The sequence below is a fragment of the Acinetobacter sp. 24-47-67 genome (genome assembly GCF_056779735.1).
In genome coordinates, this window is record NZ_JBWYIK010000009.1 from 57,672 (window position 1) to 115,342 (window position 57,671).

48 protein-coding genes, 1 tRNA gene and 1 pseudogene (1 of these 50 only partly in view) are annotated in these 57,671 nt (G+C 38.2%); 23 read left to right on the plus strand and 27 right to left on the minus strand.

Features of this window, described 5'->3' with window-relative positions; all coding sequences use genetic code 11:
• Positions 1 to 128 precede the first annotated feature (128 nt).
• The 11 genes from AC1M9K_RS11190 to AC1M9K_RS11240 all read left to right on the plus strand — a co-directional run bounded on the left by AC1M9K_RS11190 (position 129) and on the right by AC1M9K_RS11240 (position 15,818).
• Entirely contained in the window at positions 129 to 1,364 is a 1,236-nt protein-coding gene (locus AC1M9K_RS11190) for a pyridoxal phosphate-dependent aminotransferase (protein WP_035266106.1), read from the plus strand.
• Positions 1,365 to 1,550: 186 nt separating this feature from the next.
• Positions 1,551 to 2,609 (plus strand): type II asparaginase, encoded by a 1,059-nt coding sequence (locus tag AC1M9K_RS11195; RefSeq protein ID WP_481589306.1) that lies wholly within the window; start codon positions 1,551 to 1,553, stop codon positions 2,607 to 2,609.
• A 172-nt stretch (positions 2,610 to 2,781) separates the two neighbouring features.
• Positions 2,782 to 6,360, plus strand: coding sequence for a DNA polymerase III subunit alpha (gene dnaE, locus AC1M9K_RS11200; protein ID WP_481589307.1), 3,579 nt, complete (start codon positions 2,782 to 2,784; stop codon positions 6,358 to 6,360).
• Between the two features lie 13 nt (positions 6,361 to 6,373).
• Positions 6,374 to 7,216, plus strand: coding sequence for an RNA methyltransferase (locus AC1M9K_RS11205; RefSeq protein ID WP_481589308.1), 843 nt, complete (start codon positions 6,374 to 6,376; stop codon positions 7,214 to 7,216).
• Positions 7,209 to 8,021, plus strand: coding sequence for a serine O-acetyltransferase (gene cysE, locus AC1M9K_RS11210; RefSeq protein WP_035266113.1), 813 nt, complete (start codon positions 7,209 to 7,211; stop codon positions 8,019 to 8,021). The genes AC1M9K_RS11205 and cysE overlap by 8 nt, the downstream gene beginning before the upstream one ends.
• A 110-nt stretch (positions 8,022 to 8,131) precedes the next feature.
• Entirely contained in the window at positions 8,132 to 9,049 is a 918-nt protein-coding gene (locus AC1M9K_RS11215; protein WP_481589309.1) for an ABUW_2363 family tetratricopeptide repeat lipoprotein, read from the plus strand.
• A 116-nt stretch (positions 9,050 to 9,165) separates the two neighbouring features.
• Positions 9,166 to 11,169, plus strand: coding sequence for an esterase/lipase family protein (locus AC1M9K_RS11220; protein WP_481589342.1), 2,004 nt, complete (start codon positions 9,166 to 9,168; stop codon positions 11,167 to 11,169).
• 230 nt (positions 11,170 to 11,399) lie between these two features.
• Complete coding sequence (gene antA / locus AC1M9K_RS11225; protein WP_035266117.1) at positions 11,400 to 12,836, plus strand: anthranilate 1,2-dioxygenase large subunit; 1,437 nt, start codon at positions 11,400 to 11,402, stop codon at positions 12,834 to 12,836.
• Between the two features lie 2 nt (positions 12,837 to 12,838).
• Complete coding sequence (gene antB / locus AC1M9K_RS11230; RefSeq protein WP_035266119.1) at positions 12,839 to 13,330, plus strand: anthranilate 1,2-dioxygenase small subunit; 492 nt, start codon at positions 12,839 to 12,841, stop codon at positions 13,328 to 13,330.
• An 11-nt stretch (positions 13,331 to 13,341) separates the two neighbouring features.
• Positions 13,342 to 14,376 carry an anthranilate 1,2-dioxygenase electron transfer component AntC gene (gene antC, locus AC1M9K_RS11235; RefSeq protein WP_180028207.1) on the plus strand — a complete coding sequence of 345 codons (1,035 nt, stop codon included), beginning with the start codon at positions 13,342 to 13,344 and terminating at the stop codon, positions 14,374 to 14,376.
• Positions 14,377 to 14,474: 98 nt separating this feature from the next.
• Entirely contained in the window at positions 14,475 to 15,818 is a 1,344-nt protein-coding gene (locus AC1M9K_RS11240; RefSeq protein WP_481589310.1) for an MFS transporter, read from the plus strand.
• A gap of 42 nt (positions 15,819 to 15,860) precedes the next feature.
• Here AC1M9K_RS11240 and AC1M9K_RS11245 read toward each other — a convergent pair whose 3' ends face one another.
• Positions 15,861 to 16,841: an AraC family transcriptional regulator gene (locus AC1M9K_RS11245; protein ID WP_481589311.1), complete on the minus strand. Its 981-nt coding sequence runs from the start codon at positions 16,839 to 16,841 to the stop codon at positions 15,861 to 15,863.
• Positions 16,842 to 17,299: 458 nt separating this feature from the next.
• On the opposite strand from AC1M9K_RS11245, the gene AC1M9K_RS11250 reads away from it, so the two are divergent.
• Complete coding sequence (locus AC1M9K_RS11250; RefSeq protein ID WP_481589312.1) at positions 17,300 to 18,337, plus strand: AraC family transcriptional regulator; 1,038 nt, start codon at positions 17,300 to 17,302, stop codon at positions 18,335 to 18,337.
• Positions 18,338 to 18,385: 48 nt separating this feature from the next.
• Here AC1M9K_RS11250 and AC1M9K_RS11255 read toward each other — a convergent pair whose 3' ends face one another.
• The 5 genes from AC1M9K_RS11255 to AC1M9K_RS11275 are packed head-to-tail and all read right to left on the minus strand — an operon-like array spanning position 18,386 to position 23,245.
• Complete coding sequence (locus AC1M9K_RS11255) at positions 18,386 to 19,330, minus strand: SphA family protein (protein WP_481589313.1); 945 nt, start codon at positions 19,328 to 19,330, stop codon at positions 18,386 to 18,388.
• A gap of 53 nt (positions 19,331 to 19,383) precedes the next feature.
• Positions 19,384 to 19,908, minus strand: a complete 525-nt coding sequence (locus AC1M9K_RS11260) for a flavin reductase family protein (protein ID WP_180028210.1) — start codon at positions 19,906 to 19,908, stop codon at positions 19,384 to 19,386.
• A gap of 19 nt (positions 19,909 to 19,927) precedes the next feature.
• The gene (locus AC1M9K_RS11265; protein WP_092767736.1) at positions 19,928 to 21,166 is read right to left on the minus strand and encodes a styrene monooxygenase/indole monooxygenase family protein; all 1,239 of its coding nucleotides are present in this window, start codon (positions 21,164 to 21,166) and stop codon (positions 19,928 to 19,930) included.
• A 21-nt stretch (positions 21,167 to 21,187) separates the two neighbouring features.
• On the minus strand, positions 21,188 to 21,973 hold the full coding sequence (locus AC1M9K_RS11270; RefSeq protein WP_481589314.1) for an SDR family oxidoreductase: 786 nt from the start codon (positions 21,971 to 21,973) through the stop codon (positions 21,188 to 21,190).
• A gap of 21 nt (positions 21,974 to 21,994) precedes the next feature.
• Complete coding sequence (locus AC1M9K_RS11275) at positions 21,995 to 23,245, minus strand: dienelactone hydrolase family protein (RefSeq protein ID WP_481589315.1); 1,251 nt, start codon at positions 23,243 to 23,245, stop codon at positions 21,995 to 21,997.
• A 298-nt stretch (positions 23,246 to 23,543) separates the two neighbouring features.
• Here AC1M9K_RS11275 and mutS point away from each other — a divergent pair, with 298 nt between their 5' ends.
• The 4 genes from mutS to AC1M9K_RS11295 all read left to right on the plus strand — a co-directional run bounded on the left by mutS (position 23,544) and on the right by AC1M9K_RS11295 (position 28,408).
• A complete protein-coding gene (gene mutS, locus AC1M9K_RS11280) occupies positions 23,544 to 26,195 on the plus strand; it encodes a DNA mismatch repair protein MutS (protein ID WP_481589316.1) in 2,652 nt (883 codons plus the stop codon).
• Positions 26,196 to 26,431: 236 nt separating this feature from the next.
• Positions 26,432 to 26,755, plus strand: a complete 324-nt coding sequence (gene fdxA / locus AC1M9K_RS11285) for a ferredoxin FdxA (protein WP_035266386.1) — start codon at positions 26,432 to 26,434, stop codon at positions 26,753 to 26,755.
• 131 nt (positions 26,756 to 26,886) lie between these two features.
• Positions 26,887 to 27,606: a peptidase M15 gene (locus AC1M9K_RS11290; protein WP_481589317.1), complete on the plus strand. Its 720-nt coding sequence runs from the start codon at positions 26,887 to 26,889 to the stop codon at positions 27,604 to 27,606.
• Between the two features lie 136 nt (positions 27,607 to 27,742).
• Complete coding sequence (locus tag AC1M9K_RS11295) at positions 27,743 to 28,408, plus strand: O-methyltransferase (RefSeq protein ID WP_035266381.1); 666 nt, start codon at positions 27,743 to 27,745, stop codon at positions 28,406 to 28,408.
• Positions 28,409 to 28,687: 279 nt separating this feature from the next.
• Here the strand turns inward: AC1M9K_RS11295 and AC1M9K_RS11300 are convergent, their stop codons facing one another.
• The 11 genes from AC1M9K_RS11300 to AC1M9K_RS11350 all read right to left on the minus strand — a co-directional run bounded on the left by AC1M9K_RS11300 (position 28,688) and on the right by AC1M9K_RS11350 (position 40,527).
• Entirely contained in the window at positions 28,688 to 29,530 is an 843-nt protein-coding gene (locus AC1M9K_RS11300; protein ID WP_481589318.1) for a universal stress protein, read from the minus strand.
• Between the two features lie 110 nt (positions 29,531 to 29,640).
• A complete protein-coding gene (locus tag AC1M9K_RS11305) occupies positions 29,641 to 30,258 on the minus strand; it encodes a DapH/DapD/GlmU-related protein (RefSeq protein WP_092767727.1) in 618 nt (205 codons plus the stop codon).
• Positions 30,245 to 30,847 carry an IMPACT family protein gene (locus tag AC1M9K_RS11310; RefSeq protein ID WP_481589319.1) on the minus strand — a complete coding sequence of 201 codons (603 nt, stop codon included), beginning with the start codon at positions 30,845 to 30,847 and terminating at the stop codon, positions 30,245 to 30,247. The genes AC1M9K_RS11305 and AC1M9K_RS11310 overlap by 14 nt, the downstream gene beginning before the upstream one ends.
• A gap of 109 nt (positions 30,848 to 30,956) precedes the next feature.
• Positions 30,957 to 32,144, minus strand: coding sequence for an HlyD family type I secretion periplasmic adaptor subunit (locus AC1M9K_RS11315; RefSeq protein WP_035266373.1), 1,188 nt, complete (start codon positions 32,142 to 32,144; stop codon positions 30,957 to 30,959).
• The gene (locus AC1M9K_RS11320) at positions 32,141 to 34,276 is read right to left on the minus strand and encodes a type I secretion system permease/ATPase (protein WP_092767723.1); all 2,136 of its coding nucleotides are present in this window, start codon (positions 34,274 to 34,276) and stop codon (positions 32,141 to 32,143) included. The genes AC1M9K_RS11315 and AC1M9K_RS11320 overlap by 4 nt, the downstream gene beginning before the upstream one ends.
• The gene (locus AC1M9K_RS11325) at positions 34,273 to 35,679 is read right to left on the minus strand and encodes a TolC family outer membrane protein (protein ID WP_481589343.1); all 1,407 of its coding nucleotides are present in this window, start codon (positions 35,677 to 35,679) and stop codon (positions 34,273 to 34,275) included. The genes AC1M9K_RS11320 and AC1M9K_RS11325 overlap by 4 nt, the downstream gene beginning before the upstream one ends.
• 1,425 nt (positions 35,680 to 37,104) lie before the next feature.
• A complete protein-coding gene (lptB, locus tag AC1M9K_RS11330; protein ID WP_481589320.1) occupies positions 37,105 to 37,851 on the minus strand; it encodes an LPS export ABC transporter ATP-binding protein in 747 nt (248 codons plus the stop codon).
• Entirely contained in the window at positions 37,851 to 38,381 is a 531-nt protein-coding gene (gene lptA / locus AC1M9K_RS11335) for a lipopolysaccharide transport periplasmic protein LptA (RefSeq protein ID WP_373683313.1), read from the minus strand. The genes lptB and lptA overlap by 1 nt, the downstream gene beginning before the upstream one ends.
• Before the next feature lie 25 nt (positions 38,382 to 38,406).
• Positions 38,407 to 38,952: an LPS export ABC transporter periplasmic protein LptC gene (gene lptC, locus AC1M9K_RS11340; RefSeq protein ID WP_180028221.1), complete on the minus strand. Its 546-nt coding sequence runs from the start codon at positions 38,950 to 38,952 to the stop codon at positions 38,407 to 38,409.
• Between the two features lie 39 nt (positions 38,953 to 38,991).
• Positions 38,992 to 39,531, minus strand: a complete 540-nt coding sequence (locus tag AC1M9K_RS11345; protein ID WP_481589321.1) for a KdsC family phosphatase — start codon at positions 39,529 to 39,531, stop codon at positions 38,992 to 38,994.
• A 3-nt stretch (positions 39,532 to 39,534) separates the two neighbouring features.
• Positions 39,535 to 40,527 (minus strand): KpsF/GutQ family sugar-phosphate isomerase, encoded by a 993-nt coding sequence (locus tag AC1M9K_RS11350; RefSeq protein WP_481589322.1) that lies wholly within the window; start codon positions 40,525 to 40,527, stop codon positions 39,535 to 39,537.
• 195 nt (positions 40,528 to 40,722) lie between these two features.
• Between AC1M9K_RS11350 and cysS the strand changes: the two genes are divergently transcribed.
• The 6 genes and pseudogenes from cysS (at position 40,723) to AC1M9K_RS11380 (ending at position 45,337) form a co-directional block, all read left to right on the plus strand.
• Positions 40,723 to 42,144, plus strand: coding sequence for a cysteine--tRNA ligase (gene cysS, locus AC1M9K_RS11355; RefSeq protein WP_481589323.1), 1,422 nt, complete (start codon positions 40,723 to 40,725; stop codon positions 42,142 to 42,144).
• A 64-nt stretch (positions 42,145 to 42,208) separates the two neighbouring features.
• Positions 42,209 to 42,284 (plus strand) — tRNA-Gly (locus tag AC1M9K_RS11360).
• 500 nt (positions 42,285 to 42,784) lie between these two features.
• Positions 42,785 to 43,029, plus strand: a pseudogene (locus AC1M9K_RS11365) (PAAR domain-containing protein); the annotation flags it as partial.
• Between the two features lie 304 nt (positions 43,030 to 43,333).
• Complete coding sequence (locus tag AC1M9K_RS11370) at positions 43,334 to 43,930, plus strand: hypothetical protein (RefSeq protein ID WP_481589324.1); 597 nt, start codon at positions 43,334 to 43,336, stop codon at positions 43,928 to 43,930.
• Positions 43,923 to 44,414, plus strand: a complete 492-nt coding sequence (locus tag AC1M9K_RS11375; RefSeq protein ID WP_481589325.1) for a hypothetical protein — start codon at positions 43,923 to 43,925, stop codon at positions 44,412 to 44,414. The genes AC1M9K_RS11370 and AC1M9K_RS11375 overlap by 8 nt, the downstream gene beginning before the upstream one ends.
• A gap of 230 nt (positions 44,415 to 44,644) precedes the next feature.
• Positions 44,645 to 45,337, plus strand: a complete 693-nt coding sequence (locus tag AC1M9K_RS11380; RefSeq protein ID WP_481589326.1) for a cupin domain-containing protein — start codon at positions 44,645 to 44,647, stop codon at positions 45,335 to 45,337.
• A 13-nt stretch (positions 45,338 to 45,350) separates the two neighbouring features.
• On the opposite strand, the gene AC1M9K_RS11385 is transcribed toward AC1M9K_RS11380, so the two are convergent.
• Both AC1M9K_RS11385 and AC1M9K_RS11390 read right to left on the minus strand, forming a co-directional pair.
• A complete protein-coding gene (locus AC1M9K_RS11385) occupies positions 45,351 to 46,427 on the minus strand; it encodes a nitrilase-related carbon-nitrogen hydrolase (protein WP_180028226.1) in 1,077 nt (358 codons plus the stop codon).
• Positions 46,428 to 46,524: 97 nt separating this feature from the next.
• Complete coding sequence (locus AC1M9K_RS11390; protein WP_092767707.1) at positions 46,525 to 46,974, minus strand: MarR family winged helix-turn-helix transcriptional regulator; 450 nt, start codon at positions 46,972 to 46,974, stop codon at positions 46,525 to 46,527.
• Between the two features lie 174 nt (positions 46,975 to 47,148).
• On the opposite strand from AC1M9K_RS11390, the gene AC1M9K_RS11395 reads away from it, so the two are divergent.
• Positions 47,149 to 48,510: a spinster family MFS transporter gene (locus AC1M9K_RS11395; protein ID WP_481589327.1), complete on the plus strand. Its 1,362-nt coding sequence runs from the start codon at positions 47,149 to 47,151 to the stop codon at positions 48,508 to 48,510.
• Between the two features lie 605 nt (positions 48,511 to 49,115).
• Here AC1M9K_RS11395 and AC1M9K_RS11400 read toward each other — a convergent pair.
• The 8 genes from AC1M9K_RS11400 to AC1M9K_RS11435 form a co-directional block, all read right to left on the minus strand.
• Positions 49,116 to 50,102, minus strand: a complete 987-nt coding sequence (locus AC1M9K_RS11400) for a TauD/TfdA family dioxygenase (RefSeq protein ID WP_481589328.1) — start codon at positions 50,100 to 50,102, stop codon at positions 49,116 to 49,118.
• Between the two features lie 17 nt (positions 50,103 to 50,119).
• Positions 50,120 to 50,863, minus strand: coding sequence for a class II aldolase/adducin family protein (locus tag AC1M9K_RS11405; RefSeq protein ID WP_228143120.1), 744 nt, complete (start codon positions 50,861 to 50,863; stop codon positions 50,120 to 50,122).
• Positions 50,853 to 51,854, minus strand: a complete 1,002-nt coding sequence (locus tag AC1M9K_RS11410) for a ketopantoate reductase family protein (protein WP_481589329.1) — start codon at positions 51,852 to 51,854, stop codon at positions 50,853 to 50,855. The genes AC1M9K_RS11405 and AC1M9K_RS11410 overlap by 11 nt, the downstream gene beginning before the upstream one ends.
• A gap of 38 nt (positions 51,855 to 51,892) precedes the next feature.
• Entirely contained in the window at positions 51,893 to 52,666 is a 774-nt protein-coding gene (locus AC1M9K_RS11415; protein ID WP_035266352.1) for an ABC transporter ATP-binding protein, read from the minus strand.
• On the minus strand, positions 52,663 to 54,465 hold the full coding sequence (locus tag AC1M9K_RS11420) for a branched-chain amino acid ABC transporter ATP-binding protein/permease (protein ID WP_481589330.1): 1,803 nt from the start codon (positions 54,463 to 54,465) through the stop codon (positions 52,663 to 52,665). Before AC1M9K_RS11420 ends, AC1M9K_RS11415 begins: the two co-directional genes overlap by 4 nt.
• Positions 54,462 to 55,499, minus strand: coding sequence for a branched-chain amino acid ABC transporter permease (locus AC1M9K_RS11425; RefSeq protein WP_481589331.1), 1,038 nt, complete (start codon positions 55,497 to 55,499; stop codon positions 54,462 to 54,464). Before AC1M9K_RS11425 ends, AC1M9K_RS11420 begins: the two co-directional genes overlap by 4 nt.
• Positions 55,500 to 55,587: 88 nt before the next feature.
• The gene (locus AC1M9K_RS11430; protein WP_180028233.1) at positions 55,588 to 56,730 is read right to left on the minus strand and encodes an ABC transporter substrate-binding protein; all 1,143 of its coding nucleotides are present in this window, start codon (positions 56,728 to 56,730) and stop codon (positions 55,588 to 55,590) included.
• A gap of 35 nt (positions 56,731 to 56,765) precedes the next feature.
• Positions 56,766 to 57,671, minus strand: partial view of an OprD family outer membrane porin gene (locus AC1M9K_RS11435; RefSeq protein WP_035266345.1) — the 3' portion only. It continues 330 nt past the right edge of the window; 906 of the gene's 1,236 nt are visible here — the last part of the coding sequence; the start codon falls outside the window, past its right edge; the stop codon is at positions 56,766 to 56,768.

Here is a 57,671-nt window from a genome sequence, read left to right on the forward strand (position 1 = left end):
CATTCAATGTCATGCTTCAGTACCTTCATATTTACGCTAGAGCTTGAAAAATTTCTAGCTAAATTTCTACATAGATTGTGATATTTAGTAATCTATTTTTATTCACTCAAAAATAATTGGATGGGAATATGTCCGTTTTAGGTAACACTACTCCACGCGAAATTAAGAAATCGTCTAAGCTCGAGCATGTATGCTATGACATTCGTGGACCTGTGTTACGCGCCGCCAACGAAATGGAAGAAGCCGGACATAAGATAATTAAACTCAATATCGGCAACCCAGCGCCCTTCGGTTTTGAAGCACCTCAAGAAATTATCAATGATGTTGCGTTGAACTTACCGAATGCAATTGGTTATACAGACTCAAAAGGGATTTTCCCTGCCCGCAAAGCGGTTTGTCAGTATTATCAACAAAAAGGTATTTTCAATATGCATGTTAATGATGTGTATATTGGGAATGGTGTTTCTGAGCTGATTGTAATGGCTATGCAAGGCCTGTTAGATGACGGCGATGAAATGCTGGTGCCAATGCCAGATTATCCATTATGGACTGCCGCCGTTAATCTTTCTGGTGGTACAGCAATTCATTATAAATGTGATGAGGAAGACAATTGGTATCCTGATATTCAGGATATGGAAAACAAAATTACGCCTAATACTCGTGGGATCGTGATTATCAATCCGAACAATCCAACGGGTGCTGTTTATCCACGCCATGTCTTAGAAAAAATTGTCGCTCTTGCAAAAAAATATGACCTGATTTTATTTGCTGATGAGATCTACGATAAGATCGTTTACGATGGAATCGAACATGTATCGGTCGCTGCCCTTGCGGGTAATCAACTGTGTATTTCATTTAACGGATTATCTAAATCCTATCGAATTGCTGGATACCGTTCAGGCTGGATGGCAATTACGGGTGATAAGACACGTGCAGCAGATTATATTGAAGGTCTAGACATGCTCGCGTCAATGCGCCTGTGTGCTAACCATCAAGCTCAATATGCTATTCAAACTGCATTGGGTGGCTACCAGTCTATCAACGATTTAATTCGTCCAGGTGGTCGTTTGTATGAGCAACGCAATATTGCTTGGCAAATGTTGAATGAAATCCCAGGTGTAAGCTGTGTTAAACCTGAAGGTGCAATGTATTGTTTCCCTAAACTTGATCCTGAAATTTATCCGATTCAGGATGATGAACAGTTTATGCTTGACTTCCTCAAAGCAGAAAAAGTGTTATTGGTTCAAGGTACAGGATTCAACTGGCCTACCCCTGATCATTTCCGTGTGGTGTTCTTGCCTGCTGAAAATGAACTTCGTGAAGCGATTAACCGTCTAGGAAGATTCTTGGCGAAAATGCGTTAATTCAGTCGTTTTATGTGAATGATGTATTTAAAACCCCCAGATTTCAATGTGGGGGTTTTATATTTAATATTTTGATTATTTCATGATATTAATTTCATTTTGATTATATACAAGCACCCTTCTTTTCCTTTATCGTGATTAAGCATTATCCATGCACAATACTATAAAAAACATTTAGGAAAAAAGATGAAAAAGACGCTAACCGCACTGACTCTATCGATTGGCTTGTTATTACCCCTAACGAGCTTTGCTAAAAATAACGTTGTCGTCGTTGCAACTGGGGGAACGATTGCGGGTGCTGGTGCAAGCTCAACCAACAGCGCCACTTACACTGCCGCAAAAGTTCCAGTGGATGACTTACTGAATGCCGTTCCTCAAATTAAAGATTTAGCCAATGTGAGCGGCGTACAAGCAATGCAAGTTGCTTCTGAAAGCATTACAGACAAAGAATTACTTTCCCTTGCCCGCCAAGTCAATGATTTGGTTAAAAAGTCAGATGTAAATGGCGTTGTCATTACACATGGCACAGATACTTTAGAAGAAACCGCTTTTTTTCTTAATCTAGTCGTACAAACGGAAAAACCTATTGTTGTTGTCGGCTCAATGCGCCCATCGACGGCTTTATCTGCGGATGGCCCACTAAATTTATATAGTGCAGTTGCTCTGGCAGCAGACCCGAGTGCAAAAAATAAGGGGGTGTTCGTCCTTATGAACGATAGTATTTTTGCAGCTCGAGATGTGACTAAAGGCATTAATATTCATACTAATGCCTTTGTAAGCCAATGGGGAGCTTTAGGGACGTTGGTAGAATCTAAACCTTATTGGTTCCGAAGTTCTGTTAAGCGATTTAATCAGCGGTCAGAATTTAATATCGAGAATATTAAGGGTGATACACTCCCATTAGTTCAAATTGTCTATGGCTCTGGCAACATGATTCCTGATGCTTATCAAGCGTATGCCAATGCTGGGGTTAAAGCCATTGTCCATGCAGGTACAGGAAACGGTTCAGTCGCGAAAAATATTGTTCCCACGCTGAATCAACTTCAGCAAAGTGGTATACAAATTGTACGTTCTTCACGAGTGCCACAAGGATTCGTTCTCCGTAATGCCGAACAGCCAGATGACAAATATGGTTGGGTAGTTGCACATGACTTCAACCCTCAAAAAGCTAAAATTTTAACCGCGCTTGCTTTAACCAAAACCAAAGATGCAAAAGAAATACAACGCATGTTCTGGGAATATTAAGCCCAATTTTCATGTTATAAAAAAGTGCCGAATGGCACTTTTTTGATTGATATAAAATCGCCTTTATTCAAATCGAAGATAATTTGTGCGAATCATATAAAATATCGTGGATTCTCAGTTCTAAATCACTTTGCATGATAAAATACGCTCTGCTCTTGTAAAGGACTCATCTATGCAGTTTGTTCATCTCGGTGTTCATACAGAATTTTCTATTACTGAATCAATCGTACGTATACCTGATCTAATGAAGTCTGCTGTACAGGATTCTATGCCTGCACTCGCGATGACAGATTTATCGAACTTACATGCAGCAGTGAAGTTTTATACCTCGTGTCTTAAAAAAGGGATTAAACCTATTTTAGGAAGTGTGATTCGTTTGAATGATGAATCACATCGTATGACTTTACTGGCGATGAATAATGAGGGTTGGCGTAGTTTAACTGAAGTAGTATCGCGCGGCTTTATTGAAGGACAACAACTCAGTATCCCGTGTGTAAAAAAAGAATGGGTGTTAGAACAAGCGCCGGGCATGATTGCACTTTTAGGGATTAAAAGTGATGTTGGAGAAATGCTGTGTTCAAGTAGCCCTGAAAAAGCTGAACCCTTACTTGAAGCTTGGATCGAAAAATTTGGCAATCGTGTTTATTTAGCACTCACGCGTACCAATCGCCCACAAGAAGAAGATTTTATTATTGAAGCTGTTAAATTAGCCGCAAAATATCAAATCGGTGTTGTCGCTCATAATGATGTTCATTTTATTAGAGAAGAAGACTTTGAAGCCCATGAAGCGCGCGTCTGCATCGCAGATGGCTATGTTTTAGGTGATAATCGTCGTCCACGTACTTACAGCCCTGAGCAATATTTCAAAACAACAGCGCAAATGGTGGAGTTATTTGCTGATATCCCCAGTGCTATTCAAAATACAGTTGAAATTGCTAAACGCTGTAATGTGACACTTCGCTTAGGTAAATACTTTTTACCTGACTATCCAATTCCTGAAGGTCATACAATTGATACCTTCTTTGCCCATTTGTCTAAAGAAGGATTAGAAGAACGTCTTAATCACCTTTATCCTGTGGAGAAACGTGGAGAAGACTGGCCTGAAATTCGCAAAGAATATGACGATCGTTTAGATTTTGAAATCAAGATCATTAACTCGATGGGATTCCCAGGTTACTTCTTGATTGTCATGGACTTCATTCAGTGGTCCAAGAACAATGGCGTACCTGTAGGCCCGGGTCGTGGTTCAGGTGCAGGCTCATTAGTTGCATACAGTTTAAAAATTACAGATTTAGATCCACTGCCATACGGACTTCTTTTCGAACGTTTCTTAAATCCTGAACGTGTTTCGATGCCAGACTTTGACGTGGATTTTTGTATCGCAGGTCGAGATCGTGTAATTGATTATGTAGCACGAACTTATGGGCGTGATGCTGTATCTCAAATTGCAACATTTGGTACGATGGCAGCGAAAGGCGCAATTCGTGATGTTGCACGAGTTTTAGGTAAGTCTTACGGCTTAGCAGATCGTATTTCTAAAATGATCCCGACTAAACCTTTAGGTTTAAGTTTAGAAGAATCTTTAGAAGCAGAACCACAACTTAAAGATATTGTAACCAACCCATCCAACCCAGATTATGAAGATGCTTCAGAAATCTGGGAAATGGCGCTTAAACTTGAAGGAATAACGCGTAACACTGGTAAGCACGCAGGTGGTGTTGTAATTGCACCGACCAAGATTACGGACTTCTCAGCTGTACTGTGTGAAGAAGATGGTACTGGTCGTGTCGCTCAATTTGATAAAGACGATGTTGAAGCGGCAGGACTTGTTAAATTTGACTTCTTGGGGTTGCGAAATCTTACTGTAATTGAAGATGCTATTCAGCACATTAACCAACGATTAAAGTTTGATATACCTCTAAAGATTGAAAATATTCCGCTGAATGACAAAGCAGCGTATTCAATATTTGCCGAAGCAAATACCACTGCGGTATTCCAATTTGAATCCGTGGGCATGAAAAAAATGCTCAAGGAAGCACGCCCAAGTAAATTTGAAGAAATTATTGCCTTCGTGTCATTGTACCGCCCGGGCCCAATGGATCTAATTCCAGACTTTATTCATCGTATGCATGGTGGAGAGTTCGAATACTTACATCCCCTATTAGAAGGTGTCTTAGAACCTACCTATGGGATTATGGTATATCAAGAACAGGTTATGCAAGCAGCTCAGTATTGTGCTGGATATAGTCTAGGTGGTGCGGACTTACTTCGTCGTGCGATGGGTAAAAAGAAACCTGAAGAGATGGTTAAACAACGCCAAATCTTTATTGAAGGTGCTGCAAAAAAAGATATCGATGAGCAAACGGCGAACCATATCTTCGACTATATGGAAAAATTTGCAGGCTATGGTTTCAACAAATCACATGCAGCAGCCTATGCATTAGTGGCTTATCAGACGGCTTGGTTAAAAGCACACTATCCTTCTGAGTTTATGTCCGCTGTACTGACTTCGGAAATGCAAAACACGGATAGTATCGTATTCTTGATTGATGACTGTCGTAACAATGGTCTCGACGTGTTACCACCTTCCGTCAATATGTCGATTTATCAATTCCATGCAATTGATGAAAAAACCATTGTATATGGTCTAGGTGCAATCAAGGGTGTTGGTGAAGCAGCTATGCAATCCGTCATTGATTCACGTAAGCAACTTGGACCTTATAAAGATTTATTTGATTTCTGCCATCGCATTGATCTGAAGAAAATCAATAAACGTACACTTGAAGCTTTGATTCGCTCAGGAGCATTAGATTGTCTCGGCCTTGAACGCGCGACTTTAATGGCTCAATTGCCTGAAGCTGTACAAGCAGCCGAACAAGCTCGTTCAAATCGCGAAACAGGCATTATGGATTTATTTGGTGAAGTTGAAGAAGTTCAACGTAAACCCACTAAACCTGTAAAACCTTGGTCTGATGAAGTCCGTTTAAAAGGTGAAAAAGACACCTTAGGTTTATACTTAACGGGACACCCGATTGATGTGTATCGCCCCGAGTTAAAAGCGTTTATTTCTAACAAAATTAATGAGCTGACTCCAACACGTCGTGGTGTGACTACAGTATTTGCCGGCTTGGTTGTGGATGTCGCAAATTTCCCTAACCGCATGATGATCACACTCGATGATGGTACTGCTCGAATTGAAGTCTCAGCAAATCATGAACGCTTCCAACGTTTTAAAGACATTATTGTGAATGAAAGAGTGATTGTGATTGAAGGAGAAATATATGAACGTGAAGGCTTCGATCGTCCGATGGGACGCCTTACTAAGGCGTTTACATTAAACGAAATTCGTCAAAAACGTGCGAATCACATCCTCATCAAATTACAACCTGAGCATATTCAGCCAAATCTTGGTCAAGAGCTTTCACAGATCATTCAACCATTTTGTGATGTAGATATGTGTCAGCATGTGCCATTACAAGTACAACTCGACTTTCCATATGCAACGGCTGATTTTCATTTACCACCACAATGGAATGTCGCACCACTCGATGACTTATTGTTCAAACTGCGCGACTATTTTGGTAAAGAGGCCTTACATGTGGAGTATCATGTCAAGTCAAAAGCTGCACGTTCCCACGCCGCAGAACCAAAATCAGAACCAGTCATCACATCACAGGCCTCTCCACCTGACCAGATCAGTATGGATGAAGCAATGGATCAATACATGACGGAAGTCAGTCAATACTCTTAATTTTGGAAGATTTATGAATTTAATTGATAATGCTGCTGTCTCAGCGCATTTGTCTCATGTGCGTATTGTCATGGTGAATACTACCCTGCCTGCGAATATCGGTAGCGCACTTAGAGCAATGAAAACCATGGGGCTTTCAAAATTGGTTTTAGTTGCACCTAAAACTTATCCTCATCCTGATATTGATGCACTTGCAGCCGGTGCAACCGATTTAATTGATCAAATTCAGATTGTAGAAACGCTTGAAGAAGCCATCGCAGATTGTCATTTAGTCTTTGGTACAAGTGCTCGTAGCCGAACTATTCCATGGCCTTTATTAGATGCTCGACCTGCTGCTGATAAATCGATGCAAGCGGTGATCAAAGAACAACAAGAAATTGCCGTAATATTTGGGCGTGAAGATCGCGGATTAACCAATGAAGAGTTGGCCTTGACGAATTACCATGTGACCATCCCTGTGAATACAGACTATGGGGTACTCAATGTCGCTCAAGCCATTCAAATTATTTGCTATGAAATGCGAATGGCGACCACGGCTCTCATGGAACAAGTTGAAGATCCTCAAGCAGTTATGAAAGTGACTGATGAAGATTCTATGCATTGGGATGAGCCGTTGGTAACACATCAACAGATGGAACAATTTTATCCTCATTTTGAAAAAATGTTGCACGAAATCGAGTTTTTAGACCCAGAAAACCCACGATTATTGCCTTTACGCTTGCGTCGCTTATTCGGACGTATACAATTAGATCGTATGGAGTACCATCTACTTAGAGGTATTTTCAGTCGTGTTCAGGCATTGAACAATGGCACATGGAAAAAGTCAGATTCTAAAGAGAAATCAAAAGATGCTTAAACAGCTTAAAGAAGATATTCAAGCTGTGTTTGCCCGCGATCCTGCGGCGCGCAACACATTTGAAGTTTTAACCACTTATCCAGGAATTCACGCACTGATTATGCATCGTGTTGCGCATGAGCTTTGGAAAAAAGAGTGTAAAACTTCAGCCCGCATGCTGTCTTCTTTTAGTCGTTTTGCAACTGGTATCGAAATTCACCCAGGTGCCAAAATTGGCAAACGTTTTTTTATTGATCACGGTATGGGTGTGGTCATTGGGGAAACAGCTGAAATTGGTGATGATGTGACGCTCTATCATGGCGTGACATTAGGTGGCACCACTTGGAATAAAGGCAAACGTCACCCAACTTTAGAAGATGGTGTAGTCGTTGGCGCAGGTGCGAAAATTTTAGGACCATTTACCGTGCATAAGAATGCGAAGGTGGGTTCGAATGCTGTGGTCACCAAAGAAGTCCCTGAAGGTGCTACTGCCGTAGGTAACCCAGCGCGATTTATTATTAAAAATCAGCAAAAAGATTTGGACAAAGAATCCGAACGACGCAATTATGCAGAAAGCATCGGTTTTCAGCCTTATGCGACAACCCAAGATCAATCAGATCCTATGTTAGAAGGTATGCGAGTATTATTGGATCGTATACAGCACAATGAAAAGCGCATGAACACTCTATGTCAGCGACTTTCATTACTTGATCCAACATTTAATAACGCTCAAAGTAATGGACAACCATTTAGTGCTGAAGAGTTAAAAATTATTGACGAAGTTCGTCGTGAGTGCGAAGCTCAAACTGCACAATCAAAAGCTTAATGTATAAGTTTGACTAAGTTAGGTGAATCTGAGTTGCATGTTGTTTCGTCTTTTCATAGACTCAGATACAACCTGAACTAGAATTTAAAAACATAATATTGGAAGAAAATATGACGATTAAGCCCCTTATTGCCACCATGATCGCTGTTTCATTATTGAGTGCTTGTAGCTCTCCAGCAGTAAAAAAACAATCTAAAACAAACGATCCAATCGTCTTTTCTGAGCCTGATTTAAGTGCGCCATTTTATGCATTAAATCCTTTTAATTATAGCCAACCACCAGTATTCGAGCTTGAACTAAAAAAAGCTACTGCTGCACCACTTCAAAAACTTGAGGTGACTGATCCAAATAATCCAAACAGAAAGATGATCCTCGACCAAAACAAATTAATCGTACCGACTGTGAATAGTTCACAACGTGCGATGAAATACACGGTTTTAGCGGGTCAAAATGAAATCGATATTACAGAAATTGATGACTTCCTCCAGATGGTTGAAGGTAAAGCACGTCACTATCCTCCTCGCTTTACAGATCGTCAAGAACGTCGCGGTTTTGAAGCTAAATTACGTGAAGTTTCAGCTCAACTAGATACTTTAGCAGCGAAAGATAACGCGTCATTCGATATCCTAATTCGTGCATTTAAAGCAAGTATATTGGGTCGTAACCTTGATCTTGGTTCTGCTTACACCACTAAATCTTTAAAATATGCACAACAAATCCTTAAGATCAACAAAGAAGACGCTGAAGCGAACTTCTGGTTTGGTTTCTCTTTGTCTGAAGGTGGTGGTCAAAAAGAAGCTATTCCATATATCGATAAGGCCATCAAAGCGGGTGTTCAAGAAGCTTATCTCGTAGCTGTTAATAACTACCTCGCATTGAGCCAAAAGAAAAATGCAATCACAACTTTAAAAAATTACAAAGTGAAATATCCTGAAGAAACTGAAGTTGCTGACCGCTTGATTCAAGAAATTGAGAAACAAGGTCGTTACAATGTTTGGCAAATTTTAAACAATCCAGCGAAATCATAATCTTATTTCATAAAAAAATAGACTGATCATTCAGTCTATTTTTTTTGGAGCTTATTTTTATATCCAAAAAAATAACGTATGCTCAGCGTTAATGATTCATGCTGACAGTTGAAAATATGTTTATGATGAACAATAAATACATTGGCGCCCTACTGATCACAACACCACTATTTATGACAGGTTGCCAAGTCGTCAGTGTAAAAAATCAAGCGCTTAATGTCTCGATCGCGAATGAACGAGATAGCATATTAACGCGTAAAAAAATGAGTGAAGCGAGTCTGAATGTTCTCTCAATGACAGGCAGTGAGGCTGAAAGTTGTTCTAATGATCCCGATAAATGTGTATCTGATCTAAAAAAAATTAAACAAATTCAAGATGAACAACTTTATTCAACTGCAAGTGAAGCATATTTGACACGGGCATTAGCCCTCAGTAATTCTTCTGCTTGTAATACCAGTTTAATTAATAAATATCAGTCAGAAGAAAAGAAAAAAATTCATCAAGAAAACTATAGTCAATGTCTTGACCAACAGTTAGCAATGCTTGATAAAAGTATTCGTTATAGTTATGCCTATCTATTCAAGACAAAACGCCAACCAAGCGACCGTATTTTCGATAATAGACAAGTTCAAATACGAGATTTCTACAATCAAGCCTTGGCGAAAATGGTGATGACCTATGGTATGCGCTATACGGGTGAAAAAGTTCCCAAACAAATAAAAATTGGTGAAAGCATTTATACCATCAACTATGACCATTACCCTCAGATTGCGAATCAAAAATTAGATAGCCTGCTTTCAAGCTACAATCTCAATTTTAGTGGCTTGCGTTCGATTAACCGTCGGGATGGTTTCGGTGCGGAATTTGTCGCAACGCTTCCAGCGCCAGAGCGAAATAGCGATTCAGGTAAATATATTGTAGATCCATTAAATCACGCTTATAAAAATGGTCGTAATCCTAACATTCATCCACCACGTTATCTTTCAGTCACGATGACCGCTGAGCCTGCGCGTCAAAGTAATGTAGAGAATATTCTGAATGAACCGCATTTCACCCTGAATATTTATGATCCTTATGGATTAGATCAATTAAAAGTAGGTGGAAAAGTTTATCCTTTAGCTGCGAATTACTCTGCACCTTATGGTTTGTGGCTTGCCGAAAATAACTTAGGTGCTGCTGCATATTTGAGTTTGATTGATCGTGACAATACAATCACAATGCCCCATCTCTTTATGCTCGAACCCTATAATCCAAACAAAAAAATTATTGTTTTGGTGCATGGACTTGCAAGCAGTCCAGAAGCTTGGATTGCATTAACCAATGACATTATGGGAGATAATGTTCTAAGAGAGCATTATCAAGTTTGGCAAGTATTTTACTCAACCAATATGCCAATTTTAGAAAGTCGCTTTCAGGTGAATGCGATCATTCAACAAGCATTTAATTCACTTGATCAATCTACGGCGTCAGCTAAAGATGCAGTTCTGATTGGACATAGTATGGGTGGTATTATTTCAAGATTATTGGTGAGCCAAGCTGATTTAACACAACCTGCATTGTCTCAATTAAAAAATTCTCAAATTAGCCGTTTTAAGAATGAACCTTTATTTAAAGCTCGTTTACAAATCAAACCTGTGCCACAATTTAATCGTGCTATTTTCTTAGCAGCACCGCATAGAGGCACAGATTATGCTGATCGTTGGTTTACACGAGCTGCTCGTAAAGTGATCAAATTGCCAGGTGCATTTTTGGGTGCATTTGCTGAATCGCTCTCAGATAAAGATATTAATATTAAACATTTTGTCAAAGACTTAGGTCATGGATTGATTCAAAATGGTCCGAGTGATCTGAGTCACAACTCTCCTTTCACCAAATTAACCTCACCTGTGACGCCAATTAAAGGATTTAAATTTCACTCCATCATGGGGAATGTGACTGAGAGTAAAGATCCTACTGTTATGTCAGATGGGATCGTGCCTTATCAGAGTGCGCATCTTAAAGGGGCACAATCTGAGATTATTATCAAAGGTGGTCACTCAATTCAGGAAACGCCTGAAGCTGTTTTGGAATTAAGACGAATCCTAAGACTTCATTTGACAGAGCTTGGAATTGCCAAATAACGATTTCCTTTAGCTTTTATCAGCCGATGTATCAAAGATGCATCGGCTTTTTGTTTTTATAGTCCCAAAGGACGACTTTTGAATCCCACTCATATTTTTAACTACCTTCTCCATAAAATATTTGAGAAAAAATGGATAACGATTAGAACAAACTGGATAGCCTGACTCCCTTAATCACTGTTCAATAGATTCAAAGATAAATGAAATCAAGTGATATAAGGAGTTAGACCATGGGATCTCGTAGCAGCATCGAATGGCATGATTTTATTGAAGGATGTATCGATTTTCGACCAGAGGATGGCGTCTATCGTATCGCACGTGACATGTTTACTGAACCAGAACTTTTTGATCTAGAGATGGAAATGATCTTTGAAAAGGTGTGGATCTACGCGTGTCATGAAAGTGAAATTCCAAAACCAAATGACTTTGTCACTGTTCAAATTGGTCGCCAACCGCTCATCATTAACCGTGATGGTCAAGGTAATTTAAATGCAATGGTCAATGCCTGCGAGCACCGTGGTGCTACATTGACCCGAGTTGCTAAAGGTAATCAATCCACATTTACCTGCCCGTTCCATGCTTGGTGTTACAAATCGGATGGTCGCCTCGTAAAAGTTAAAGCTCCTGGTGAGTATTGTGATGACTTTGATAAATCATCACGAGGTCTAAAAAAAGCACGTATTGCAAGTTATAAAGGATTTGTCTTCGTTAGTTTAGATACAACAGCTACAGACACCTTAGAAGATTATTTAGGTGATACACGTGTTTTCCTTGATCTTATGGTTGAACAATCACCTACAGGTGAATTAGAAGTTTTACCGGGTAAATCAGCATATACCTTTGCTGGAAACTGGAAGCTACAAAATGAAAATGGTGTAGATGGCTACCACGTAAGTACTGTTCACTATAACTATGTCTCTACAGTTCAATATCGTCAGCAACTGAATGCACAAAAAGGGACAGGACCAAAGGACACACTTGATTACAGTAAATTAGGTGCTGGTGATGACACAACTGATGATGGTTGGTTCTCATTTAAAAATGGTCATAACGTTTTGTTTAGTGACATGCCTAACCCAACTGTACGTCCTGGTTACGCAACTGTGATGCCATATCTGGTTGAAAAATATGGTCAAAAACGTGCTGAATGGGCAATGCATCGTCTCAGAAACTTGAACTTATACCCAAGCCTTTTCTTTATGGATCAAATCAGTTCGCAACTTCGTATTATTCGTCCAGTTGCGTGGAATAAAACTGAAGTCATTAGCCAGTGTATTGGTGTTAAAGGTGAGTCGGCTGAAGCACGTCGTAACCGTATTCGTCAATTCGAAGATTTCTTCAACGTATCGGGCTTAGGCACACCTGACGATTTAGTCGAATTCCGTGAACAACAGCGTGGTTTCCAAGCTCGTTTAGAACGCTGGAGTGACATTTCGCGCGGTTATCACAAGTGGAATTATGGCGACAGCCCGAATGCTCAAACATTAGGGATCAAACCAGTCATCACGGGTACTGAAATCACTCAAGAAGGTTTATATGTCAATCAACACCAAGTTTGGCGCGATCTCATGTTAAAAGGCTTAAAAAATAAAGCACTTAAACTCACTGAAGATACTTCTGAACCACACGAATGCCCTGCATCACAAGCGACAACTGAGGAGGCTTAATCATGACACAAGCTCTTGTACATCAAGTTTCTCAATTTTTATATGAAAAATCTGCGCTTTGTGACAACTATGAATGGGACGCATATCTAGAACTCTATGACGAAGACAGCGAATACCACATTCCACAATGGATTAGTGACCATGAATACGTCACTGATCCAAACCAAGGGCTTTCATATATCTATTATGAAAACCGTGCTGGCCTTGAAGATCGCGTATTCCGTATAGGAACTGGTAAAGCTGCATCAGCTACGCCCCTTCCGCGTCTCATGCATGCGATTCACAACATCCGTGTAAAAACACTTGAAGACGGATTATTAGAAGTTAAAGCGGGTTGGTCGACATTCTATAACCGCCAAGGTTTAGAAGGCTATTTTTACGGGCATGTCACTTATATCCTTCGTCAACATGAAGACACTTTCCGCATTCGTAAACAGCACACCATTTTGTTGAATGACAAAATTGATTCTGTGCTCGACTTCTATCACGTTTAAGGAGTAAAAGAATGAGTCATTCTGTTGCACTCAACTTTGCAGATGGTAAAACGTTCTTTATCTCTGTGAATAATGATGAGCTTTTACTTGATGCTGCGTTCCGTCAAGGTATCACATTGCCTTTAGACTGCCGTGAAGGCGTTTGCGCAACCTGTCAAGGGCAATGTGAAAGTGGCAATTACACTCAAGATTATGTCGATGAAGAAGCATTAACCGAACGTGATCTGGCAGAGCGTAAAATTTTAGCTTGTCAAACACGAGTGCAATCGAATGCTGCATTCTATTTCGATCATGACTCAAGTTTCTGTAATGCTGGTGAAACACTTCAACTCGAAACCAAAGTGACTCACGTAGAATTAGTCTCTGAAACTACGGCAATCATTCATGTAGATGCCAGTCAACATACGCAGAAAATTGATTATTTACCGGGTCAATATGCTCGATTAAAAATTCCTGGTGCAAATGATTGGCGTTCTTATTCCTTTGCCAATTTACCCAATGAAGGTAATCAATTACAGTTTTTAATTCGCTTACTCCCGCAAGGTCTCATGAGTGACTATCTGCGAGATCGAGCAAAAGTTGGGGATACAATTTTACTCGAAGCACCTTTAGGAAGTTTTTATCTTCGCGAAGTGGAAAAAGAAAAGCCATTAGTCTTTGTCGCAGGAGGTACTGGATTGTCAGCATTTTTAGGAATGCTAGATCAAATTGTGAAACAACCTCAAATTCCACCAGTACATCTGTATTATGGTGTAAACAAAGAGCAAGATTTGTGTGAACAAGAAAGGTTAAAAGCATACTCAGCTAAGATTCCACACTTTGAGTATCATCCCGTAATCGGACAACCTTCTAATGATTGGACTGGAAAAAAAGGATTTATCCACGAACATTTAGATCAATCGCAATTAAGCGAATCAGCATTCGATATGTATTTGTGTGGTCCGCCACCAATGATCGATGCTGTCAAAAATTGGTTAGCTGATCACCAGATAGACAACGGACGTGTTTACAGTGAGAAGTTTATTCAAAGTCATAGCTCAAGATAATTAAATGAGCTGATGACAATCACTAAGGACTATCGTTAATATTCTTTGCAAACGATAGTCCTTTTTTGTTCTAACGTTTGAATATATGGAAATTTTAAATGCAAAAAATAATTGTAAATGACGTTATTGATCGGGAAAAAATGTCCCCTTTACAATGGACAGTTTTCTTTCTGGGGTTTTTGGTTTTTTTCTGTGATGGATTAGACACTGGCATCTTAGGCTTTATTGCACCAGCATTGTTAGATGATTGGGGGATTTCAAAACCAGATCTAGCACCTGTGCTCAGTGCGGCCTTAGTAGGCATGTCGATCGGCGCTATTATCTCAGGACCATTATCAGATAAATTTGGACGCAAGGGTGTCATCGTAATGACGACTTTGTTGTTTTCAATTTTCACCATCATGTGTGGATTTGCTTCTAACACACAAGAACTTATGATCTATCGTTTTATTACAGGGGTCGGACTTGGTGCGGCTATGCCGAATATCAGCACAATGGTATCCGAATACATGCCTCTAAAACGTAAAGCATTCCTGACCGGATTAGCAGGTTGCGGATTTATGTTAGGGATCTCAAGTGGCGGTGTCTTATCTGCGTTCTTATTAGAGAATCAAGGGTGGGCAAATGTCATTATTATCGGCGGTGTAATCCCACTGATTGTATTGGTATTTTTGATTACCAAGTTACCTGAATCACCTCAATACCTCATCAAACAAAATCGTCAAGAAAAAGCAAAACCAATTCTTGAGAAGATTCACGGTCAAACATTTGATCAAAGTACTGTATTTGTTCTACCTGAAGCAGAAGTATTAGATCCTAAACAAAGCCCTGTTAAAATTTTGTTTAGCAAATACTTTTGGGGTTCAGCAATGCTTTGGCTGTGTTGCTTTACCAGCCTAATGGTATTTTATCTGTTAACCAGCTGGATGCCAACTATTCTTAAAACCGCTGGATTCACAACAGAACAGTTTAGTTTAATTGCAGCGATTTTCCCATTCGGCGGTGTAATAGGCGCATGCTTTATGGGGTGGTATATGGATAAAGTTAATCCAAATACTGTGATTAAATATTCTTATCTCGCAGCATTTGTATTGTTCTTCGTTGCAGCATTCGTAAGCCAAAGTATTGTTTTACTCGGTATTGCAATTTTCTTAATTGGCGCATTATTAGTGGGTGCTCAATCATCACTACTTCCATTAACAGCACTGTTCTACCCTTCAGTGTGCCGCGGTGTAGGTGTTTCATGGATGCATGGTATTGGTCGTATCGGTGCGATCTTAGGTGCGTTCTACGGATCACTGATTTTTACTTTTGAATTATCTCTTGCAGGTATTTTCTATGTCCTAGCAATTCCGACATTTATTTCGTTTATTGCGCTCGCATTAAAAGGACTAAAACAACCTGAATCAGCTAATACATCAACTGCTGAAGTGACGCAGTAATTTAAACTCAGTCATTAAAAGCCCCGATAAAGGGGCTTTTTTTTAAACCATAATTTTAAGAGTTTCACTCGGGAGAACCCCATATTTGGCTTTGTATTCTTGAGAAAATCGTCCTAAATGTCTGAATCCCCAGTCATAAGCCAATCTTGAAATGGAAATATTTGCATTTTTCTGCAGCAAAGCATGATGAATCTGTTCAAGTCTATAGTTTTTTAAATAATCCATAGGACTCATATGCAGCGCTTGTTGAAACTCACGGTATAAAGTCGATTTTGAAGTTCCCGATATCATGACTAAATCTGATGCATCCAACTCTTGATCAGCAAAACGATGGATAAACTCTCTGACCACCATGACTGGCTTCGGAAGCTGATACTCTTGGAGCGATCTTAATTCATTGGAATAATTATTCTGCTGGGTTAAAAGCAAAGCCTTAATCAAAAAACTTTCATAATCTTGAGAAAGCAGATTTAAACCATCAAAACGAGAATAATCTTGCCTGAGCGATAAACATTGTTGAATATTATTCCACCACAATCTTAGGAAGTTATCTTCACTAAATGGCATATCTGGCTCAAAAATCACCCGCTCTTTAACAGGTTTAGAAAGCAAATTGGAAAGTACAGATTTGACACTTTCTTCAGGAATCACCACTTGAAATTTTTTACAATTACGGTGAATGATGAGTTCTTGCTGATCCTGACTAGAAACAATGATTCCATTATTACTATGTGATAAATGAGTTTCTCCATTCATACGCAATGTTTGCTGTCCATGAATAGGCAAACTGATACTGTATGCACCTAGCTGCTGAATTTGAATAGATACATCTGTGCCATAACTGATACAGCCAATTGCCATTTTTTTACTCGGCAAGCGTATACCTGAATAATGAAAATCAAGCTGATCTTTACGAGCAGTTTCTAATTGATGTGAACCACAAATAAGGCTCATTAATCGTTGAGCAACATTCAATTCACGCGATGCGTGACTAAGATCCTTATGTTGGCTGAGTGTGATCATCCTGTTCACCTAGCTATTTTGAATCATGATAAATACTATAAAACATTTTTAATAATAATGTCGAAATAAAGTCTCTTCGCTTCGACTAAATATTTAAATATATTTTTGAACACAGATTAGTAAATTAAAAAATACTAATTTGGTATCTTATATTACTTAATAGGTATTTTAATTTTTTATTATTTTTCATTAACTTATATAAAATTACAATGATAAAAAATTCGATTTTATTTGACATTCAGCGATTATAGAGATAGATTTTTAAATAACGTCCTAAGGATAGGACTGATATAAATAAATGTAATTTTTTTCAATTACCACTATAGCTATTAAATTTTAAAATTATTATTTCTGGTCTGAATATTGCTTCATTTATTTATATCGTAAATCTCATTCCATGATATCAATTTAACACTACTGTCATGGTACGGACTACTAATGAGCCACAAGGATTCACAATGAACCAGCTTCATTCCTCTCAGCTAACTGGGCAAAATTTTAGTAATGAATCAATTTTCAACAGTCAAAACTTGGTCTTCAATCAAGCAGATTTGAGCGAAACTTGTAAAAATGTAGGGCAAATTTTTAAGCCTCATGCTCTAAAAGTGTTAAAATCAGCTAAAAAATTTAGTGCAAGCATGCATCATGTTCAAACTGGGGCTCTTTCTATCAGCCGCTTGGAATATGGCGCAGATGTATTGATCGAACCAGATCAACTTGAAAAGTTTTATCTTATTCAGATTCCTACTCGAGGCTATGCAGAAATTGAATTTGGTCAAGATAAATTTATTTCATACTCAGAAGTAGCGTCAATTATCTCACCTGACCAATCACTCAGAATGCGCTGGCGTGCTCACTCCCCTCAACTCATTCTCAAAATTTCAAAAGATGATTTTGCACATCATTGTCAGCAACATATCGTGAAATCTGAACAAAAAAATGTAATTTTTAATCCTCGACTTGATTTTACCACTCAATCTGGTGGTTATTTTCTGCAACTTTTGAGAACCATGATGGATGCACTTAAATGTGAGCATCATCCTCTCCACCACCCACTTGCATTTAAGCAGTTTGAATCAAATCTATTTAATGCGCTTATTTATGGACAACCAAATAATGCTTTTTTTAAAGCAAATTCTCATCATGAGAAAAAATTAGCGCCCTACTTTATCAAACGTGCTGAAGCATACATTCACCACCACTTACATGAACCACTCAACATAGAAGTCTTGGCGGAACAATCAGGTGTAAGTGCACGAACACTCTTTGCAGGATTCAAAAACCATTTTGGCATTACCCCTATGGCATATTTACGTGAGCTTCGTTTTGAACAAGCTCATCTTGAACTGATGAATAATGAACATGCCACGGTCACTGATGTTGCATTTAAGTGGGGCTTTACTCATTTAGGTCGTTTTTCACAAGAGTACAAACGTCGTTATGGCGAGCTGCCATCATCAACGCGTAAGATTACACAAAATTCACTCTTCTCTTAATTTTATGTCTGTCAATAAAAAAGCCTGTGAAATCACAGGCTTTTTTGATTAGAAATGATGAATGTATCGAATTTGGAATCGATCGCCTTCAGTTCTATTTTTTGCATCATGCTCAAAATATGCATTTGCGATGACATGATTTTTTGGCGAGTGACTATACATAAGTCCAGGTCCAACTGCCCACACACTTTCTTTGCGACCATCGACTTTTACACCATCGACTTTAGTATCGGTAAGCTGTTTTAAATAGTACCCACTTAAACCCAATCGAATCTGATCATGTACAGCATATTCAGATGCTAGGTTAATGTGTACTGCTTGCCCCGCTTGGATGTCATCAGCAGCACCAAAACCATAAGTTGGATCATCATTTTTAAAATTATACAAATAATGAGCGCGTGTTGAAGCTGTCCATTTCGGATTGAACCAATACGTTGCAGCCCAATATGGATTGAAGGATAATGCATTATTACCCGGATTAATATCACGGTTTTGCTGATATTCCCCTGTTGGCAAATTTATCTGTAATTCTATTCGATGGACAAATTTTGGTCCCTGTTCACCCATGACTGGATCAAACTGGAGAAATGGACCAATCATCAAATCTCCAAATCCACTTTTAGCTTTTAAGGCTTGATTATTTAAACCATCGTCAACACTGATTTTACTTAAATAAGGGATAAGTAAATTCAGACCTAGACTTGAATGAGCAGTCGGTTTATAGGTCGACATGTAACTTAATTGCTCGACAATCACTTGATAATTTAAATCTGTTTTGGGCAGCGGAAGCTTTTGTCCACTCGTATCTCTCAACTTATCACTGTCATAATGTTGAAAATACGTTTGCGAATACCAACCAGGTCCAGCTGGTAGTCCACCATCTAGAAAGCTGGTCATACCCAAATTCACAGTCGGTAAATCATAAGCAAAAACATGTGATGAATTTGCTGTAGTAAACAAGGTTAAAGTACTTAATATAATTTTATTTTTCATGTGTATTTCCCATAAAAAACCACGATTGTTCATCGTGGTTTTTAAAGCAATGATTAAAGGTCTGGATGGCTCGCTGCAATTTGATAACGACCAGCATGAAACACTAAGGGCTCACCAGCAGTTTGTTGATATTTTTGAATTTCACCGATAAAAATCAAGTGATCGCCACCTTCGTATTGCTGTACATTTTTACAGACAAGTGTAGCAAGTGCTTCGTTCAGTAATGGAACACCTGTATCACATTCACCATGATCAACTGTGGCAAACTTATCTTGTGCACCACGGGCAAAATGGGTAGAAAGCTGATGCTGCTCCTTCGTTAACATATGAACTGCAAAGTGCTCAGCTGCAACAAAATCGGGCAAACTTGGTGCTGTTTTCGACAAGCTCCACAACACAAGCGGTGGATCTAATGACAACGAAGAAAATGAATTGGCTGTCATACCCACTTTTCGTCCATCCGTTCCACGTGTGGTGATTACGGTAACACCTGTGGCAAACTGACCAAGAAGATTACGAATCTCGCGAGGATTACTGATGTCAATCTCTTGCAGATTAATTTTATCTAATACATCCATTTTTAACACCTCAGTTCCATCAAGCCACTTGAGAAACTTGATCTGTTTCTAATAATTCTTTCGCTGCGTTTTCGTCAAACCACCACGGTGAAAAGTTACGTGGATCATCAAAATTATTAACGATCTGAGAAGCTAAATTGTGATTTTGAGAGGCTGCACCTAGTAGCTCAACAACATGAGGTCGAGGTGGAACCAATAAACTATTTGTCCAGCTCACGACTTTTTCAGCATATGACCAATATTTCTCAAACGTTGACTCCATCCAATCTTCAGTAAACGCTTGATTACCGTGTGCTAAGATCGCATCGAAATAAACCTTGCTACACTTAGCTGCATTATTTGATCCTTGACCTGTGATTGGATCATTCACCACCAATGCATCTGCCATACCAAATATTTTTTTACCAGAAGCCAATGTCATGACAGGTTTACGTACTGTTGGCGGGAATCGTCCTGCTAAATATCCTCCATGATCTGTCAGCGTCACGTCTTGACAACGCTCATATTCCCACGGCAAATGTTGTTTCAGAATTTCTAAGCTTTTATTTAAATGTTCTTCTGGTGTTTTAACTTCAGCCCAGCAATCCATAGGACCATTAGGAATCCCTTCAAAAACCATAATGTCACATGGACCATTTACTGTAAGCGCAGGAAAACAAAAATACTCACCCACCCCAGGAATAATATTAAAGCTCACTCTCGAGTATGGCGAAATTGGCTTCATTCCATTCACATAAGTCAAAGCCAATGCACGCTGAGGTTTGTCAAAAGTGCTACGTTCTGCGTCACGTACAAACTCTTTAACCACTTCACCTTTACCCGCAGCCAAGAGCACTAATTCATACTCGTCAGCCAAATGTTCTAATTCGTTTAGACCGACGTCTTGGAGAACAAACTTGCCTCCACGGCGCTGAAACTCTTCAAGCCAATAAGGCATCTTGACACGTTGATCAACAGATTGAGCATAACGCTCTAATCGCGCACTCCATTTAAATGCTCTTTCACCACTTGCTGGATCAACCAAAGCAAAACTAATACCTTCTACCGCTGGACAATGCTCTTCCCAAAAATTTAGTCCTAAATCACGCTCAGTCTGTAACGCAGTATGGAACATACATTGACTAGACATGACTTTACCTTGACGAATCTCATCAGGAGTTTTATTCGATAAAATCGTGATGTCATATCCCTTATCCAGCAGTCCTAATCCAAGTTGAAGTCCTGACTGACCTGCACCAACAATTGCAATTTTTCTCATCTTTATTCTCCAATATTTAATTTATTCTGCTAAACGTGGTATTGCGGGTTGATTCGTTTCAGGCCCCATGACTGAATACCCACCATCTACCGCATAGTCTGCGCCAGTCACAAAACTTGCAGCATCCGACAATAAGAATGTCACTACATTTGCCACTTCTGCCGGATTACCCAAACGTCCCAAGAGATGATAATCACTTGCTACAGCATCAGCTTTCGCACGATTTTGTCCACTCACTTCAGAAATCACTCTCGACCAAGTCCAACCTGGTGAAACTGAGTTGACACGGATATCATCTGGCGCAAAATCCATTGCCATCGATTTGGTCAGTTGTAAAATTGCCGCTTTAGAAACTGGATATAACCAACGTCCCGTTTGAGCACATTGCGCTGAAATCGAGGTGAAATTCACCACTGACCCTTTATTTTTTTGCAAATCTTCATATACGGCACGCGTTAGCTCAACAATAGACACCAAATTGATATCTAATGCTTTTAACCAATCTGATCGTGGTGATTTGAAACCATCATCAAGATAGGTACATGCCAAGTTCACTAAATAACTGACTTCACCTAGATGATTTCTAATGCTGTTCACCGCTTCATGAATTGCGATGTCTGAAGTTAGATCAGTTTGTATAAACATCACTTCATAAGGATGTTGCGCAGCTATGGTTTTTCCGTAGTCATCAATGTCTAAAATGGCAACTTTAGCCCCTAAATTCACGAGACTTTGAACCACAGCCTGTCCAATCAACGTTGATCCACCACTGACAATGGCAACTTTATCTTTAATATTTAATTCCATTTTTTGCCCCATATATTTTGATTATTCGATTGGCTTACCAGTACTCGACTCCCAACTTGGCATCAAGCCATTTGAAGGAATATCTTCATCTAAAAGTTTTTTCGCTGTTTCTACACCTGCAACAGGCAATCCTTCTGGATTAAGTAATCCGATTTGGACAAGTACAGAAGCTTGATCCCAATAAATATGTTCGTGACAAAGTTTTGGACCTCTAAACTGAATGACCCCCAACATTGGAATTTCGACATATTTTCCAGTCGGTTTTACACCTGGTAATAACCAATCAATTTCAGTGTCGTGAGTGAAACTCATGATGAATTCATCCACAACCTGAGTAGATCCCACAGTTCTAGAAATTGAGGTGATTTTCATATCTTGAGGGTTTTGATGTACAAAATGATATCGATAGAATCGCGCTAACTGGCTATATCCCACACCACCTGTCAATGTTGGAATGTGATTCACATACGGTTGAGCGACCATCGTTGCCATGGTTGCTGGTACATCGCGCGTGTCGAACTCATGTCTGATATGCTCTTCCCACAATGCAACTAAGTCATAGTGAGGGCCAACCGTTTCATGCAATGCTGTTACGGTACGTTCATGGGCAAATCGCGCCGATGGTTTGTGATAATGATCGCTGTTCGGTCGTGCAAATGCGTGATCAACACCTTCATAAACATAAGCATGAATATGTTTAAATTGTGCGCATGCTTCAGTAATTTGATTTCGCGCTTCATCTGGACAGAATTGATCAAGTTCAGCCATGTGTAACACAAGCTTACCCTTCACATTCGAGAGTTCATCGAGCGCTTTTTCAATGCCTACACCATAGTAAGCAACCGAACACGCTAAGTTATCAATACGGCATGCAGCCAAATATGCAAGTTTTCCACCAAGACAGTATCCGACCACTGACTGACCCGTAGTCGTGTCACACGCATCTAAAGTTGATAAAAAATCTAAACTTTCACGAATATCATTTACACCCTGATCTTCATCATATTGCTGATAAAGTTGAAAAGCTTTTTCAAAATCCTCAGGTGTATAACCTAGCTCAATGTTTGGTGCAGTACGCCAAAATAGATCAGGGACTAAAACGGTATAGCCTTCCTCTGCGAGAAAGTCAGCTTTTGCTCGCATCGCTGCATTGATACCAAATATTTCATGGCACAATACAATCCCTGGACCTTTATTCGCTTCTGGGACTGCCAAATATCCTGAATAGCGATTCCCTGATTTGGTAGTGATCTCAATCGTTTGACCTGTCATTTTTTCTTCCCTAAGACATCGAATATGATCTGATCATGAAATGAAATGCGATAACAAACTGTCCAAAAGATGCGGAGACTATCCAGAGACTGCTGATTCTTTACACAAAGAATTTGCATAAATGGATATCGAATTTAATTATTCAATGAACGAAATTGAGTCGTTGGTTATAATATTGGTTCGACTCATTTATCTTTTGCTAAAAATAGATCTTATAATCGATTTACGCATTTTTTCTCATGCTAAGCTTGAGCAGTACTTCTTCGTTTCAAAATTTAACTACAGGTTTTTTTCACAGATGACTTTAGATCAATCCAATATCGATCTTTCAACATTGACGCCAATGATGCAGCAATACATGACGGTGAAATTACAGCATCCGCATTCGTTAATGTTCTATCGTATGGGTGATTTCTACGAGTTATTTTTTGATGATGCGCATAAAGCCGCCAAAATTTTAGGGATTACGTTAACCCACCGTGGTAAAGCGAATGGACAACCGATACCGATGGCTGGGGTTCCTTATCATGCAGCAGAAGGATACTTAGCGCGTTTAGTTAAAAAAGGTGAAACCGTTGTTATTTGTGAACAACTTGGGGAAGTCACTGGTAAAGGACCTGTCGAACGTGGTGTAGTCAGAATTATTACACCGGGGACATTGACAGACGACGCATTGCTGAATGCCCATCAGAGTTCAAATTTAGTATCCATCTGTATTAAATCTGATGAAATTGGTATCGCCCTATTAGATCTCAGTGCAGGTATTTTTAAAGTCCAACAACAAAGTTTTCAAGCTGAACAACTTCCTCTGGAACTTGCGCGTCTTATGCCAAGTGAAGTTTTGATTGATGAAGATTTCAAGCATCCAGAAGTGGTTGAACAGATTAAGCAAATTCTTGATTGTCCCGTTACTAACCGCCCAAATGTAGACTTCAATCTGAATAATGCGCAAAAAACTTTATGTGATCAATTTGCCGTAAGTACTTTATCTGGCTTTGGAATTGAACATCTTGAGTTAGCGAAAGCAGCCGCGGCAGCTTTAATTCATTATGCTAAAGATACCCAAAAGACAGCGTTGCCACATATTCGTTCAATTCGACTTGAACAAAGCTCCGATTTTATCGCTCTTGATCCTGTAACGCGACGGAATCTAGAGATTATTGATCCTTTGTTTGAGCATGGCACTTCATTATTTGATTTGACCAACCAATGCCAAACGGCTATGGGTAGCCGACTGCTGAGTCGAACCTTGATGCAACCGATTCGTGATACTGCATTGTTAGATCAGCGTTTAGATGCGATACAAACCATATTATCTGGCTATCATGAAGCTCCGATTCGTCTGGTATTAAAAGAAATCAGTGATATCGAACGCGTACTCAGCCGTGTGGCATTAGGAAGTGCACGACCGCGTGATTTGGTTCAACTACGTCAAGCCTGTGCTCAGATTCCGTATTTACGCCATGCATTAGCACCAATGACCTCAACACAGCAATCCACTTTAATCAATCAACTGAATGAGGAATTGGGTGACTTTAATGGTTTACATCATCGCCTCATGTCAGCCATTGTGGAAAACCCTCCTGTTCTACTCAGAGATGGCAATGTCATTGCAAATGGTTTCGATCATGAGTTAGATGAACTCCGTCAAATACGCGATCATGCAGGACAATTTTTAATTGATTTAGAGATCAAAGAAAGAGAAACAACAGGTATAAACACACTAAAAATCGGTTATAACCGAGTGAGTGGGTATTATATTGAATTAACCAGAGCGCAAGCAGAACAAGCTCCTGCCCATTATATTCGTCGTCAAACATTAAAAAATGCTGAACGTTATATCACCCCTGAGTTGAAGTCTTTCGAAGATAAAGTGCTTTCAAGCGAATCACGTGCATTGGCTCGTGAAAAACTTTTGTTTGAAATGTTATTGGATGAATTACGTCAAGATATTGCCAATCTTCAAATGATGGCGAGCGCTATTGCTCAACTGGATGTACTGACAAACTTCGCACATCTATCAAGATTATATAATTGGAATCGTCCGGAATTTAGCCCTGAAATTGGAATACACATTCAAGCAGGACGCCATCCCGTTGTTGAATCACTGATTAAAACGCCTTACACCCCAAATGATACTTATTTAGATGTACAGCATCGTATGTCGATTATTACAGGCCCAAATATGGGTGGTAAATCCACATTCATGCGTCAGACGGCGTTAATTACGCTCTTGGCATATTGCGGTAGTTTCGTACCAGCGAAATCTGCCAAATTGGGACCTATTGATCGGATCTTTACGCGTATCGGTTCAGCAGACGATCTTTCTTCTGGCAAATCTACATTTATGGTGGAAATGACGGAAACTTCTCAAATTTTACATCATGCCACTCAACAATCTTTGGTATTGATGGACGAAGTAGGTCGTGGCACAAGCACTTATGATGGTTTGTCATTAGCTTGGGCTTGTGTTCTTGATCTGACGCATCGCATTAAATGTTTATGTCTTTTTGCAACGCACTATTTTGAATTAACAGAATTAGGCATGGATCCGTGTATTGATAATTATCATGTCACTGCGCAAGAAGTGAATGGTCATCTCATCTTATTGCATAAGGTTCAAAAAGGTCCTGCAAGTCAAAGTCATGGTTTACAGGTCGCTAAACTAGCAGGTATTCCTCAAAACGTGATTAAAGAGGCTCAAGCTAAACTTAAAAAACTAGAGAAACTCCAACTGCAAACCCAACCTGTGCAAAAAGATTTGTTCTCTCAAGATTTATTTTCAAATAGTGAACCTGTAGAAAAAATTATTGAAGTTGAAAAAGTGGTTGAAATTCATCAACCTTCTCAAGTTGAACAACTTCTTTCAGAAATTATTGTAGATGACTTAAGTCCAAGACAGGCTTTAGACCAACTCTACCAACTCAAACAATTACTCCAAAAATCTTAGTTCAAGCACACTCAATCAATAAGCCAGCGATCTGCTGGCTTTTTTTAATCATGATTTTTGAAAATCAGAGGCAGAATGCCTGAGAATTTGCAAATTAGTATGATCTCATCATAAATATTACTGATTTAGTAGCATCCCCTATATTAAATATCAAGAAAAGGAATTGTTAGTTTCGTTCAATTTGCCTAAAATACAGCATTCGTTATTAGAACCATATTTTTTAGGTAGCTGACGCCATGACCTTTGTTGTCACTGAAAATTGTATTAAATGTAAGTATCAAGACTGTGTAGAAGTTTGCCCAGTTGACTGTTTCTATGAAGGTCCAAACTTTCTAGTCATTAATCCAGATGAGTGTATTGACTGCGCGTTATGTGAGCCTGAATGCCCTGCAAATGCCATTTTCTCGGAAGATGAACTACCTGAAGGTCAAGAAGTCTTTATCGAACTCAATGCTGAACTTGCAGAAAAATGGCCAAATATTACTCAGATTGGTGATCAACCAGCTGACCGTGAAGAATGGAATGGCAAACCAAACAAATTGCAATATTTAGAAAAATAATCCAATGAGAGATCAGCTTCGGCTGATCTTTTTTATACCCAATTGGTACATTTATTTGCAATTTATACGCATTCTTGATAATCAATTAGCATAAAATAGAAACTTATTTGCTTTAGTAAAATTTATTTATAATGAAATTAATTTTGAAGGGCTTGTGCTCAATCAGTGTAATATCGTTGATATTGATTGGATGTACGTCCTCCCCTCAAAAAGGACGAACAATCGTCACCAATGATGGTCAACGCATATATATTCCACAAGAAAAAATAACCTATGAACGTCCAGCGCGACCAAAAGTCATGCCGAATTCTTATCGTGTTTGGCTGATGCAAGGTAATAACCAAGCTCAAGCACGAGAATATGAACAATACTTAGAACGTAATAATGTTGGCAATATTATCCCAAGTTTTGAATTATTTAAATCAGCACGTGCTTGGCAGAAATGTGGTAAATCTGAATATATGGTTCCAAACCGTGAGCTATGGTCGAATCAGTTACCAACACTGAAAGTATTTAAATATCTCGTTGCAGCAAGGATTTTAACTGATTTTGAGGTTACATCTGTATATCGTGACCTTCCATTAAATCAGTGTGCTGGTGGCGCAGGTTCGTCTCGACACTTGTATAACTCAGCCATTGATTTCAGAATCGGTCCTGAATTTCCTCAGGCTGAAGATTATGCATTCATCGAAAATTCTAAATTTAAATTGTGCCAATTTTGGCAAAATTATGGTCAAAGCTTAAATATGGGCTTAGGTTTGTATGCGACTGGTCAAATACATATTGATACTCAAGGTTACCGAACTTGGGGACCCGATCTGACTCGAAATACATCTTTATGCCATTACTAATTTTAGATGATCACATTTAATTAAGAGGTCTTTGACCTCTTTTTTTTTGACTGATTTTTCAGCATCAAAGCATCAGAAATTTGCACATTCACTCGAAACGATTACAATGCACTGAACTCCCTACAGGTACTCAGTTATGCAACAACAATGGTCAGATATTGATGCTTATATTGAATCTCATCTGATGCCAGAAGATCCAATTTTAACTCAGACTCTACAAAATACAGCTGATAAGGGTTTTCCTGACCATCTAGCAGTTGCTGCTAACCAAGGCATGTTATTACAAATGTTGATTCAAATGAATCAGTGTAAGCGTGTGTTAGAGCTTGGAACCTTTGCGGCTTATAGCACCATGTGGCTAGCAAGAGCTCTTCCTGAGGATGGATATATTCTCACGATCGAGGGTCGTGATACACATGCAGCACTCGGTCAAGAAAATATCGACAATGCGAAATTAAAGCAAACGGTTGAATTAAAAGTTGGTCGCGCTGCGGATATTCTCAAATCTTTACCTGAAAATTTTGAGCCATTTGACTTTATATTTATTGATGCTGATAAACAAAGTTACCCAGAGTATTTAGAACTATCACTTAAATTTTCACGCTCAGGTACCATTATTTTTTTAGATAATGTGATTCGCGCTGGTGATATTTTGGATGAAAAAAATGTCAAACCAAGCATCGAAGGTATTCGTGAAATGTACCGCCTCATGCAGAATCATCCTCGACTACTGTCGAGTACAGCATTACAGACCGTCGGCAGTAAAGGACATGATGGTTTTGCACTGGCGATTGTCAAATAAATCTTAATAGCAGTCATTAGTATCACTTAAAGGAGTATTCATCAAATTAAATACTCCTTTTTCTTGCGCTAAAGCCCTGAAAAAGATATCCCCGATTCCTGTTTGTATTCCTGTGGATAAAAATAAAATATTATGGCAAACACCTGATTTTAATATACTTTAAGCAAAAGATTATAAAATAATCAAACCATAAAACCCTACTATTCTAAAAATTTATCCACCTTCTACCAGTAAAGTTGACCGAATATTTATCAAGTAAAATTAATCAAAACTGATTGATCATTTAGCAACCAACAATGGAACAACTGAATTTCTAAATATACTGGTCGTAATACTGCCCAAGAAAAATTGTTTTACTTTACTGCGACTATATGCGCCTAGCACAATTAATTGAATTTGATGTTGTTGCTGATAATCTAAAATATTCTCAGCGACATCTCCAAAACGGTATTCAACAACCACATCCAATCCAGCTTCACGTAAATACTGAGCTGGGATATCAAGAATTTCGGGATGATCACCGACATAAAGCAAATGACACTGAAGTGTTCTTAATAAATCACTTTTAGCAACACGATGCATCATCTCTTTACAAGTCTGAGAATCTTCATAGGCGAAAATAAAACGTGTTGGTGGCTTAAAGGTTTCACCAACAGTTAGAACCGTACAACGAGCACCACGAATAAAATTCTCTACATTACTCCCTAAGCTTTTGTGTTTTTCTGCAGAGCGCTCACCTACTCGACCAATAATCGCAATGTCATTTTCATTTAAAACATTGAAACTCTGTTCGAGGAAATCGCCTTTTTCTTGAATTTTTATCGGCGTAATACCATATTTTTCTTCGATCACTTCTGAAATATGTGAAAGAAGATTATTACTATAATCTAAGGCTAATTCACTTTGTTTTTGTTCTAATTCCGCGAGCTCTTTTAAGAGCATCGCATTACTTTCAAATCCAATCACACCACTAATTTCACCCAGATGATAACTTGCAGGATAGTAATCTAAAACCTGTAAAAGGACTAACTCACGTTTAGTTCGATCCGCAATCCAGGCTGCTGCTTCAGCTAAGGCATGAATACATGGGGATGAATCAATACACGCAATTACACGGTTCATGATTGCCTCACTTTGACATGATGTCTGATTGTTCTTTTCTTTAAACTATCATAGCTTTCGGGCAAATGAACATGGTTTATGTAATTTAATTCAATCTTTCGCATTACGAATTATTCACGCATTCGTATAAATTGAGCTGGATTCCCTGCAACAACTTCTCTTGCCTGAATATCCTTAGTAACCATACTATTCATACCTACAATCACCTGTTCATGTATGGTCACGCCATCTTTAATGCCCACATGCGCCCCTAACCAAACATCACGATGAATCTCAATGCCTTTTGAGCGTACTGCTTGCTGGTAAATAGGTTGATCTAAACTCATGCCATGGTCAAATGCATAAAGATGACAATAAGCTGCGATCCGTACTTGGTCATGAATCTTAATCCCAACGCGTCCACCATCTAAAATACAATGATGATTAACGGCGACTTCAGACCCAATTTCTAAAGGACCATGCAAGGTACAATCCGCGGCAATAAAAGTATTATCTCCAATAATGATCTTCCGACCACGCTCAGCAAAAATATGGGCTAAAGGGGAAATGAAACAATTTTCTCCAATTTCAACAGTCTCCATGTCCATTAAATAGGCTTGATAATCTTTTTGCCAAGCTTCAGCCCATTCACGATGCTTTGCCTTGAGTGACCAATATAACCAAGGCATGTAATTCAAACGATGTTTATGTTGTTCTCGATACTTGAGTAAAGGATCATGTTCCGTCACGTTCGACATCCTCTATATTCAATTGTTCACGTCCACGAGTCACATCTTGGATTTTCAGTTTAAACGGCTCAATTTCATGAATTTGCATACGTGCAGTAATCAATACTCCAGAGTCAACATATTCTTCAATATATTCAATTTTTTGTTGATTTAGCTCGTATTGAAAAATCGACCACACATTAAATTGGCATTTAAAATTTACAGTTTTCTTTTCGATGAGTTCAATTTTTTCGACCTGTAATAAGCATTGCCCTGCTACACCTCCGTATGCTCGTACCAAGCCTCCAGTTCCGAGTTTGATACCACCATACCAGCGGTTTACCAATACAATAATATTAGTGAGCTCATTCCCTTCAATCGTTGCAAGTATGGGTCTTCCAGCTGTTCCTGAAGGTTCTCCATCATCATTAAAACGGACTTGATGCCCAATTTTCCATGCCCAGCATTGATGGGTCGTCGAGGCATCAAAATACTGGTTTAAAAACTCTTTTACATCCTGTTCATTTTCCACAGGTGCGGTGATCGCCTGAAAACGGCTTTTCTTAATATCTTCTTCATAGATATAAGTCTGAGCAAGAGTAAATGGCATGGTAAATTACAAAGGTTGAACTCAAATACATTATGCGTGATTCAATCATATTAAAAAACCCAATCAAAACATCATTGATTGGGTTTTAAACAGACTGAAAAAATAGAGATTATCGTTCGCGTAACGCTTCTTTCGCCTTATTGAATGGTTTCAACAGGTATTCAAGAATCGTTTTTTGACCTGTCTTAATATCAACCGTTGATACCATACCCGGCGTGATTGGGAAAGCTTGCCCAGCTTTGTTATAAAGCTTGTCTGAATCAGTACGAATATACACACGATAATAGAATTGATCTTGTTTAACTTCATCACGTAGCGTATCAGGAGAAATAACTGTTACCTCTCCTTTCAAGCCACCGTAGATTGAATAATCGTAAGCAGTGATTTTAACTAAAGCTTCCTGTCCAGGATGAATAAATGCAATATCACGCGGTGAAATTCGCGCCTCAATTAAAAGTTGTTCATCTAAAGGGACAATGGTCATCAACTTACCATTCTGAGGAATAACACCACCCAAAGTCATCACATCAATTTCTTTTACCACACCGCGGACTGGTGCTTTAAAGATTGTACGATTCAGACTATCAGATTTACCTTTGATCACTTGTTGTTGAGTTTCGACATCAGTGCTCGCCTTAGATAACTCTTCGCGTGCCTGCACATAGTACTGGTTACGAATATCGTTAATTTGGTTGGTCAATTCATTTGCTTGACGTTTTAAACGTAAAACTTCAACTTCACTCGCAGCACCTTTGGCAACAAGCGGTTCTGTCATTCTCAATTCTTGCTGAACTAACGTAAGTGCTTGCGTTAAGCCAGCAATAGATTCTTCCATATTGGCACGTCTAGAACGATAAAGCTGAGTTTCTTCAGCAACCAATTTTGGAATTTTTTGAACTGACTCTGGAAATACCAGTGGACCACCATTCACTTCCGCACGTAAACGCGCAGCTGTTGCTTGCGATGACAGTAGTAAAGATTCTGATTCACCCACATTTGAAGCAAATCGTGTCGGATCAAGTTGAGCAAGGGTTTGCCCTTTTTCAACAATATCACCTTCTTTAACTTCAAGTTTGGTTAGAATCCCGCCCTCTAAAGATTGAATCACTTGTTCTTTAGAAGTTGGAACCACTTTACCTGTACCATTAGAAACTTCTTCAAGTTTGAAAATAGCTGCCCAAATAATGAGTGCAAGCAAACCCAGACCAATAATCCAAATCGTAATACTAACCTTCGGTAATGGTGGCTCTAACTGAGACACTTTTAATGAACGTTGTTGTTTTAATTCTTCGCTCATGATTTAGCCCCTGAATTTGCTTGTTGCTGGCCAGAATTATTTAAAATTTGATCACGTGGGCCATCCATAACGATACGACCATCATTCACCACAATAATACGATCCACTAACTCTAATACTGCACGGCGGTGGGTTGCCACAACCAATGTGCGATGTCCAAGCCAGTTCTTCATATGATCAATTAATTGTTTTTCAGATACATCATCAATCGCAGCTGTAGGCTCATCTAACAACAGAATATTTGGCTGACAAATGAGGAGTCTTGACAATAAAAGTGCCTGACGTTGTCCACCTGAGAAGCCTACACCACCTTCTAAAATAATATGATCTAGTCCCTCCTTCTTTTCTTGAATGAAGTTGAGTGCACCGGTTACTGCAAGTGCTTTTAATAAATCATCATCTGTAGCTAATGGTGCACCTAACGTTAAGTTTTCTCTGACTGTACCAAAGAATAGGTGCGCATTTTGATTCAACAAACCTACGTCACGACGAACGTCCGATGGATCTAACAAGGTAATATCAATATTATCTAATTGAACCTTACCTTGAACTGCAGTTTGCATACCTGAAAGTAATTGAAGAATGGTCGATTTACCTGCACCGTTACGCCCAAGAATCGCTATTTTTTCACCTGGTTTAATTTCAAGTTTAGGAATAACGATACTTGGTTTAGGATCTTCTTCGCCGTATTTAAAGACCACACCATTTAATTCATAATGACCATCGAGTACTGATCGCTGAATCAATTGTGAACGCTCAGGATGGTCAACCTGTTTACTCATTAATTCATCAAGACTTTCTTTCGCTGTTTTAGCTTGCTGATAACGACCAAGAACACCTGTAACCTGTGCAATTGGCGCTAACATACGTGATGATAGAATCGAACATGCCACCAACGCACCGGTGGTCATTTCTCCATCCATTACCGCAAAACAACCCACCAACACCACAATTGCAAAAGTCAACCCCTGTAATTTTTGAGTCCAAAGATTCAATACGCCTACAATTTTACGTTGTTTCATGCTGATAGAAGCTGAAACATCATTCATGTGATTCCACTGATTTTGAAAGCGGGACTCTGCACGTAGCAGTTTAATATCTTCAATACCTTGAACAGCTTCAACGAGAATCGCATTTCGTATTGATGACTCACGCATACCCTCTTTAGCCAATTGCGCTAATTTTTTTTGCGCCAAAAGCCCTGGAATAATCATCAGCGGTACAACCACCAAAATTACCCAGAAAAGATTGCCACCAATGAGCCAAAAAATACCAAGAAACAGGAAGAAGAATGGTAAATCAGCAAAGGCGGTAATTGTTGTAGATGTTACAAGCTCACGTACACCTTCTAGTTCACGAATTTGTGAAATAAACGTTCCCGTGGATTTAGATCGTTCACTATTTTTAATACGTAAAGCATGACCAAAGACCCGATCTGAGACTCTTAAATCCGCACGCTTACCAATCATATCTGAAAGAATTAATCGTGAGTATTTCAATGCGAATTCAAAGATTGCAGCAAGTAATACACCACCTGCCAATACCCACAAGGTTGGAATAGATTGTGCTGGAATAACTCGGTCATACACATTCATCGAGAATACGATTGTCGCGAGTGCTAATACGTTTGCAAGCAATGATGCAAACATAATATCGATATAGCGTTTCCAATCGCGTAATACAATTTCCCAAAACCAATTTTTTTCGTACGGTTTAATGTATTCGTCAATACGCGCATCAGGTACTGAGGTTTCTGGTCTTAAAATATAGACTGAGTCGATGACATCTAATAATGTATCTACTGAAAATGTCTGTGCTAACCCTTCATCACCGCTCAGTTGAACACTTGCGTTACCTTGTGCATCTGCACGATCAATGACGCCAACTTGCCCATCTTTAAATCCGACCAATACCGGTAAACGCCACGGATTTAAAATATCGGGGCTAAAATCCACTTTACGGACATGCAAACCTACTTGGCGTGTCATAATTGCCAAGATGTCATCGACTGACTGGTTCTGATTCCAATTTAGTTCTAAGCGAATACGTTCAGCAGAGGTTTCAATTCGATAGTGACGTGCAACCGTCAGGACACCTTGTAACCATGGTTGATAATTTATTCTTGTATTCATGGTTTCAATTCTACCCCTTGAATGGTCAAATTATTAAGTTGATATACATCGCGGCTCTTACCAGAAGCGGCAATATATTGAACTAAGTTTTCATAAATATCATAACGTGCCGTTTCAATATCTGAATTTGAACGGTGAATCGCTTGCTCAGCATTTAAAAGATCAACAGCTGTACGAGTGCCAAGTTTATATTGTTCTTGATATAACTCTTTCGTTCTGACTGATGTCGCTTGTTGATCAATTAATACTTTCATTTGTCGCTGTTTATTTTCAACTTGTTCTTGAGCACGACGAATTTCATCAATTGTTTCTAAATAAACTGCATTTACTTTTGCTTTGGCAGCTTCTTCTGCATACGATGCCGCACGACTGCGTGAACTAATTGCACCACCTTGGAAGAAAGTACTATTTGCTTCAAGCATAATAGAGCTATCTGTTCCATCGTCTTGATTGTTATTTGGATTACGTCCGTTGACTGCTTGACTTAATGTACCTTTAACATTTAACGTAGGATAACGACTCAATTGAGTTTGTTTTTTTTCTAATTCTGCAACATCAACTTCAGCTTTGGCAGCCATCATTTTCGGAATTTCGTTAAACTTTGGCTCTGAATAAATATCTGAAGCCTTAATTAAACTCTCAGGAATTTCCCAGTTATATTTTGATATATCTGTTCCCATCAAAGTTCTAAGACGTTGTTTAAATACATTGAGCTGTGTTTCTTGCAGAATTAAATTTGATTGTGCAGATTCATAATATGATTGCGCTTGAATTGGATCGGCCTGACTGCTGATACCTGCCTCTGCACGTAAGTTAGCAATTTCTCGGATTCGTGATATACCAGCAATTTGCTCACGTGCAATACGTGTAATTTCTTCATATCGCTTAATGTTCACAATGGCAGAAGCCACTTCAAGAGCAATTTGGTCAATTGTGACAAGAACTTGAGCTTGGCTAAACTGTAACTTGGCTTCTTCTGTACTCACTAGTGATTTTTGTTTACCAAAGTCAAAAAGTAGTTGTGTCGCATTGACATTAAATAATTGACGCCCTCTTTCTCCTGAAGTCATATCTCCAGTTGAAACACCTGCACTCAACTGTGGGTAATAACCTGCTTTAGCAACATCAATAAATGCATTTTGTGATGCGAGTGAAGAAACACTTTGTGTCACTTCAGGATGTCTAGCTACTGCGATCTTGATCGCATCGTATAAACTTAACGTTTGTTTATCAGCCGTACCATTCACAAGTGGCATCAAAGATGCTGGAGCACTAGGCGAAGCTTGTGTCGTTATCACAGGCAATTGTTCGACCTGTTTAGGATCAAAGCTAAAATCACTCAGTTCATTTAACTTAACTTGTCTAAAGTCATCATCAGCTTTAGGTTTAAAAAACTGATCCATATTTGATTTTAATGCAGTTAAACTGAATTTTTTCTTTGCTTGCGGTTCAGCATTCACCGTATTGTATTTTAGTTCAGAGACGACTTGATCAGCTTTAGGCTTAATATTTACAACTGGCTTAATCGACTGCGATTGTTCAGATATTTTCGCTTTCTGCTCTATTGGTTTTGAATAAACAATTGTAGGTTTATTTACAGCCAAAGCACTAGTCTGTTGTTGAACGATCAAGTTTGGACGCTCAATTACATTCTCTGTTTCTAACTTATTATGAGAACCTGATTTAAAAGGCCAAAAAGCTTTGGCTTTAGATACAAGACTTTGACGATGTTCAACTTGCGCTACTGTTGAAGGTGGAGCTTGTAGCAAGTTGTTTTGGCTGTTAATTTGTTGATCATTAACAATCTTCGGTTTTGGTGTATTAGACACTTTCAATGAAGATTCACTCACCGATTTTTGTAAAGACGGTGTCAAAACTTTTGTATTTGAAACATTGCCAGCAGCTTGGTGATGCCCCTCATCCAGCTTAGTTTTATCTTTGCCTATATTCCCAATAAATGTAAAGAGTTTACTTTTTGGTTTTTCTGTTTTGTCTTCTGAAACCGATGTTTCATTTTCTAGTAATTTTGCGTGTTGCGCCTCAATTAAAGATTCTGTTAGTTGATTTTGGATCTTTGGTTTAAGCGGTTTTAAAACCTGACGAGTGTCTTTAGTAGCGGGTTGTACAGTAGATGAAATAGTAGGTTTTAGAACATTTGGCGCTGAAGCCTCTTCAATATTCTGCTTTACCTTTGGCAGCAATACTTTTGGTTCAGATGCCGCTTTTTCACGCTTAACAAATGCAAAGAAAGATTTCTTTTGAGTCTTTTCCTTCGACTCATTCTGAGACTGCGAATTAGATAAAGGTATAGTGTTAACTTGAGCAATTTCATTTTCGACTATGTCGTCTAAATCAGGAACTTGTTCAATAACTTTAGGAACAAGAACCTGTTCTTTTACTTGCTCTTTCGAGATTTTGGATTTCGATTGGAATAATTTAAAACGTGGCTTTTCAAGCTGTTCAGGTATATCTTCAACAGTCTTTTTTTCCAAACTAAAGTTGATTTTTGGTTTTTGTAATTCTGCTGATAGTGCACGTTGGGTATCGTCAATTGCTAGAGGAGCGATTGCATCTTCAGCATGTACTTGTGTCGTACATAAACTGATCGCAAACAGCGTGATATACCCCATATCCTTCTGACTTAATTGATGTTTAGCCACTTGTAATCTCTATTAAAAAGTGTGAACTACGTCACATAAAATCAATCGTATTCTACAATGATTTTTATATTATTTCTGCGTCAATTGTAAACTTACGATTTGTTTGAGTTAATTTACAGTCTAAATATCTATAAAACAACATTATTTTATAGATATCACACTATTTTTTTAAACTGTGAAATCATCACCTAAATAAACTTTACGGACAGTTTCATCCATAAGTACTTGATCTGGTGTTCCTTCCGCAATGACAGATCCTTCGCTGACAATATAAGCATGCTCACAAATCGCGAGCGTTTCGCGAACGTTATGGTCTGTAATGAGTACACCGATACCACGTTCTTTTAAATTGCGAATAATGTCTTTGATATCACCTACAGAAATTGGATCTACCCCAGCAAAAGGCTCATCAAGGAGCATAAACTTAGGATCGGCGGCTAATGCTCGAGCGATTTCAGCACGGCGACGCTCCCCCCCTGACACACTCATCCCCAAAGAATCTTTAATATGTGTAATTTTAAAGTCTTCTAATAACTCTTGAAGTCTCTCTTTGCGTTGTTGCTTATTAAGATCCTTGCGCGTTTCAAGAATCGCCATAATATTATCTGAAATACTCAATTTACGAAAAATTGAAGCCTCTTGTGGCAAATAACCAATTCCATGACGAGCACGCTCATGCATTGCAAGGTCCGAAAGATCAAGATTATCTAAATGAATTTCACCTTTATCCATTCGAACCAGTCCGACTACCATGTAAAAGCTTGTCGTTTTTCCCGCCCCGTTCGGTCCAAGCAAACCCACAATTTGACCACTTTGCATGCTAAATGAAACATCTTTCACCACCCAGCGTTTACTATAAACTTTGGCAAGATGTTTAATTTTTAATGTTTGGATTTGTGATTCATTGACACTCATTAATCACGTACTCCAGAGAATGATTTTGAGGCAGAAGGTGGAATGATAATTTGTACACGACCTTTCGAACTGCCTGTGCCACTACTGCCACCGCCTACAACTTCGATATCACCCTTATTCATACTGTAACGCAAAGTGTTCCCACGAATACTTGCGCCATCTTGATACAAGTATGCATTACCCGACAAAGTAATAATGCCTGTATCAGCGTTATATACAATTTTAGAGGCTTCACCACGTGCAATGCCACGTTTAGACTCTAATTGCTGTTGGAATTTTGCAGGGGAACCTGACGCATTTACTGAGCTAATTTGGCGATTGGCATTGAGATTAGCAACTATAGAGGCTGCATTTAACTTGAAAGTACCTTGTTCAACAGAAACATTCCCCACATAGGTCGTTATACCTGTTTTGTCATTATAGGTCGCACGATCAGCTAAAAGCATGATGGGTTGATTACGATCACTTGGCAATGCAAATGCCATAACAGAAATAGAACTGAGTGCCACCATTGCTATTGCTTTAAGCATTTTTGAACCTGATAAATAAGAAGGTTTAGTTTGGTGCATACTTTCCTCGAATATTTTTAAAATCGTACTGACCTTCATTCAAATCTGCTTCTAAGCCTTGGCTGACAAAATCTGCATTTGGTGTTTGTACAGTAACTTGCTCAGATGTTTCAAGCTTTCTTGTTTTTGGATATCCTGTAAGCGCATCGGTTCGAAAAACCATTTTGCCCATTTCTCCTTGCTTGGTTGCAACAACATCTCCAGATAACACAATCTTCTCATTGTCATTGAAACCATGTGCTTGTTTAGCATAAAACGTAGCGTCTTCTACATTATTAGTAAACATGCTGGCATTTAAATTCTGCAAGCTTGATGTTTTCTGTTTCATATCTTGGTTCAGCTCATCCACTGTAGCCTTAACATAAAGCATGCCTTTTTCATCAGTTTGCAAAAGATTAATATTCTTTGCTGAATATGTCATCGATTGAGCGGATGAACCCTCTAATTTTTTCCCTTTACCGCTGTAATAATAATAGCCACCACTTATAGCAGCGACAATAACAGCAGTAATATATAAAACTTTAGTATCCATAAATCATCAACTATATTCAGCGTTCATATCAACTGCGTATTAGTGCGTTACAGCCAAATATTTTTCAAGAAGTTCATGGTAAACCCCTTTTGACAACAATAACATGTCACAAATTTCACGCACAGCGCCACGACCACCATAAGCTTGGGTTACAAGGTCTGCACGACGACGAACTTCAACATGACCATTTGGCACTGTTACTTTCATTCCCGCAATCGCAAAAGCTGATAAATCTGGCCAATCATCCCCCATATACAAGCAATCTTCTGGTTTTAAACTCAGTTGCGTACAAGCTTGCTGTAAGGCAGTCCCTTTGTCTTCACGCCCCTGATAAACTAAGTCTACACCTAGATCATTCATACGCTTTGTCACAATATTGCTTTGGCGACCGGTAATAATGACAACTTTAATTCCAGCTTGCTGAACAAGTTTCATCCCAAGTCCATCACGAATATCAAATGACTTAATTTCATCACCTGAGTTCGTCAACGTTACAAAACCATCACTTAGAATACCATCCACATCCAAAACCAACGCTTCGATATGTCGTGCTTGTTCTAACAATACATAAGATGCCATGAATTAATTTACCCCAGCTTGAATTAAATCGTGCATGCTAATCACACCAATCACTTGTTTGGCATCATTGACTACTACAAATTGATTGATTTTTTTAGCATTCATTTGCTCTAGCGCTTCAACCGCTCTTGCTTCTTGTGAAATGGTTAGAGGATTTTCAATCATAACCTTTGATACAGCAAGATTAACATCAAAACCTTGTTGCTTATCAATGAGACGTCGCAAGTCACCATCCGTAAATATACCTAACAAGACATCATTTTCATCCACAATTGTGGTTAATCCGAGACGTTTGTTTGATATTTCGTATAAAACTTTATTCATTGGTGTATCTGGTGAAACTTTTGGTAGAGAGTCACCCACGTGCATCAGATGTTTAACATGCAACAGTAATCGCTTACCGAGTGCACCAGCTGGATGCGACATGGCAAAATCATTTGCAGTAAATCCACGCGCTTCAAGTAAAGCAACAGCCAAAGCATCACCTAAAGCTAAAGTCGCTGTCGTGCTTGAAGTTGGTGCCAAACCTAATGGGCATGCCTCTTGAATATGACCAAGTGTAAGCGCAACATCAGCGTTCTGTGGCATTGGTCCACGGTCATCACCTGAAATTGTAATCAGCGGCACACCCAAATGTTTAATGAGTGGCATTAACATCATGATTTCATCACTTTTACCAGAGTTCGAAATCGCGATCAGCACATCTCCACGCACCAACATCCCTAGATCACCATGGCCTGCTTCACCTGGATGCATAAAAAAAGACGGAGTTCCTGTTGAAGCAAATGTTGCAGCCATTTTTCGACCGATATGACCAGATTTTCCCATACCTGTGACCACTAAACGGCCTTGGCACCGTAGGATAATTTGACATGCTTGGGAAAAGCGATCATCAATCTGATGAGATAGTACCGATAAAGCTTGACGCTCAATCTCCAAGGTTTCTTTTGCAACCTTTTGAAAATCAATTGGATATGAAGTATTTTCAGAATTCAAATCTGGGCACCTTGAAGCTGGATTCAGCCACAATTTTAATCATTAATTCATTCTTCATATATTAACATAAGCATGCAAGTATCTTTTTCTTAAATGTATAAATTTCATTTGCATGGATTTTTTACGCATAAAACTTTGTGAAAGATAAGCCTTAGGTTAAGATGAACCACCATTTTTTTAGCTTTTTGAAGACCTATGCAACCATTTGTTCTATATAACTCAGAGCAACGAAAAAAAGTTGAGTTTGTACCACGCAAAGAAGGACATATTGATATGTATGTCTGTGGGATGACAGTTTACGACTACTGTCATATCGGTCATGCTCGGGTTATGGTTGCATTTGACTATATTATTCGTTTTCTTCGTAGCCAAGGTTGGAAAGTTAAATATATTCGCAACATTACTGACATTGATGACAAAATCATTGCACGTGCAAATGAAAATGGTGAAAGCATTACAGCACTCACTAATCGCTTTATTCAGGCAATGAATGAAGATGCTGCAAATTTAGGATGCTTGGCACCTGATGAAGCACCTCGTGCGACAGAGTACATCGATCAAATGCAAAATATGATTGGTACTTTGGTCAATAATGGCACTGCATATCCTGCGTCAAACGGTGATGTGTACTTCGAAGTTGAAAAATTTAAAAAATACGGGCGTCTATCTGGTCGTAAACTCGAAGACATGCAAGCAGGTGCTTCCGAACGAGTCGATGTTGAAGTTGAAAAGAAACATCCTTTCGATTTTGTGCTATGGAAGCATGCAAAAGAAAATGAACCTTCTTGGAAATCTCCTTGGGGGAATGGTCGTCCAGGTTGGCATATTGAATGTTCAGCAATGTCTACATGTTGCCTTGGTAATCATTTTGATATCCATGGTGGTGGTTCTGACTTAACCTTCCCCCATCACGAAAATGAAATCGCACAAAGTGAAGCTGCAACTGGCGAACAATATGTAAACTATTGGATGCACGTAGGCTTTATCAATGTCGATGGTGAAAAAATGTCTAAATCTTTAGGCAATTTTTTCACGATTCGCGATGTCATGGAAAAATTCCATCCTGAAGTTATTCGCTACTTTATCGTTTCATCACACTATCGTAGCCCTGTGAATTTTTCTGATACTGCGCTTAAAGAAGCTAAAAACACATTAAGTCGTTTTTATCATTCATTTAAAGCATATCAACAGATATATGGTGCCGAAATTAATTCGCAATACGATGAAGCACTCGTTGAAAAGTTTAATGCAGCAATGCGGGATGATTTCAACACATCAGAAGCGATTGCGGTACTGTTTGAAATCAATAAAGAATTAAATCGTGCCGTAAAAGATGAACTTGCTGAACAGGCGGCCATATATTATGCCACCTTGCGCCATCTGACCAATATCTTAGGTCTTGTTCAACATAATGTTGATGAATTCCTAAAATCAGATATTGGTCAAGAAAGCTTATCTTTGAGTAATGATGAAATTGAAGATCTCATTCAACAACGCAAAGATGCCAAAAAAGAGAAAAACTTTGCGCGTGCAGATGAAATTCGCCAAAATCTTCTTGATCAAGGCATTGTACTTGAAGATACGCGTCAAGGAACTTTATGGCGACGTGCTGATTAATTCATCAATTAAGTTTTGGAAGTGTTGACAGGGTGTGCAAAATCACTATAATTCACACCATATTGCGGGAATAGCTCAGTTGGTAGAGCACAACCTTGCCAAGGTTGGGGTCGCGAGTTCGAGTCTCGTTTCCCGCTCCAAAATTTTAAAAGCTTCGGTCGAAAGATTGAGGCTTTTTTTATTGACTTAGATTCTCAAATAAAGTCGATCTAGATTAAATTATTGGAAAGAGGCAACACTTCACAGCCAACAGCCAACAGCCAACAGCCAACAGCCAACAGCCAACAGCCAACAGCCAACAGCCAACAGCCAAATTATTTATAAAAAATGAGATTTTAAATGAATAGTTATAAGTCAAAAATTTAGAAATCGATTACCGCATTTATGCAAAAACGTTAAAGTGTGAGTCAACAAATAAGTGCCTAGCTATTATTCCCATATTAATATTAAAAAAACATAAAATTATTCAATTCCAACGCTAAATTACAACTTAATAATGACCATAGATCCTAGCAACTACGTAATTTTGAAATAACATTATTATTCAATATGTTTTGTTTACAAAAGAGCATCACATGTCACAGCCTTTTTATCGATAATATTTGACTATTCAATTGGGTTAGTCAACTTGAGACTTAAAATGCAAGCAACAATAACAATAGGCGATAAAACAACTCATGGTGGTGTAGTTACTGAAGTTGATAGTACTTTTATTGTTCAGGGAAAAGCTGCTCATCTTCAAGGTATGAAACACTACTGTCCGAAATGCAAAACAATGGTTTCAGCAATAGCTAGTAATAGTCTTGTTCTTATTAATGGCAAGGAATGATTGTCGCTGGAGATAAAACTACATGTGGGGCGACTTTTATTCCAGGTCAAGTTCTAGTTGGAAAGTCACAAGGATTGGGAATGGGTTCATTTTCTCAAAGTACAAATGCTTTAGTTGAATCTAACAATTTAATTGATAACAAAGAGCTTTATAAAGCTCAATTTGAATTCAAAGATGAACACAACGGAACACCTCATGCTGATTTTTTCTATATTTTAACATTACCAAATGGTGAAAAAATTGAAAACTTTACCGGGAATGATGGCAAAACAATAGTTCATGAAATTGGTTATCAACCTGCTGAGGTGAAAGTTGAAACATTCGATTTATCTAAGCCTATGAAACCTTTTGAGTAAAATTATGAGTGATAAATTAGGTCCAAACACTGAAACAGTTCCTGGTAATGCTAAAGCATGGGAAGGCTACCCTGATAAAATTGAAAACTGTTCTGTCAGTCAACCATTTTGCCTTTTAGAGTTTAATCGGAAAATAGTTCAACCATACAACTTTATGATGCCTGCTCATATGTGGAAACACTTAGTAAATACAAATAAGCTAGAATACGCATTGGCAATTCGTTTTGGATTAGAACATGATGTATTACCACATGAGAATCTATTATCTGCAACAGGCTACCACACAAGAATGTACGTTCTGTTCCAGAGATATTTGAAAAAAAATGTTGTGAAAGAAGCAGCATTAATCGTTGCAGAATTTAAAAGTAATGAGTTTAAAACTAGGTTTGGAACAACTTTCGCTATTCAAGATCTGATTGGACTCAAAGGTACTTTAGATGATCTTAATATTAGTGATGTAATGGCTGGTGCGGCAGTTTTACAGATGAAAAATAGTGGTGAGAAAATCAACCGCTCAATGTACAAATTACTCTTCAACCAAGATTATAATCCAAAAATGCTAAAGGTTTTAGCTGAACAAGGAATTTATCCCGATGTTTAAAAATTCACATTTATTAATAGTTACTATTTTAACTGCTGCATTGTTTTCTACTGGATGTAATTCATCGCCTTCACTTCAACAAGAAGTGGATATTCAAGCAAGTTTTTTACCTACAATGTTACGTATTGATGGAAATATTTTTGCTTTAGCTAATCAAACCTCCCCAAATAATTTAACAATGGAGTTATTCGAATCTACTCTTTTAAAAGCAACTATGCTTCGTAAGTATGAAAAAGAAGCCAAAAATAACTTCAGTCTTGAAAAAGATCGTAATCCTGTAGAGCTTAACTCTATGTGCTTAATGACTAAATTTCTACTCAATAAATCTTACATTGAAAAAGCTAATTTAAACTCGGAGTTCTATGAAGATATTTATGGTTGGATTAATACCAAAAATAAACTTTGGTCAAATTTATTGAAAGATACTACCGCTGGAACGTTTGAATATCCATGTATCGTAAAACAATCAAATATCACGAACTAGTTCATTCTTATGTTGCAATTAAGCACTTATAAAGTGCTTTTTTATTGACTTAGATTCTCAAATAAAGTCGACATAGATTAAATTATTCGAAAGAGAAAAGAGAAGCTAGCCGACCAAAGTCAAAGTTGCTCCACACCCAATCACACTCGAACTTGAACAGGTTTTCATCTTAAATTCACGCTTTTTTTGATAATATTAATTACTTTAATGCTCTTTTTTAGGCTAAAAGCATGAGATTAAATGCTGACTTCTCTCAACCTGTAATAATTACTCCAGAGGATTATCAATGGATTCAATCCCCAAGAGGCGAAGTTAAACGAATGATGTTTGATCGTCTTGGCTTAGAACAAGCAAGAGCAACCAGCCTAGTTGAGTTCCCTTCAAATTCTCAGTTCCCAGAGCATCAACACCCCTTCGGTGAAGAAGTTCTAGTGTTAAACGGGACTTTTACTGAAGATGATCATCAGCACTATCCATCTGGATGGTATATGCGAAATCCTCACCTTTCTAAACATATTGTCTCGAGCTTAGATGGATGTCTGATCTTGGTGAAACTCATGCAAATGTCTGAAGAAGAAAAATTAGCTACACGAATTGATACTCGTGACGAGCGAAACTGGACCTATTTTAACAACAGAAAGATTTGCCAACTATTTCAATCTGAGTATGAAGACACCTTTCTCGAAAAACTCGAAAGCCAACAGGTTTTAGAATCAACACATCATAACGGTATTGAAATTTTCATTATCAAAGGTAAATTGGTGATGAATGAACGAAATTATTCAGCTGGTTCGTGGATGAGGTTTCCGACTCAACATCGTATTGAATTCAAAGCAGGTGCTTCTGGCGCTTTGATTTATGTAAAAAAAGATCATTTAAAAAATATATACCCCAAAAAACCCAATACATTATTGGGTTTTTAAGCTAGTGCATTGATTAAGATTCATCATATGCGCTTTTTTTCCAGACACCCATATCAATAAGCTTCTGAATTTGCTTATCAATCACTTCCGCTTTATATTCGTCGTGATGTCCCTGTTTTTGCTGCAAATACAAATTTTTAGGATATATATTATTTTTATAAATTAATTGTGCGCATTCTGCACGTATATCTTTCATCCAATTGGTCACCTGAGCGTGTGTACGATGATAACGAAGTGCCTCTATATCAACTACACCAGTGACATAGGTAGATCCATTGGTATCATGCTGTTTACCCACTATTTTACCTTTATGGTCCACAATCATAGAAAGACCACCACCACAATCGATCGGTGCTAATGTATTTTCATCAAGATACATCCCCCCAATATTAGGTGCTACTACGTACATATTATTTTCTAAAGCACGAGCACGATTGGAGATTTCAAATACATCATTTTCAGTAAATGAAGCTGGTAAAGATGCACGATAGACGACTTCAGCACCATTCATCGCTAGGCCTCGACCATTTTCTGGAAAATTACCTTCCATTGCCATCATGATGCCCAATCGACCAATTTCCGTATCAACCACTGGCCAAAATGATTGAAGCTCTTCACCATATTTTTTTACCCACTCATCATACAAATCATGAGGTGATGCTGAACGCTCGCATGGCAATAAAGCAGACATTTTGTGGTGTTTTAAAATAATTTCGCCTTGAGGATTTATAATAAATCCGACATTAAACATAATGCCTGGCCAATCCTCATTTTTAGCTTTGGCTTGCGCCATGATAAAAACATTATGTTTTTTAGCTAACTCACCTAAACGATCTGTTTCAGGGCCTGGTATATCGATCGCACCATCATCCAAGAATTCTTGAATATCAACATCGAGTGCTTCATCGTTGAAGCCCTGTAATGCCCCCTCTGGGAGAACCAACAGTCTTACTGGAATATCTAAAGAACTCAACCATAATGCACCGGATGTAAGTTCCTCTAAATGAGAGATATTTTTCATAATATCTGCTCTACAACTTGTGCCCCATATTGTTGGAACTAATCCTACTACACCATAAGGTTTGATCATTTTATTTTCCTCTAAATCCATTCAGTTTTTTAATGCACTTAAAAATTATCAGTGTGCTGATAATTATGCAAGTTCAAAAACCAAATAATTTAGAAAATTATTCTTCATTAATTTTTTTCATCCAATTCCTGACGATTCTTATTTCACTTTCACTAAAACCATCGACTAGAGAATCTTCTAAACGATCAATAGCATCACCACAATCTTCCATAAGTTTTTTCCCTAAATCTGATATCTCAATTAATTGAATTTTCTTATTCGTAGAATGAGAAGTTTTATAGAGAATATTTTGTTTTTCTAATTTTGAGATCATCAAATTTACTGTTTGCGGTGTTAATGAAGCAAAACGTGCTATTTCCGCATTTGTGAAACCTGGGTAAGTCAAAATAATTTTCAAAATTGTGAACTGTGGTGGAGTGATTGAATATTCAGCAAGTACACGCTCCATTTTTAAACGATATACATGGGATGTCTTTCTTAATAAAAATCCAAGGTAACCCGATTCATTATCAAATATTTCAGGTGAATTCGTATTTTTTTTAAACATACCTATTGCCCTTTTATAAAATCATAAATATTATCAGTATGCTGATAAAAAAGTATTTGAGTTTAACTTTGCATTATATATGACTAATGCTGCTTAAGTTTGAATACCTAGTCACAGTTTAGCTAAAAAAATAATGGAATAAAAATCAAACCCTTAAGGATATAGGATACGAAAATGCAGAATACTCTAAATGCTGAAGAACCCGCTTCGGTCAAAAAAAATACGAGATACGCTTGGTACGTAGTCACACTATGTATGTTGGCTTATATATTTTCTTATATTGATCGACAAATTTTAGTCTTGATGATTGAACCGATCAAAGCAGATTTAAATTTAACTGATACTCAGTTTAGTCTATTGCACGGTTTAGCTTTTTCCCTATTTTACGCATTTATGGGATTGCCTATCGCTTATTTAGCAGACCGATTTTCCCGACCAAAAATTATTGCAATTGGCATTATTTTTTGGAGCTTAGCAACAGCGGCTTGTGGTCTAAGTAAAAACTTCATTCAACTTTTTCTTTCAAGAATGGGGATTGGCATTGGTGAAGCAGCATTATCACCCGCAGCATATTCCATGTTTAGTGATATGTTCAGTAAAGACAAATTAGGTAAAGCCGTTGGTATTTACTCCATTGGTTCTTTTATCGGTGGGGGGATGGCTTTTCTCGTTGGCGGCTATGTGATCAGCTTATTAAAAGATGCAACGTTTATTGATGTTCCTTTACTCGGCATGATGAAGGCTTGGCAAGTTGCCTTTATTCTCGTTGGATTGCCAGGCGTTTTTATTGGTCTTTTATTTATTTTAACAGTAAGAGATCCGCAACGAACAGGACAAAAACTCGATGCCTCAGGTAATGTCGTAAAAGTTAAATTTACGGATTCGTTTAAATTCTTAAAAAAGCACAGTAAGACATTTACTTGTCACTACATGGGCTTCACATTCTATGCAATGGCATTGTTTTGTGTCATGAGCTGGTCACCTGCATTTTATATGCGTAACTTTGGTCTAAGTCCTGTTGAAACAGGTTATATGTTAGGAACGATTCTACTTATCGCAAACACATCTGGCGTTTTCTTTGCAGGCTGGTTAACTGACTATCTGACAAGTAAAGGTCGACGTGATGCTGCAATATATGCTGGTTATTTAGGTGGTTTAGGAATTATCTTACCGATTATTAGCTATACATTAGTAGACTCACTGTGGTTATCTGTTGCTATTTTTACAGTGGCTATGTTCTTTGCATCTTTCCCAATGCCAACCTCAACAGCAGCTATGCAAATTTTAGCTCCAAATCAATTACGAGCTCAAATTTCTGCAATTTTCTTGTTAATCAGTAGCTTAATTGGTTTAGGTATTGGAACAACTTTAGTCGCATTAATTACCGATAAAGTATTCGGTGATACCAACATGGTGGGTTATTCAATTTCAATCGTAGGTGGATTCTCAGCGTTATTGACTATTATTTTACTCAAAACAGGATGTAAACATTTTGTGAAAAGTCTAGATGTAGAAAAAGATGAAATGGTCAGATAAGAAGTGATTTGTGCAAAATTACATAAAGCATTTTCTAAAATCTAAGCTCATATTTAGTTTATTTTAGAAAAAGAACTCGAACATCTGTTCGAGTTCTTTTTTCTCAACTGAGAATCAATAATGATTAAACTAATCAAAGGTAGAAAAAAATAATCAAAATCTACTTGTTGCAAGCCAAAGCCGCATTATGATGAATACCCATGTCCGATGCCCGATTAAATAAAGATAAACGACGTATTCCCTGTCAGGTCTAGGCTTTCAACATTTTTCGTTTGAAGAGCAGATTATTCTCCCTACTTGAATAGAAATCACTCTCAAATTTAATAAAATGCGTTCAGGACTGCTGAATGAGGAAAACTCACTTCCAGAAGCTGATTTAACTTAACTCATTCAAAGTGTGAATATTGTTAGACGATATAATGCCGAACCATATAGCGCGTTAACAAAAAAAGAATATTGTTTAGGTGATCAATCAGATGAGTGCGTAATTATTATTTATACTCATCTCTAAATCAGATTCAGTCTTACAACTTTTGAGTAATCGCAAAAAAAAAGACTCGGCCTTAAAAGTCCGAGTCAGGTTGTAGTCAAATAATGAGCATTTTTTAAGAAAGATTTACTTTTTGAATACCATTTCTACCTGGGAAATCCTTGGCTAAAGATCGGGCATTAGGCATTTTTAACCATAATCTTAATAATTTTCTTCGCTTTGAGATGTCTTCATCATCTATAAATGACGATCGTGAATGCATTACACAATAGTTATTACAGAACTGCATATCACCCGGTTCAAGCATCATATCTAGTCTGAGATCAGGATCTTGTATGTATTGATCGAAAATATCAAGCGCATCGACTTGAACTCTGGATAAAGGTATTCCTTTTCGCTCATGTCCTAGTTCAATATATGCTCTTAAGTAACGGCAACTTAATTTTTTGTCATAAAAGCTAAATATAGGCGTGAGTGTTGGTTCTGAGTCACCAAGATGATCACAATAAGTCGGATGATAATAATAACCTAGATATTCAGGATAATTTTCTAAAATTCTATTGTAGACTGTGGCAGCACTGACGAGACTACTCAATCCTCCACTCATTGCTTTTCTAATTGATAGCAATCCAACTACGTCAGATAAGTCAGTGTGGTAAGGGAGATATGCGTTTGTTTCATAAACTCGCGTTGATTTGTTATTAAGATCACCAACGTTTTCTACTTTACCCAATAAATCGCCTTTAGGATTTTGGGTAACGGGTTGACCCATATACATGCCTATTAAATAGTAAATAATCGCCAATTGGCGTTCACTAAATTTAGAGACATCCAAACCTTTTAATAGAAAGAAACCATATCCATTCTCAAGCTCATCGGCATATTTTTTAAATTCAGATAAAACTTGTGAATTATTAATCGTTAAATGCGTGTTATTCAATTGATCAATTTCTAGATCTTGTTGTTCTATCAATTGCAAATTTTGGCTTAATTCATGAAGCATTTCTTCGCTTAAATAATAAATCCAATCTGTCTGATTTTTTAGGTCTTTGCCCACCCATGCCGACTTATGACTGATTTTCTCTTTTAATATCGTATTCATCGCAATTTATCCCTGAACTAGTGTTTGTTTTCCTGCATTTTTCGGACCATCGCATTAAAAAACTTATCTGCGAAAGCACTTTCTTGAATTAACATTTGAGTTAAGTCTGCACACTTCTGTTTTACGATATGATCTAATTCAACATCGTCACCACGCATTGAATCCGCTTGGCATTGTATTTCTGCCGCTCGTTGAACTGTCCAGAGTAGGAAAAAAGCTTTTTCAATCGTACTCTCTCCCACAGCTACACCATGATTTCTAAGTACCAGAATGTGATGATCACCTAAACTTTTGATCATTCTTTGTTTTTCTTCTTCGAATAGGGTAATGCCTTCAAAGGCATGATAGCCTACCCGACCATATAACTGCGCACCATAAAAATTGTCATTTTTAAAGCCATCTTTCTTTTGTGCAATGGCACTGATTGGTGTGGTATGTGTATGTATTAAACATCGAATATCATCACGAGCACCATGAACAGCACTATGTAAAGCAAATCCTGCAGGATTGGCATCATATTCAGAATGAATCACTTTATTACCGTTTAAATCAACTTTTAATAAATTTTCGGGTGTGATTTCCGTATAGTTCAAGCCGAAAGGATTTACTAAATAATAGTGTTCAGCTCCTGGTAAGCGCGCTGAGACATGATTAAAAATTGTTTCCGTCCAACCAAAATAATCAATAAGGTGATAACAATTCGCTAATTTAACTCTGAGCGCCCATTCAGCTTCAGATACATTCAATACATTATTTTTCATCTTCATTATTCCTTGTTCTGGCTTGTTCGCTTAAATAGACCGTTAATTCATATATAAGTTTGGATGTCGGCATCGGACATTCATAAGCATCTGCCAATTCAAATACAGCTTCTGCAATGGGTGCTAACTCTAAAGGGCGATGATTTTTGTAGTCATGCCACATTGATGTATATGTTTCCCCCATCTCTGAACCCAATTTTAAAAATGTGTTTGGGTCGATATTGATACGAGCGCCATAGCAAGCCGCAACAGCTCGAACTTCATATAAAATTTGTTGCGTAATTCGAGTTAAATTGTGATCAGAATAAATTTTACTTAGCGGAGCATCAGCCACAACCGACAATGGATTGGAGCTCAAGTTAGCCATAACCTTGGTCCAAATTTGATCTCGGATGTTCTCTACGGGTCGTGCTTCGATACTTGTATTTTCAAACAATTCAACAAGCGCATGTAATCGTTCAGTCATTTGATGACTTGGCTCACCAAAGATCAACAAATATGGATTGTCTGATTTGACCTCATTTTCATTGACACTTTGCGCTGTAATAAATACAACAGCGCCAATTAAATGTTCTAATGGAAAATGCTCGTTTAAAACTCCCTGTTGATCTAAACAATTTATCCTTGATTTTTTAGAGTTATTCTCTAAACCGTAAAAATACCAAAAGGGTATTCCATTCATTAACGGGACAATGACTGTCGCGTTATGCATATAACGCTTCAACTGAGTTGAAATTTCATATAAAGCGTTAAACTTGGTTGCTATAAAGATAAAATCCTGTTTTTCAATGCATTCTTCAGTATCCACAATTCGAGATGGATGTACTTGGAACTCACCCAGTACATCTTTTAAATGAATCCCTTTTTGCTTTAGCGTTTCGACTTTTTCCCCTCGCGCTAGAACAGTGACTTGGTGTCCTGCTAGCGTTAATCTAGCAGCAACTACACAGCCTATGGCTCCAGCACCATATACCAAAATTTTTTTTGACATCCATTCAAATCCCTGAAAATCGTATGATTTGTTATGTTCTATATAGCTAATACGTCTTGATGCTTACTATTAATTCCTAAGTAACTTTCGATGATTCTTGGATCTTCAACTAAATCAGAGCCCCTTCCTTCCATTGATAGTTCTCCCATTTCAAGGACATAAGCATAATCTGCAAGTTTTAAAGCAGCTCTGGCATTCTGCTCAACTAACAAGATAGACACGCCATGTCCTCTTAATTGGTCAATGACCTTAAAAATTTCTCGAGTGATGAGTGGTGCTAATCCCAAACTCGGCTCATCAAGCATCAACAATTTAGGTTTAGCCATGAGTGCACGACCCACTGCAAGCATTTGTCGTTCACCACCTGAAAGTGTCCCTGCTTGCTGTGATCGTCTTTCTTTCAAACGAGGAAAAATGTCATACACTTCATCTAAAGTGCTGAAAATCTCTTTGTCTCTTTGGCGATAGCGTTGAAAAGCGCCAAGCATAAGATTGTCTTCGATAGACATTGTTCCAAATAACTCTCGTTTTTCAGGCACTAATCCAAGCCCACGAATGACCATTTGCTCAACCTGTGGACATTGCTCCACATGCCCATCGAAATCGACGTTTCCTTTAGAACCCAGCACGCCCATAATTGCAGACAATAAAGTTGTTTTACCCGCACCATTTGGACCAACGACAGAAACAATTTGACCTTGATTAACACGCATATTAAAATTTGAAAGCGCTTCGACTTTTCCGTAAGCAACACTCAAATTATTTACTTCTAGCAGAGGCGTGCCCTCTTGATTTCCAAGCATTGTGATCATGCAGCACCTCCTAAATAAGCTTCCAATACAGCTTCATTTTTTTGAATTTCTTCTGGTAATCCTTCAGCAATTTTTTGACCGAACTCCATGACCACAATTCGGTCTGCGAGATTCATGACAAAGTCCATATCATGCTCGACCAAGAGAATCGCCATACCTTCAGCACGTAATTTAGATAGAAGTTCAGCTAAGGCTTGTTTCTCTTTAAATCTTAATCCTGCTGCGGGCTCATCAAGTAGTAATAAGCTTGGGTTCGCACATAAAGCACGTGCAATTTCTAAAATACGTTGCTGCCCGAGTGCTAAACTGCCAGCTTCAACATACAAATATTCTCCAAGCCCTACACGTTCTAGTTGATATTTAGCCTCATTGAGAAGTTCATTTTCTTCAACTCGATCAAGAAGTAACATGGATGAGATGACACTTTTTTCTCCGCGCAAATGAGCACCTATGGCTGTATTTTCTAATACTGTCATTTCAGGCAAGATTTTTACGTGTTGGAATGTGCGACTTAATCCTAATTTGGCAATTTCTCTGGATGGTATGCCATTTATTTTTTTACCTTTAAATAAAACTTCACCGCTTGTTGGAACATCTACACCTGATATTTGATTGAACATGGTACTTTTACCAGCACCATTCGGACCAATTAAAGCGAGAACCTCTCCAGCGTGAATTTTCAGATTCATTTCATTGTTCGCAACTAAGCCACCAAATTTTTTCGTGATGTTCTTCGCATCTAATATCAATTCACCCTTGTTGATTTGATTGTCTGCTTTGTCCATTTGAGGAATGGGGTGGATTGAAGGATATAAATCTACAGGCTTATATTTATTTGGGATCAACTTAGTAATAAATGACCAAATCCCTGATGGTGCTTTTTGCATCAATACAACAATGATTAATCCAAATACGATTGTTTCATAATGACCTTGTCCGCCAAAAATAATAGGCAAAGCATCTTGCAACCATTGGCGTACCATGGTGAATATGCCTGCACCTAATATTGCACCCCAAATACTACCGACACCGCCTAACAACGCCATAAACAAGTAGTCGATACCCATTTGGAGTCCAAAAGGTGTCGGGTTAATAAAAGTTTGCGTGTGTGCATAAAGCCACCCTGAAATTGATGCAAAAATTGCAGCAATCACAAAGATGATCATTTTTGCTCTAAACGTATTTACTCCCATAGACTCAGCCATTACTTGTCCGCCTTTCAAAGCGCGGATCGCTCGACCCTCTCGAGAATTTAAAAGATTTTTTGTCAAAATAATGGCAATAAATACAATGAGCCAAATGAGGTAGAACATTTTATTGCCATTATCAAAGGCAAATCCTGCGATAGAGATAGAGGGAATATTCGAAATTCCAGAATGCCCACCTAAAGTTTCAATGGTCGAAAAGAAATAATAAAGTGAAATGCCCCAAGCGATCGTACCTAAAGGCAGATAATGCCCTGAAAGTTTTAGTGTTAAGCCACCCACCAAAATCGCAGATGCGACTGTAATGACTATTCCGAGCAGAAGTCCAAACCAAGGATTACCACCTGTCCATGCGAGGAAACTTGGTAATTGTTCAGTCACAGTTAAGTAAGCAGTTGCGTATGCGCCAATTCCAACTAAGGCTGCTTGACCAAATGTAGTCATGCCTCCAACGCCTGTCACCAATACAAGACCTAACACGACTAATGCATTTAGACCAATATAGTTCAATAACGTGACTTGATAGGTCGGTAAAAAAAATGGGCTGATGAATACAATTAGCGCAAATATAAAGAAATAAGTTTTTGATTTCATTCTTCATCCTCCTCAACATGACGAGTTGTGAGTGATTTCCAAAGTAAGAAAGGAATAATTAATGTAAAGACGATGATTTCTTTGTAATCACTTGCCCAAAACATGGAGAAAGACTCAATAACACCAACAATCACGGCACCAATTGCTGCGACTGGGAAGCTGATTAGTCCTCCAATGATTGCCCCTACAAATCCCTTCAGACTTAAAATAAATCCTGAGTCGTAATACAGGGTTGTGATCGGTGCAATTAAAATGCCTGATAAGGTTCCGATAAATGTAGCTAAAACAAAAGTCAGTTTGCCCGCAAAGATTGGAGAAATACCCATGAGCTGTGCACCGATTCGATTGACAGCGGTTGCATGCAATGCCTTGCCATAGAGTGTTTTTTCAAAAAAATACCAAAGCACTAAAATCATCACAAAGAATGAAGCGATAATGATCAAAGTTTGACTACTTAAAACAAGAGTTCCAATCTCAAAGCTTTTGTCACTAAACGGTTGTGTTTGAGCACCATTTGGACCGAATATCACGAGTCCTAAACCGACTAATGCCACATGAACCGCTATCGACACGATCAATAAAACTAAAGGTTTGGCTGCGACTAAAGGTTGAAAAAAAGTGCGATACATTTGAGGACCAAGCGGTGTAATCACAGCCAAAGTCAATAAAACTTGAATTGGCATTGGAAGCGTCGCTAAAGGTAGTGTGTACATCGCGATAACGATCAAAGAAATATAAATCAATGACGCAATAAAAATTTTGATATTAAATATTTGATTTTTAAAAAATTTAGCGTATAAATCCAGACTTGTATTGACAATAAAAAACGCAACGACCAGCCAAACTATTAAGCTTGGAATACCTGCTTGAATGGATGCCAAAGTCAATGCACCAAATACAGCAAATTCACCCAATGGAATGAGTAATATCCGAGTGACAGTAAAAACCAAAATGATACATAGCGCTAATAATGCATAAATAGCACCACTGGTAATACCATCCTGCCCCAAAATTAACGCGATATTTAAATCCATAACATCTTCCTACCCTTTTTTGAGGATGAATTTACCTAGAGCGACATATGCATATCGCTCTGAGTTCATTTATGATGAAAAGCTAAATTTACTTCAGTAGTTTCCACTGACCATTTTTAACAATGATCATTTCACGCCCACGCTTGTCAAATCCACTATGATCAGATGGGCTCATGTTATACACGCCTTGAGTTCCTGCGACTTCTTTTGTAGATTCCAATGCATCACGTAGAGCTTCACGGAATTGCACGGTGCCAGGCTTTGCTTTTTTCAAAGCAGTCGGTACAGCTTTTTCAAGCAAAATACCTGCGTCATACACATTTGCCCCGAAAGTTGCAGGTGTTTGTTTATATTTTGCTTTATAATCATTGATATATTTAGTAGCAATTTTCTTAGAAGGATGTGTATTAGATACTTCATTTAAAACAAGCATTAAACTGGCAGCTAAAATCGTATTTTCTACTTTCTTGCCACCCATTTTTAAATATTGATCTAAAGCCGCACCATGCGTTTGATAAATTTGCCCTCGATAGCCTCGATCATATAAAGCAGTTTGTGGAGGCACTGCTGAACTGCCTGGTGCTGCAACTAGAATTGCCTGTGGTTTTTTACTTATGAGTTTTAACGCTTGACCAGTTAGAGAGGTATCTTGACGTTGAAATGATTCTTGAGCAACGATTTTAATCCCATTTTTCTTTGCTAAATTCGCTAAGACTTTTCCCCAGTTTTCTCCATACGGATCAGCAGTACCGATAAATCCTAGAGTTGTAATTTTTCGCTTCACCATATCTTGCACAAGCGCTTCTGCGATGATTTCATCATTCTGAGTGGTCTTAAACACCCATTTTTTTTGATCCGTCATTGGCATGACTATCGTAGAAGTACCAACAGGTGCAAGAAGAGGTACTTTCGCTTTAGCAATTGTCCCTATCACTGCAGAAGCATTTGGTGAACCAGAAGGACCAATAATTGCATCAACTTTGTTTTCTTTAATTAGTTTCTCGACAGCTTTGACAGATGCTGTAGGATCACTCGCATCATCAAGAGAAATATATCGAACATTTTCATTACCAATTTTTTTAGGTAATAAAGCAACTGTATTTTTTTGTGGTATACCTACCATTGCTACAGGTCCGGATGATGATGTCACAACTCCAATCGTGATATCAGCTTGAGCATAAGTGGCAATTGCGATTAAGCTTGTTGATAATAATAATTTTTTAAACATCATATAATCTCCAGTTTGTCCATTAACTGTTTATGTAATTAGAATTTATAGCTATATGTAGTAATGATTCGATTTTCAACAAAATCATTACCATTGGTTGTTCCTGCACCATATTTAGTAGTCGTGTCGATATACCTCCATTCTATACCCAACCCTTTAAAAGACCCTTCTGGAACGGTGTAGCCGACAATGAAATTAGCTTCAGTTTCTTTATTATCTGGTAGGCCATTACGCTCTATGTTCGTACCATATAAATAACGCAAAGTCGTTCTTAAACCCGGCAAACCAACATTTTTAAAGTCATAAGAATAAAGTGCATGATAAGTAAGTTCTTCAGGTTTGATGAAACCTAAAGTTGACCAAGTATGTAGGAAAGGTTGAGGAGCGAATCCATCAAATGTTGGAAAATTGGTATCCCCGGAATTTTTTTGAACACCTGCAGCAAAACTATGTGAGCCATTTTGAATGTTGGCCTGAACGCCAAATGTTTTGCTATCTATGTTTCCATAGTATTTGTCACCAGCTTCACTGTTATGGAAATAACGTGCATCTAATTTGATTTTAGAGTCGCCAATTTGAGTGTTATATGCTGCATTTAAATAATGTTGGTTATAAATATCTTCGAGCTGACCAAACCAGTAAGAGCCTGAAATTTTAGGGCTAAAATTATAGTCTAAACCAACATAACTTAAACCATTACTTTCTATTCTTGCTTTACCTGGTGCAAACAAGCTTAGTTTTTCAAATTCATCATCATTACGCGCGTTTATATGAGTGATTCTTCCAGCTGAAAATTTTAAATTTTGAATCGCTTTCGTTTCAAATGCCGCACCAGCATATGTTGTCACCAACTGACGTGAATCATCAATAAATGCAACAGGTGTTCTTGGCGAAAGTTCCCCAACTAATAGCTCAGAATCTTTATATTTCAGCTTTAAGGTTGC

Excerpts from the sequence above, each read along its gene's own strand:
- AC1M9K_RS11190 (WP_035266106.1), top strand. The coding sequence starts at position 129 with ATGTCCGTTTTAGGTAACACTACTCCACGCGAAATTAAGAAATCGTCT.
- AC1M9K_RS11195 (WP_481589306.1), top strand. The coding sequence starts at position 1,551 with ATGAAAAAGACGCTAACCGCACTGACTCTATCGATTGGCTTGTTATTA.
- dnaE (WP_481589307.1), top strand. The coding sequence starts at position 2,782 with ATGCAGTTTGTTCATCTCGGTGTTCATACAGAATTTTCTATTACTGAA.
- AC1M9K_RS11205 (WP_481589308.1), top strand. The coding sequence starts at position 6,374 with ATGAATTTAATTGATAATGCTGCTGTCTCAGCGCATTTGTCTCATGTG.
- cysE (WP_035266113.1), top strand. The coding sequence starts at position 7,209 with ATGCTTAAACAGCTTAAAGAAGATATTCAAGCTGTGTTTGCCCGCGAT.
- AC1M9K_RS11215 (WP_481589309.1), top strand. The coding sequence starts at position 8,132 with ATGACGATTAAGCCCCTTATTGCCACCATGATCGCTGTTTCATTATTG.
- AC1M9K_RS11220 (WP_481589342.1), top strand. The coding sequence starts at position 9,166 with ATGTTTATGATGAACAATAAATACATTGGCGCCCTACTGATCACAACA.
- antA (WP_035266117.1), top strand. The coding sequence starts at position 11,400 with ATGGGATCTCGTAGCAGCATCGAATGGCATGATTTTATTGAAGGATGT.
- antB (WP_035266119.1), top strand. The coding sequence starts at position 12,839 with ATGACACAAGCTCTTGTACATCAAGTTTCTCAATTTTTATATGAAAAA.
- antC (WP_180028207.1), top strand. The coding sequence starts at position 13,342 with ATGAGTCATTCTGTTGCACTCAACTTTGCAGATGGTAAAACGTTCTTT.
- AC1M9K_RS11240 (WP_481589310.1), top strand. The coding sequence starts at position 14,475 with ATGCAAAAAATAATTGTAAATGACGTTATTGATCGGGAAAAAATGTCC.
- AC1M9K_RS11245 (WP_481589311.1), bottom strand. The coding sequence starts at position 16,841 with ATGATCACACTCAGCCAACATAAGGATCTTAGTCACGCATCGCGTGAA.
- AC1M9K_RS11250 (WP_481589312.1), top strand. The coding sequence starts at position 17,300 with ATGAACCAGCTTCATTCCTCTCAGCTAACTGGGCAAAATTTTAGTAAT.
- AC1M9K_RS11255 (WP_481589313.1), bottom strand. The coding sequence starts at position 19,330 with ATGAAAAATAAAATTATATTAAGTACTTTAACCTTGTTTACTACAGCA.
- AC1M9K_RS11260 (WP_180028210.1), bottom strand. The coding sequence starts at position 19,908 with ATGGATGTATTAGATAAAATTAATCTGCAAGAGATTGACATCAGTAAT.
- AC1M9K_RS11265 (WP_092767736.1), bottom strand. The coding sequence starts at position 21,166 with ATGAGAAAAATTGCAATTGTTGGTGCAGGTCAGTCAGGACTTCAACTT.
- AC1M9K_RS11270 (WP_481589314.1), bottom strand. The coding sequence starts at position 21,973 with ATGGAATTAAATATTAAAGATAAAGTTGCCATTGTCAGTGGTGGATCA.
- AC1M9K_RS11275 (WP_481589315.1), bottom strand. The coding sequence starts at position 23,245 with ATGACAGGTCAAACGATTGAGATCACTACCAAATCAGGGAATCGCTAT.
- mutS (WP_481589316.1), top strand. The coding sequence starts at position 23,544 with ATGACTTTAGATCAATCCAATATCGATCTTTCAACATTGACGCCAATG.
- fdxA (WP_035266386.1), top strand. The coding sequence starts at position 26,432 with ATGACCTTTGTTGTCACTGAAAATTGTATTAAATGTAAGTATCAAGAC.
- AC1M9K_RS11290 (WP_481589317.1), top strand. The coding sequence starts at position 26,887 with ATGAAATTAATTTTGAAGGGCTTGTGCTCAATCAGTGTAATATCGTTG.
- AC1M9K_RS11295 (WP_035266381.1), top strand. The coding sequence starts at position 27,743 with ATGCAACAACAATGGTCAGATATTGATGCTTATATTGAATCTCATCTG.
- AC1M9K_RS11300 (WP_481589318.1), bottom strand. The coding sequence starts at position 29,530 with ATGAACCGTGTAATTGCGTGTATTGATTCATCCCCATGTATTCATGCC.
- AC1M9K_RS11310 (WP_481589319.1), bottom strand. The coding sequence starts at position 30,847 with ATGCCATTTACTCTTGCTCAGACTTATATCTATGAAGAAGATATTAAG.
- AC1M9K_RS11315 (WP_035266373.1), bottom strand. The coding sequence starts at position 32,144 with ATGAGCGAAGAATTAAAACAACAACGTTCATTAAAAGTGTCTCAGTTA.
- AC1M9K_RS11320 (WP_092767723.1), bottom strand. The coding sequence starts at position 34,276 with ATGAATACAAGAATAAATTATCAACCATGGTTACAAGGTGTCCTGACG.
- AC1M9K_RS11325 (WP_481589343.1), bottom strand. The coding sequence starts at position 35,679 with ATGGATCAGTTTTTTAAACCTAAAGCTGATGATGACTTTAGACAAGTT.
- lptB (WP_481589320.1), bottom strand. The coding sequence starts at position 37,851 with ATGAGTGTCAATGAATCACAAATCCAAACATTAAAAATTAAACATCTT.
- lptA (WP_373683313.1), bottom strand. The coding sequence starts at position 38,381 with ATGCTTAAAGCAATAGCAATGGTGGCACTCAGTTCTATTTCTGTTATG.
- lptC (WP_180028221.1), bottom strand. The coding sequence starts at position 38,952 with ATGGATACTAAAGTTTTATATATTACTGCTGTTATTGTCGCTGCTATA.
- AC1M9K_RS11345 (WP_481589321.1), bottom strand. The coding sequence starts at position 39,531 with ATGGCATCTTATGTATTGTTAGAACAAGCACGACATATCGAAGCGTTG.
- cysS (WP_481589323.1), top strand. The coding sequence starts at position 40,723 with ATGCAACCATTTGTTCTATATAACTCAGAGCAACGAAAAAAAGTTGAG.
- AC1M9K_RS11370 (WP_481589324.1), top strand. The coding sequence starts at position 43,334 with ATGAGTGATAAATTAGGTCCAAACACTGAAACAGTTCCTGGTAATGCT.
- AC1M9K_RS11375 (WP_481589325.1), top strand. The coding sequence starts at position 43,923 with ATGTTTAAAAATTCACATTTATTAATAGTTACTATTTTAACTGCTGCA.
- AC1M9K_RS11380 (WP_481589326.1), top strand. The coding sequence starts at position 44,645 with ATGAGATTAAATGCTGACTTCTCTCAACCTGTAATAATTACTCCAGAG.
- AC1M9K_RS11385 (WP_180028226.1), bottom strand. The coding sequence starts at position 46,427 with ATGATCAAACCTTATGGTGTAGTAGGATTAGTTCCAACAATATGGGGC.
- AC1M9K_RS11390 (WP_092767707.1), bottom strand. The coding sequence starts at position 46,974 with ATGTTTAAAAAAAATACGAATTCACCTGAAATATTTGATAATGAATCG.
- AC1M9K_RS11395 (WP_481589327.1), top strand. The coding sequence starts at position 47,149 with ATGCAGAATACTCTAAATGCTGAAGAACCCGCTTCGGTCAAAAAAAAT.
- AC1M9K_RS11400 (WP_481589328.1), bottom strand. The coding sequence starts at position 50,102 with ATGAATACGATATTAAAAGAGAAAATCAGTCATAAGTCGGCATGGGTG.
- AC1M9K_RS11405 (WP_228143120.1), bottom strand. The coding sequence starts at position 50,863 with ATGAAAAATAATGTATTGAATGTATCTGAAGCTGAATGGGCGCTCAGA.
- AC1M9K_RS11410 (WP_481589329.1), bottom strand. The coding sequence starts at position 51,854 with ATGTCAAAAAAAATTTTGGTATATGGTGCTGGAGCCATAGGCTGTGTA.
- AC1M9K_RS11415 (WP_035266352.1), bottom strand. The coding sequence starts at position 52,666 with ATGATCACAATGCTTGGAAATCAAGAGGGCACGCCTCTGCTAGAAGTA.
- AC1M9K_RS11420 (WP_481589330.1), bottom strand. The coding sequence starts at position 54,465 with ATGAAATCAAAAACTTATTTCTTTATATTTGCGCTAATTGTATTCATC.
- AC1M9K_RS11425 (WP_481589331.1), bottom strand. The coding sequence starts at position 55,499 with ATGGATTTAAATATCGCGTTAATTTTGGGGCAGGATGGTATTACCAGT.
- AC1M9K_RS11430 (WP_180028233.1), bottom strand. The coding sequence starts at position 56,730 with ATGATGTTTAAAAAATTATTATTATCAACAAGCTTAATCGCAATTGCC.